The organism is Acinetobacter albensis (assembly GCF_900095025.1).
GTDB lineage: Bacteria > Pseudomonadota > Gammaproteobacteria > Pseudomonadales > Moraxellaceae > Acinetobacter > Acinetobacter albensis.
Window position 1 is genome coordinate 1 of sequence record NZ_FMBK01000008.1, and the last position, 57,671, is coordinate 57,671.

The 57,671-nt window shown below is 39.4% G+C and carries 58 protein-coding genes (1 of these 58 running past the window's edge); 25 read left to right on the top strand and 33 right to left on the bottom strand.

What is annotated here, in order from left to right:
• The first annotated feature begins 223 nt into the window (after nt 1-223).
• Nucleotides 224-1,414 carry a PQQ-dependent sugar dehydrogenase gene (locus GA0116959_RS07605; protein ID WP_092719966.1) on the top strand — a complete coding sequence of 397 codons (1,191 nt, stop codon included), beginning with the start codon at nt 224-226 and terminating at the stop codon, nt 1,412-1,414.
• A gap of 295 nt (nt 1,415-1,709) precedes the next feature.
• On the opposite strand, the gene GA0116959_RS07610 is transcribed toward GA0116959_RS07605, so the two are convergent.
• From GA0116959_RS07610 to ribF, 5 genes are all read right to left on the bottom strand, one after another.
• A complete protein-coding gene (locus GA0116959_RS07610; protein ID WP_053579185.1) occupies nt 1,710-2,252 on the bottom strand; it encodes an NADPH-dependent FMN reductase in 543 nt (180 codons plus the stop codon).
• Nucleotides 2,253-2,397: 145 nt separating this feature from the next.
• Nucleotides 2,398-2,880, bottom strand: coding sequence for an FKBP-type peptidyl-prolyl cis-trans isomerase (locus GA0116959_RS07615; protein WP_092719968.1), 483 nt, complete (start codon nt 2,878-2,880; stop codon nt 2,398-2,400).
• Nucleotides 2,873-3,415, bottom strand: a complete 543-nt coding sequence (gene lspA, locus GA0116959_RS07620; RefSeq protein ID WP_092719970.1) for a signal peptidase II — start codon at nt 3,413-3,415, stop codon at nt 2,873-2,875. The genes GA0116959_RS07615 and lspA overlap by 8 nt, the downstream gene beginning before the upstream one ends.
• Nucleotides 3,408-6,254, bottom strand: coding sequence for an isoleucine--tRNA ligase (gene ileS, locus GA0116959_RS07625; RefSeq protein ID WP_092719972.1), 2,847 nt, complete (start codon nt 6,252-6,254; stop codon nt 3,408-3,410). The genes lspA and ileS overlap by 8 nt, the downstream gene beginning before the upstream one ends.
• A 63-nt stretch (nt 6,255-6,317) precedes the next feature.
• Nucleotides 6,318-7,319, bottom strand: a complete 1,002-nt coding sequence (gene ribF, locus GA0116959_RS07630) for a bifunctional riboflavin kinase/FAD synthetase (protein ID WP_092719974.1) — start codon at nt 7,317-7,319, stop codon at nt 6,318-6,320.
• 208 nt (nt 7,320-7,527) lie between these two features.
• Between ribF and GA0116959_RS07635 the strand changes: the two genes are divergently transcribed.
• Nucleotides 7,528-8,658 carry a TDT family transporter gene (locus GA0116959_RS07635; RefSeq protein ID WP_092719976.1) on the top strand — a complete coding sequence of 377 codons (1,131 nt, stop codon included), beginning with the start codon at nt 7,528-7,530 and terminating at the stop codon, nt 8,656-8,658.
• A gap of 143 nt (nt 8,659-8,801) precedes the next feature.
• Nucleotides 8,802-9,368, top strand: coding sequence for a phosphorylase family protein (locus GA0116959_RS07640; protein ID WP_092719977.1), 567 nt, complete (start codon nt 8,802-8,804; stop codon nt 9,366-9,368).
• Nucleotides 9,369-9,489: 121 nt separating this feature from the next.
• On the opposite strand, the gene GA0116959_RS07645 is transcribed toward GA0116959_RS07640, so the two are convergent.
• The 13 genes from GA0116959_RS07645 to ubiG form a co-directional block, all read right to left on the bottom strand.
• Nucleotides 9,490-10,104: a TetR/AcrR family transcriptional regulator gene (locus tag GA0116959_RS07645; protein ID WP_053579192.1), complete on the bottom strand. Its 615-nt coding sequence runs from the start codon at nt 10,102-10,104 to the stop codon at nt 9,490-9,492.
• 354 nt (nt 10,105-10,458) lie between these two features.
• Nucleotides 10,459-11,268, bottom strand: coding sequence for an ABC transporter ATP-binding protein (locus GA0116959_RS07650; RefSeq protein WP_092719979.1), 810 nt, complete (start codon nt 11,266-11,268; stop codon nt 10,459-10,461).
• A 10-nt stretch (nt 11,269-11,278) separates the two neighbouring features.
• The gene (gene ssuC, locus GA0116959_RS07655; RefSeq protein ID WP_092719980.1) at nt 11,279-12,094 is read right to left on the bottom strand and encodes an aliphatic sulfonate ABC transporter permease SsuC; all 816 of its coding nucleotides are present in this window, start codon (nt 12,092-12,094) and stop codon (nt 11,279-11,281) included.
• On the bottom strand, nt 12,094-13,269 hold the full coding sequence (gene ssuD / locus GA0116959_RS07660; RefSeq protein ID WP_092719982.1) for an FMNH2-dependent alkanesulfonate monooxygenase: 1,176 nt from the start codon (nt 13,267-13,269) through the stop codon (nt 12,094-12,096). The genes ssuC and ssuD overlap by 1 nt, the downstream gene beginning before the upstream one ends.
• 39 nt (nt 13,270-13,308) lie before the next feature.
• Nucleotides 13,309-14,241 (bottom strand): sulfonate ABC transporter substrate-binding protein, encoded by a 933-nt coding sequence (locus GA0116959_RS07665; protein WP_171256892.1) that lies wholly within the window; start codon nt 14,239-14,241, stop codon nt 13,309-13,311.
• Between the two features lie 144 nt (nt 14,242-14,385).
• A complete protein-coding gene (locus tag GA0116959_RS07670) occupies nt 14,386-15,348 on the bottom strand; it encodes a sulfonate ABC transporter substrate-binding protein (protein WP_092719986.1) in 963 nt (320 codons plus the stop codon).
• 324 nt (nt 15,349-15,672) lie between these two features.
• Nucleotides 15,673-17,025, bottom strand: coding sequence for an amino-acid N-acetyltransferase (gene argA, locus GA0116959_RS07675; protein WP_092719988.1), 1,353 nt, complete (start codon nt 17,023-17,025; stop codon nt 15,673-15,675).
• A gap of 149 nt (nt 17,026-17,174) precedes the next feature.
• On the bottom strand, nt 17,175-17,546 hold the full coding sequence (locus GA0116959_RS07680; protein WP_092719989.1) for an RcnB family protein: 372 nt from the start codon (nt 17,544-17,546) through the stop codon (nt 17,175-17,177).
• A 234-nt stretch (nt 17,547-17,780) separates the two neighbouring features.
• Nucleotides 17,781-18,185 carry an RcnB family protein gene (locus tag GA0116959_RS07685; RefSeq protein ID WP_053579200.1) on the bottom strand — a complete coding sequence of 135 codons (405 nt, stop codon included), beginning with the start codon at nt 18,183-18,185 and terminating at the stop codon, nt 17,781-17,783.
• 319 nt (nt 18,186-18,504) lie between these two features.
• The gene (locus GA0116959_RS14255; RefSeq protein ID WP_171256886.1) at nt 18,505-18,660 is read right to left on the bottom strand and encodes a hypothetical protein; all 156 of its coding nucleotides are present in this window, start codon (nt 18,658-18,660) and stop codon (nt 18,505-18,507) included.
• Between the two features lie 176 nt (nt 18,661-18,836).
• Nucleotides 18,837-19,583: a YciK family oxidoreductase gene (locus tag GA0116959_RS07690; protein WP_092719991.1), complete on the bottom strand. Its 747-nt coding sequence runs from the start codon at nt 19,581-19,583 to the stop codon at nt 18,837-18,839.
• A 34-nt stretch (nt 19,584-19,617) separates the two neighbouring features.
• Nucleotides 19,618-20,316 (bottom strand): HAD family hydrolase, encoded by a 699-nt coding sequence (locus GA0116959_RS07695; RefSeq protein WP_092719993.1) that lies wholly within the window; start codon nt 20,314-20,316, stop codon nt 19,618-19,620.
• The gene (gene ubiG, locus GA0116959_RS07700; RefSeq protein WP_092719995.1) at nt 20,313-21,029 is read right to left on the bottom strand and encodes a bifunctional 2-polyprenyl-6-hydroxyphenol methylase/3-demethylubiquinol 3-O-methyltransferase UbiG; all 717 of its coding nucleotides are present in this window, start codon (nt 21,027-21,029) and stop codon (nt 20,313-20,315) included. Before ubiG ends, GA0116959_RS07695 begins: the two co-directional genes overlap by 4 nt.
• Nucleotides 21,030-21,210: 181 nt before the next feature.
• On the opposite strand from ubiG, the gene GA0116959_RS07705 reads away from it, so the two are divergent.
• A complete protein-coding gene (locus GA0116959_RS07705; RefSeq protein ID WP_053579204.1) occupies nt 21,211-21,828 on the top strand; it encodes a thiol:disulfide interchange protein DsbA/DsbL in 618 nt (205 codons plus the stop codon).
• An 87-nt stretch (nt 21,829-21,915) separates the two neighbouring features.
• Here GA0116959_RS07705 and GA0116959_RS07710 read toward each other — a convergent pair whose 3' ends face one another.
• A complete protein-coding gene (locus GA0116959_RS07710; RefSeq protein ID WP_092719997.1) occupies nt 21,916-22,575 on the bottom strand; it encodes a TetR family transcriptional regulator in 660 nt (219 codons plus the stop codon).
• A 173-nt stretch (nt 22,576-22,748) separates the two neighbouring features.
• Here GA0116959_RS07710 and GA0116959_RS07715 point away from each other — a divergent pair, with 173 nt between their 5' ends.
• The 4 genes from GA0116959_RS07715 (at nt 22,749) to GA0116959_RS14260 (ending at nt 26,196) form a co-directional block, all read left to right on the top strand.
• The gene (locus GA0116959_RS07715) at nt 22,749-23,771 is read left to right on the top strand and encodes a ferredoxin reductase (RefSeq protein WP_092719998.1); all 1,023 of its coding nucleotides are present in this window, start codon (nt 22,749-22,751) and stop codon (nt 23,769-23,771) included.
• Nucleotides 23,772-23,805: 34 nt separating this feature from the next.
• Nucleotides 23,806-24,951, top strand: coding sequence for a fatty acid desaturase family protein (locus GA0116959_RS07720; RefSeq protein WP_092720000.1), 1,146 nt, complete (start codon nt 23,806-23,808; stop codon nt 24,949-24,951).
• A 176-nt stretch (nt 24,952-25,127) separates the two neighbouring features.
• Complete coding sequence (gene rph, locus GA0116959_RS07725; protein ID WP_053579208.1) at nt 25,128-25,844, top strand: ribonuclease PH; 717 nt, start codon at nt 25,128-25,130, stop codon at nt 25,842-25,844.
• Between the two features lie 181 nt (nt 25,845-26,025).
• Nucleotides 26,026-26,196 carry an ABZJ_00068 family colistin stress protein gene (locus GA0116959_RS14260; protein ID WP_171256887.1) on the top strand — a complete coding sequence of 57 codons (171 nt, stop codon included), beginning with the start codon at nt 26,026-26,028 and terminating at the stop codon, nt 26,194-26,196.
• Here the strand turns inward: GA0116959_RS14260 and nadC are convergent.
• Nucleotides 26,193-27,038: a carboxylating nicotinate-nucleotide diphosphorylase gene (gene nadC / locus GA0116959_RS07730; protein WP_092720001.1), complete on the bottom strand. Its 846-nt coding sequence runs from the start codon at nt 27,036-27,038 to the stop codon at nt 26,193-26,195. The genes GA0116959_RS14260 and nadC overlap by 4 nt on opposite strands.
• A 174-nt stretch (nt 27,039-27,212) precedes the next feature.
• Between nadC and ampD the strand changes: the two genes are divergently transcribed.
• Complete coding sequence (gene ampD, locus GA0116959_RS07735) at nt 27,213-27,788, top strand: 1,6-anhydro-N-acetylmuramyl-L-alanine amidase AmpD (RefSeq protein WP_092720003.1); 576 nt, start codon at nt 27,213-27,215, stop codon at nt 27,786-27,788.
• Nucleotides 27,789-27,862: 74 nt separating this feature from the next.
• A complete protein-coding gene (gene murJ / locus GA0116959_RS07740) occupies nt 27,863-29,413 on the top strand; it encodes a murein biosynthesis integral membrane protein MurJ (RefSeq protein WP_171256888.1) in 1,551 nt (516 codons plus the stop codon).
• A 139-nt stretch (nt 29,414-29,552) separates the two neighbouring features.
• Here the strand turns inward: murJ and GA0116959_RS07745 are convergent, their stop codons facing one another.
• The gene (locus tag GA0116959_RS07745; protein WP_004656956.1) at nt 29,553-29,711 is read right to left on the bottom strand and encodes a DUF1328 domain-containing protein; all 159 of its coding nucleotides are present in this window, start codon (nt 29,709-29,711) and stop codon (nt 29,553-29,555) included.
• Between the two features lie 193 nt (nt 29,712-29,904).
• Between GA0116959_RS07745 and GA0116959_RS07750 the strand changes: the two genes are divergently transcribed.
• Nucleotides 29,905-30,357 carry a YcgN family cysteine cluster protein gene (locus tag GA0116959_RS07750; RefSeq protein WP_092720007.1) on the top strand — a complete coding sequence of 151 codons (453 nt, stop codon included), beginning with the start codon at nt 29,905-29,907 and terminating at the stop codon, nt 30,355-30,357.
• A gap of 72 nt (nt 30,358-30,429) precedes the next feature.
• Here the strand turns inward: GA0116959_RS07750 and GA0116959_RS07755 are convergent, their stop codons facing one another.
• Nucleotides 30,430-32,472, bottom strand: coding sequence for an EAL domain-containing protein (locus GA0116959_RS07755; protein WP_092720010.1), 2,043 nt, complete (start codon nt 32,470-32,472; stop codon nt 30,430-30,432).
• Between the two features lie 283 nt (nt 32,473-32,755).
• Between GA0116959_RS07755 and GA0116959_RS07760 the strand changes: the two genes are divergently transcribed.
• Complete coding sequence (locus GA0116959_RS07760) at nt 32,756-34,030, top strand: replication-associated recombination protein A (protein WP_092720012.1); 1,275 nt, start codon at nt 32,756-32,758, stop codon at nt 34,028-34,030.
• Between the two features lie 273 nt (nt 34,031-34,303).
• Here the strand turns inward: GA0116959_RS07760 and purC are convergent, their stop codons facing one another.
• From purC to dapA, 3 genes are read right to left on the bottom strand one after another with little or no spacing between them, the layout of a single operon-like run.
• Nucleotides 34,304-35,023, bottom strand: a complete 720-nt coding sequence (gene purC / locus GA0116959_RS07765) for a phosphoribosylaminoimidazolesuccinocarboxamide synthase (protein WP_092720014.1) — start codon at nt 35,021-35,023, stop codon at nt 34,304-34,306.
• Nucleotides 35,024-35,059: 36 nt separating this feature from the next.
• Nucleotides 35,060-35,665, bottom strand: a complete 606-nt coding sequence (locus GA0116959_RS07770) for a lipoprotein-34 precursor (NlpB) (RefSeq protein ID WP_092720016.1) — start codon at nt 35,663-35,665, stop codon at nt 35,060-35,062.
• A gap of 14 nt (nt 35,666-35,679) precedes the next feature.
• The gene (gene dapA, locus GA0116959_RS07775) at nt 35,680-36,579 is read right to left on the bottom strand and encodes a 4-hydroxy-tetrahydrodipicolinate synthase (protein WP_092720017.1); all 900 of its coding nucleotides are present in this window, start codon (nt 36,577-36,579) and stop codon (nt 35,680-35,682) included.
• Nucleotides 36,580-37,067: 488 nt separating this feature from the next.
• Between dapA and pncA the strand changes: the two genes are divergently transcribed.
• Together pncA and GA0116959_RS07785 are read left to right on the top strand one after the other, a co-directional pair.
• Nucleotides 37,068-37,691: a bifunctional nicotinamidase/pyrazinamidase gene (gene pncA / locus GA0116959_RS07780; RefSeq protein ID WP_092720019.1), complete on the top strand. Its 624-nt coding sequence runs from the start codon at nt 37,068-37,070 to the stop codon at nt 37,689-37,691.
• 113 nt (nt 37,692-37,804) lie between these two features.
• Nucleotides 37,805-38,761, top strand: a complete 957-nt coding sequence (locus tag GA0116959_RS07785; protein ID WP_092720021.1) for a bile acid:sodium symporter family protein — start codon at nt 37,805-37,807, stop codon at nt 38,759-38,761.
• A 66-nt stretch (nt 38,762-38,827) separates the two neighbouring features.
• Here the strand turns inward: GA0116959_RS07785 and GA0116959_RS07790 are convergent, their stop codons facing one another.
• Nucleotides 38,828-40,081: a hypothetical protein gene (locus GA0116959_RS07790; RefSeq protein ID WP_053580283.1), complete on the bottom strand. Its 1,254-nt coding sequence runs from the start codon at nt 40,079-40,081 to the stop codon at nt 38,828-38,830.
• A gap of 77 nt (nt 40,082-40,158) precedes the next feature.
• Between GA0116959_RS07790 and serB the strand changes: the two genes are divergently transcribed.
• The 3 genes from serB to GA0116959_RS07805 all read left to right on the top strand — a co-directional run bounded on the left by serB (nt 40,159) and on the right by GA0116959_RS07805 (nt 42,766).
• Entirely contained in the window at nt 40,159-41,379 is a 1,221-nt protein-coding gene (gene serB / locus GA0116959_RS07795; RefSeq protein ID WP_092720022.1) for a phosphoserine phosphatase SerB, read from the top strand.
• Between the two features lie 420 nt (nt 41,380-41,799).
• Complete coding sequence (gene aciT, locus GA0116959_RS07800) at nt 41,800-42,135, top strand: ciprofloxacin tolerance protein AciT (protein ID WP_053579220.1); 336 nt, start codon at nt 41,800-41,802, stop codon at nt 42,133-42,135.
• Nucleotides 42,136-42,286: 151 nt separating this feature from the next.
• Nucleotides 42,287-42,766, top strand: a complete 480-nt coding sequence (locus GA0116959_RS07805) for an SCP2 sterol-binding domain-containing protein (RefSeq protein ID WP_053579221.1) — start codon at nt 42,287-42,289, stop codon at nt 42,764-42,766.
• A gap of 77 nt (nt 42,767-42,843) precedes the next feature.
• Here GA0116959_RS07805 and dtd read toward each other — a convergent pair whose 3' ends face one another.
• Complete coding sequence (dtd, locus tag GA0116959_RS07810) at nt 42,844-43,284, bottom strand: D-aminoacyl-tRNA deacylase (RefSeq protein ID WP_092720024.1); 441 nt, start codon at nt 43,282-43,284, stop codon at nt 42,844-42,846.
• A 276-nt stretch (nt 43,285-43,560) separates the two neighbouring features.
• On the opposite strand from dtd, the gene pncB reads away from it, so the two are divergent.
• From pncB to asd, 3 genes are all read left to right on the top strand, one after another.
• Complete coding sequence (gene pncB, locus GA0116959_RS07815; protein WP_092720025.1) at nt 43,561-44,766, top strand: nicotinate phosphoribosyltransferase; 1,206 nt, start codon at nt 43,561-43,563, stop codon at nt 44,764-44,766.
• A gap of 114 nt (nt 44,767-44,880) precedes the next feature.
• Nucleotides 44,881-45,729: a sulfurtransferase gene (locus GA0116959_RS07820; protein WP_092720027.1), complete on the top strand. Its 849-nt coding sequence runs from the start codon at nt 44,881-44,883 to the stop codon at nt 45,727-45,729.
• A complete protein-coding gene (gene asd, locus GA0116959_RS07825) occupies nt 45,726-46,577 on the top strand; it encodes an archaetidylserine decarboxylase (protein WP_092720028.1) in 852 nt (283 codons plus the stop codon). The genes GA0116959_RS07820 and asd overlap by 4 nt, the downstream gene beginning before the upstream one ends.
• Nucleotides 46,578-46,791: 214 nt before the next feature.
• Here the strand turns inward: asd and GA0116959_RS07830 are convergent, their stop codons facing one another.
• Complete coding sequence (locus GA0116959_RS07830) at nt 46,792-47,403, bottom strand: SPOR domain-containing protein (RefSeq protein WP_053579226.1); 612 nt, start codon at nt 47,401-47,403, stop codon at nt 46,792-46,794.
• A 27-nt stretch (nt 47,404-47,430) separates the two neighbouring features.
• Entirely contained in the window at nt 47,431-49,236 is a 1,806-nt protein-coding gene (gene argS, locus GA0116959_RS07835) for an arginine--tRNA ligase (protein ID WP_092720030.1), read from the bottom strand.
• 208 nt (nt 49,237-49,444) lie between these two features.
• Between argS and GA0116959_RS07840 the strand changes: the two genes are divergently transcribed.
• Nucleotides 49,445-49,711, top strand: a complete 267-nt coding sequence (locus tag GA0116959_RS07840) for a DUF2798 domain-containing protein (RefSeq protein WP_092720032.1) — start codon at nt 49,445-49,447, stop codon at nt 49,709-49,711.
• 54 nt (nt 49,712-49,765) lie between these two features.
• Here GA0116959_RS07840 and GA0116959_RS07845 read toward each other — a convergent pair whose 3' ends face one another.
• The 3 genes from GA0116959_RS07845 to GA0116959_RS07855 are packed head-to-tail and all read right to left on the bottom strand — an operon-like array spanning nt 49,766 to nt 52,260.
• The gene (locus GA0116959_RS07845) at nt 49,766-51,073 is read right to left on the bottom strand and encodes a DUF445 domain-containing protein (RefSeq protein ID WP_092720034.1); all 1,308 of its coding nucleotides are present in this window, start codon (nt 51,071-51,073) and stop codon (nt 49,766-49,768) included.
• Between the two features lie 24 nt (nt 51,074-51,097).
• Nucleotides 51,098-51,670, bottom strand: coding sequence for a CC0125/CC1285 family lipoprotein (locus tag GA0116959_RS07850; RefSeq protein ID WP_092720036.1), 573 nt, complete (start codon nt 51,668-51,670; stop codon nt 51,098-51,100).
• Between the two features lie 50 nt (nt 51,671-51,720).
• Nucleotides 51,721-52,260: a DUF924 family protein gene (locus GA0116959_RS07855; protein WP_092720038.1), complete on the bottom strand. Its 540-nt coding sequence runs from the start codon at nt 52,258-52,260 to the stop codon at nt 51,721-51,723.
• A 211-nt stretch (nt 52,261-52,471) separates the two neighbouring features.
• Between GA0116959_RS07855 and gshA the strand changes: the two genes are divergently transcribed.
• Together gshA and GA0116959_RS07865 are read left to right on the top strand one after the other, a co-directional pair.
• Nucleotides 52,472-54,049, top strand: coding sequence for a glutamate--cysteine ligase (gene gshA, locus GA0116959_RS07860; protein WP_092720039.1), 1,578 nt, complete (start codon nt 52,472-52,474; stop codon nt 54,047-54,049).
• Nucleotides 54,050-54,067: 18 nt separating this feature from the next.
• Complete coding sequence (locus GA0116959_RS07865) at nt 54,068-54,592, top strand: disulfide bond formation protein B (protein WP_053579234.1); 525 nt, start codon at nt 54,068-54,070, stop codon at nt 54,590-54,592.
• Nucleotides 54,593-54,660: 68 nt separating this feature from the next.
• On the opposite strand, the gene GA0116959_RS07870 is transcribed toward GA0116959_RS07865, so the two are convergent.
• On the bottom strand, nt 54,661-56,004 hold the full coding sequence (locus GA0116959_RS07870) for a PGAP1-like alpha/beta domain-containing protein (protein ID WP_092720041.1): 1,344 nt from the start codon (nt 56,002-56,004) through the stop codon (nt 54,661-54,663).
• A gap of 242 nt (nt 56,005-56,246) precedes the next feature.
• Between GA0116959_RS07870 and GA0116959_RS07875 the strand changes: the two genes are divergently transcribed.
• Nucleotides 56,247-56,831, top strand: a complete 585-nt coding sequence (locus tag GA0116959_RS07875) for a YqiA/YcfP family alpha/beta fold hydrolase (protein WP_092720043.1) — start codon at nt 56,247-56,249, stop codon at nt 56,829-56,831.
• 14 nt (nt 56,832-56,845) lie between these two features.
• A protein-coding gene (parE, locus tag GA0116959_RS07880) for a DNA topoisomerase IV subunit B (RefSeq protein WP_053579237.1) crosses the window boundary here: on the top strand, nt 56,846-57,671 show its 5' end (the start). 1,055 nt of this gene lie beyond the right edge of the window; the window shows 826 of its 1,881 coding nt (coding positions 1-826); it begins with the start codon at nt 56,846-56,848; the stop codon falls past the right edge of the window.

Sequence of the window (57,671 nt, forward strand, 5' to 3'; positions counted from 1 at the left end):
TTACCCATGTGAGAGTAAGTCATCGCCAGCTCATTATTCTAAACCCCCCTCAGTCAAAAGACTGAGGGGGGTTTTTCTATACATAATTTAAAAAGCTGGAAAGTGAAATAAATAAATTTAAAAAATACCCGCATTCAATTTGGTTACCAATAAAAACAGCCAGTCCTTATTTTTAATTTAGGATGAAGGAAGTGATAAATTTTGATCATAGGGACGAATTTGAATGAAAATATTTCAACAGCAGATATTCAATACGATTATATTAACGGGCACATTTTTTTTAAGTGCATGTAGCACACAAGTCAGCTCATCATCCCAATCTGAACAAGAAAAAAAGAGCAATCACGCCTCTGCAATGCAGAAATCTAAGCAGTTAAATCAAACGTATCAAGTTAAAATTATTGAAAAATTTGATGAGCCTTGGGCTATGACGGCTTTGCCAAGTGGGCAACTTCTAGTTACTGAGCGTAAAGGAAAATTAAAACTATTTAATCCAACTACTCAGCAACAAATTGAGGTTCAAGGTTTACCAAAAGTGGCTTATGGTGGACAAGGTGGTTTAGGAGATCTTGCTGTACATCCTCAATTTGAGCAAAACCAGTATATCTATCTTAGTTATGTCGAGGCTGGGCAAGGTGGTTATGGTGCAGTAGTGGCTCGGGGAGAATTGGATTTAACAGATACAAAAAAACCGCAAATTAAAAATTTAAAGATGATTTGGCAACAAATTCCTAAAGTGTCTGGTCAAGGTCACTATAGCCATCGAATTTTGTTTGGAACAGATGGCAAACTTTGGTTGAGTTCGGGGGATCGTCAAAAGTTTGAACCTGCACAAGATATGAAGTCCAATTTAGGTAAAATATTGCGCTTAAATGATGATGGAACACCTGTTACTGATAATCCCTTTTTTAGTCAAGGAGCGATCGAAAAGCAAATCTGGTCTTTAGGGCATCGTAATCCATTGGGCCTCGCATTTGACCTCAAAAATCAGCTTTGGACTGTAGAAATGGGACCAAAAGGCGGAGATGAACTCAATCGAGTGATTAAAGGTCAAAATTATGGTTATCCTTTGGTCTCAAACGGGGATCACTATGATGGAACCGATATTCCAGATCATTCTACTCGACCTGAATTTCAAGCGCCTGAAATCAGTTGGACTCCAGTAATATCGCCATCAAGTTTGATTTTTTATAATGGGAATCAATTTCCTGCATGGAAAAATAAGGCATTAATTGGTGGATTATCTTCTGAAGCCATTGTTGTGGTCGATACCGAAGTCAAACCTGTCCAAGAAGTGCAACGCTTAAAGATGAAGCAACGAATTCGGGCTTTATTTGAAAATCAAGATGGTTCAATTTGGGTACTTGAAGATGGCAAAAATGCCAAATTACTGAAATTGGTTGCAAAAGAGTAAGTTATTACAATGTGACGGACGATACTCTTATTGTAGAAGTAGCGTCCGTATCCCAAAAAGAGATAGAAAACAAAAAACCCAACGTCCTGTTGAGTCTTTTGCTGTATTCATTACAATGTATAACTCCTGTTGTACCGATCAGCTTTCTACTGTTTTGTGCGCTTATCATTGTTGTTTTTCGCTTTAGAAAAATACTGTTTCTTTATAAACTCAGTCTAGGATTAAAAAATCTGACGAATAGCAGCAAAATTCTGCAAATACTCTAAGCTAAAAACCATTAAGAATGCTTCAAAACTTAAGCACTCACATATTGAATTAATTTATTTAAAATAGACTTGAGTGTTTTAGTATCAAATTCATTTGGCTCAAATTCTTCTGTTTTATTCCTTAAGAAGATGTCACGAATTTCAATCACTGCATTGCTATCAATCAAACCCAATTGCGTTCCCACTTGACGAATTTGGTCAATTGAACGTGAACCATTGGTGCTACCATAACCTATATAAGCCGCAGGTTTACCTTGCCATTCTTTGCCCAAATAGTCGAGTGCATTTTTTAAAGCAGGACTGTAGCCATGATTATATTCAGGGCTAATCAAAATAAAGGCATCTGCTGACGCAATTTTATCGGCCCACTGCTGTTGTTTGGGTTGATCGTAAATCCCTGTGAGCGGTGGATGGCTGCCTGCAAATATAGGTAAATCCCATTCTTTTAAATCGACCAATTCAACTTGAACAGTATTGAAATTTTCCTTCTCAATGCTCTGTTGTACCCATCGTGCGACTTTAATCGCGGTACGTCCTTCACGAACACTGCCTACAATAATTTGTATTCTCATAGTGAACTCATTTTTATCAAGTAGGCTTTAAATTAATATGAATAGCTTTGACTGGGTATGAGGAATTTGTATCTTTAAACATTAAAAAAAGCTCCCTAAGGAGCTTTTTTTAATACAATTTTCTTTGGCGCAGAATTATTGATTTTTAAACTAACTTAATCCCTTGTTGACCAGCAGGGGTCACTTTAAAAATTTCTACCTCAAAGGTAATATCTTTGCCTGCTAGAGGATGGTTGAAGTCAATCTCGGTAATGTGTTCACCGACTGATCTCACTACACCAAAGAGACTCTGCTTGGCTTTGTCTTCAAACTCGATCATGTGACCCACCACAGGCGTTTGTTCGAATTTAACGGTATCAAAAGTCTGTATGTTTTCAGGGTTCCAAGGGCCAAATGCATCTTCCGGAGGAAGACTGACTGTGCGACGATCGCCGGCACGTAAACCAAAAAGTGATTTTTCAAAACCAGGTAATAAACTACCGTCGCCCATGACCAAGCTTACAGGTTCTTCACGGCTACGTGTGTTATCAATTTCTACCCCATTTTCAATGGCAACTGAAAAGTGTAATTCTACTTTTGAGCCATCTGCAATACGGGTTTCTTCATTAGGATAAATAATTTCAGTCATGACGTTGTATCTCTGCCTGTTGAATACGTTTTTTTTCAAGAAAGAACGTATCGATCAACAGTAAAATAGTGCCTAAGGTGATTGCACTGTCTGCAATATTAAAAGCGGGGAAATGGCTGTTATTGTAATAAACGTGAACAAAATCGACCACATAACCTAAAGATACACGGTCAATTAAATTGCCAATCGCACCCCCTAAAATGAGAGCAATCGCGATAGGCAAAATTTTCACAGTTTTTGGCATACGCATCAGCCAAAATACAAAAATTACCGACACCAATGTTGCCAGCGAAGTAAAGAAATAACGCTGCCAACCACCCGCATCGGACAAGAAACTAAAAGCTGCGCCATAGTTATGCAGTAATGTCCAATTTAAAAAGGGCAGTACAGGCACTGGATCTGCATAATTCAGATGCGTTGTTGCAATCCATTTGGTCCATTGATCGAGAATAATCGCGACAATAGATAAGCCTAACCACATTAAATTATGTGGGTAGAATTGGAATAAGCCCTTTTTCGTTTGTGGATTAGGCATATTTTCTCTCTTCGCCTTGACCTGTAGGAAGGTTGATAATACAACGTGAACAAAGCCCTGGATGTTCAAGATGTGTATTTACATCTTGCAAGACATGCCAGCAACGCGCGCATTTTTCACCTGAAGCAGCTGAAACTTTTACACGCAAGCCTTCAAGGTCAGTGGCTTCACCTTGGGTTTCATCTAGTGCATTCACATATACAGTTGATGTGATAAGCACAAAACGCAATTCATCGCTTAGTTGATCCAGCACGTTTTTAAGTTCAGCACTTGCCCACAGTTCAACTTTGGCAGATAAATTTGAACCGATCAATTTTGCATTACGGGCTGCTTCAATTTGCTTATTGACCGCAGATTTAACCGCAATCATGGTTTGCCAGTCGGCTTCTGAAATCAGGTTGGCAGTTGAAGCAACAGGAATGTCATACCATTCTGTGGTAAATACATATTTCTCGGTCTGACCCGGAATTAACGGCCAAGCTTCTTGCGCAGTAAAGGTCAAGATCGGTGCCATCCAACGGACAAAGGCTTGTACCAAGTGATACAACGCAGTTTGTGCCGAATGACGCGCTTGAGAATCTGCTTTGGTGGTGTACTGACGGTCTTTGATAATGTCGAGGTAGAAACCACCCAAGTCATTAATACAGAAGTTGGTCAATGAACTGGCCACGATATGGAAATTCATATCTTCATAGGCTTGTTGAATGGTTTTTTGTACCTCAGCCGCACGTTGCAAGATGTATTGATCTAGCGCGATCAATTGATCCACGGGCAAGGCATCTGTCGCAGGGGTGAAACCATTTAGGTTTGCCAACAAGAAACGCAAAGTGTTACGAATACGACGGTAGCCGTCTGATGCACGGTTAAAGATTTCTTTACCTGCGGTCATTTCATAACGATAGTCTGCAGATGCAATCCAGAAACGTAAACCATCTGCACCCATATCTTTAATGATGTCTTGTGGTGTGATCACGTTGCCGATTGACTTCGACATTTTTCGGCCTTTTTCATCGACCACGAAACCGTGAGTCAATAAGCCTTTGTATGGTGCACGTTTATTAATCGCAATTGAAGTTAAGAGTGAAGACTGGAACCAACCACGGTGTTGATCTGAACCTTCAAGGTACAAATCAGCAGGATCAGTCAAATCTTCACGTTCACGAAGTACTGCATAATGCGTTGTGCCTGAGTCAAACCAAACGTCTAAGGTATCACGAACCGCGTTGTACTGTTCAGCATCCGTACCAATGAACTCAGATGCATCACGGTTATACCAACCATCAATGCCTTCTTGTTCGATCAGTTTAGCAACATCTTCAATCAGCTCAGGCGTACGTGGATGCAATTCGTTGGTGTCTTTATGTACGAAGAATGGAATTGGCACACCCCAAGTACGTTGACGCGAAATACACCAGTCTGGACGACCTTCGATCATCGATTGAATTCGGTTTTTACCCCAATCTGGCACAAAGCTGATGTCATTTTCGATTGCATTCAGTGCATTCTGACGTAAACCTTTGGCATCCATGCTGATGAACCATTGTGGGGTTGCACGGAAAATGATCGGTGTTTTATGACGCCAACAATGCGGATAGCTATGTTTGATTGGAATATGTGCCCAAAGCTTATTGTTGTCAGCCAGCGCTGCAATAATTTTTGGATTGGCTTTATAAATGTGCTCGCCTGCAAATAGGGGAGAGGTTGGTAAATACACCCCATTACCACCAACAGGATTGTCCACTTTTAAGTTGTACAACAAGCCGACTTTATAATCGTCCACACCATGGCCTGGTGCAGTATGTACTGCACCCGTACCACTGGTTGCAATCACGTGCTCACCCAAAATCACAGGCACTTGGCGCTCAGTAATTAAAGGATGCTGTAATTGTAAATTTTCAAGCTTAGCACCTGTAAAATCTGCCAAGACTTCAAACGTTATGTAACCGTAGCGTTCAATTGCCGATTCAACCAAATCTTTTGCAAGAATAAAGTTTTGATCAGCTTTTTCTTCACCACGTGCTTTTACTAACTGGTATTCGATATCGGTATGTACTGCAACGGCTTGGTTGGCTGGAATGGTCCAAGGCGTCGTTGTCCAAATCACCATATCGGTTGAATCAGTCACGCTCACGCCTAGACGTGCAGATAAATCCGCAAGATCAATAACGTTGAAACCGACATCAATCGCATCCGATTTTTTATCTTCATATTCAACTTCAGCTTCAGCAAGTGCTGAACCACAGTCTAAACACCAGTTGACGGGTTTAAGACCCGGCTCAATATGACCTGCTTTGGCAATTTCACCGAGTGAACGAACGATGTCTGCTTCTTGTTTGAAGTTCATCGTCAGATAAGGATTGTCCCAATCCCCAAAAACACCCATGCGTACGAAGTCTTTCTTTTGCAATTCGACTTGTGTGTAAGCATATTCACGGCAATGTTTACGGAATGTTGCAGCATCGACTTTAACGCCAACCTTACCGACTTTTTCTTCAACTTTCAGTTCAATTGGTAAACCGTGACAGTCCCAACCTGGAACATACGGTGCATCGAAACCATCCATCACACGGCTTTTGATGATGATGTCTTTGAGGACTTTATTGACTGCATGACCGAGGTGAATTTGACCATTGGCATAAGGAGGGCCGTCATGAAGCACATATTTTTTCTTGCCAATACGCGATGCACGAATCTGCTGATAAATGTTGTCGGCGTACCACTCTTCTAACCATTTTGCTTCTCGTACTGCAAGATTTGCTTTCATCGCAAATTCAGTACCTGGCAGGTTTAACGTGGCTTTATAATCCACAGCATTTTCAGTAGTTTGCTTATCGCTCATGCAAGTTGTCTTCCAATTAAATCAGTCTTAAGCTGACGCATTTTTCAATAAAATTTGGGGGATTTAAAAGGGGAAGTTGGGAGTATTGAGTCGAAAATCAAGCAATTTTTCAACATCATCATCAATTCCCGCTTTTAATGCTTCAAGCGAAGGGTAGTCCTTTTCACCATGTAAATAGTTCAAAAACGTCACCCGCATTAATAGGCCATACAGATTAGCAGAAACATCAGGAAAATGTACTTCTAATCGCCATTCTGGACGTTCTTGTTGGATGGCTGGACGCGTTCCAACATGACCTGCACCAAACAAACTTGTCGACATATAGCCTGCGATGCCCAATTGGTCTGGATGATCCTTTTTAACTTTCTGTTTTAACGATTCAGTTTCACACAATACATCTACGCCATAAATTCCATTCAAACAGGGTTTGTGACGATTTAAACGAACATTAATGGTTGGAAAGTCGATGGTACGTCCAATTTGGTCACCATATTGTACACGACCAATAATACTATAAGGACGACCCAGTAACTTTGCAGCTAAGGCTAAATCACCTGCCTGTAATGTTTGACGAATTCGAGTAGAGCTGACTCGCTCATTGCCCAATTCTATGGTATGCAAATTCGTGACCTGAAAACCGTAAGCATTTAAAAATTCACTGTTACCTTGACGGTTTTTTCCAAAATGAAAGTCGTCGCCTAAAACCAAATGTTCAGTATTGAGTTTATTTTTTAAAATTTCTGCAAATTGCTCTGCACTTAAGCTACGGAAATGATTATCAAATTTAGCAATCGCGATATAATCAACGCCTAATTCTGTTAAATATTCAACTTTTTCACGCAATGAACTAATACGTGGAGGTGCCTCATAGCCTTTAAAAAACTCTAAAGGTTGTGGTTCAAAAATCATCACCAACGTTTTTAAATTTTGTTTTGCTGCCAGTTGTTTTAATTGTGCAATCATGGCTTGATGACCCAAATGTACACCGTCAAAATTACCAATCGTCACGGCAGTCTTTGGCAATTGAAAATTGGGTGTTAAAGCATTCAAGCGGAGCAGCTTCATGGGCGAATCAATAAACAAGAAATGATTAGGACTATATATTGCCATAATCTTTGGCTTTCGTCTTGTCGTTGTGTTTTTAGGCCAGCTTTTTTCACAAACAATAAAATTTATATCAATATTAATGATATTAAGAATAAATATTAATCAGTTTTTCTTATTTAAAAGAAGTTTTAAACTGTCTATATCGCCACTTTATAGGTTTCCAGTGATGAATAGACCTTTTCAACAACTACCGCAGATGCAGGATCTCATTCGACATTTTACCCCGAATTGGTTTGCTGTGACGATGGGAACAGGAGTTTTGGCTCTGATTGTCGCTGAATTACCGTTTGATTCGTTTTTAATGGGGCAAATGGGGACTATTTTATGGCAAATGAATATGCTGATATTCATCTTGTTTTCAATATTGTATGGCTTGCGTTGGTTGATTTTTCCACACGAAGCGAGACAAATTTTTAAACATGCCAGTATGAGTTTGTTTTTAGGCGCGATTCCGATGGGACTGGCCACTATTTTGAATGGATTCTTGAAATTCGGCGTGCCCTTGTACGGGGATACTGCTGTTCAGATTGCACAAATGTTGTGGTATATCGATGTTGTGATGGCGCTTGTAATTGCTTGGATTATTCCATTTTGTATGTATAGCATACAGCAGCATGACTTAAAAACGATGTCTGCCGTGTGGTTATTGCCGATTGTCGCCTGTGAAGTTGCTGCCAGTTCAGGTGGGTTATTGCTCGCACATCTGCCGATGGGACAACAGGCGGTTGCAATATTATTGGGCAGCTATGTGCTTTGGGGTATTTCAGTTTTACCTGCATTCGCAATTTTAAGTATTTTAATGCTGCGTTTGGCACTTCATCAATTACCAGCGAAAGAACTCGCAATCAGCAGTTGGTTGGCTTTAGGCCCTATTGCAACGGGTGCATTGGCCTTACTGTTATTAGGTGCTCAAGCTCCGCAAGTATTGGCAGTGATTGGGATGCAAAGTTTAGGAGAGATCTTTCAGCAGGTGGGTGTTTTCGCCAGTTTGATTTTATTGGGCTTTGCGACATGGTGGTTTGGAATCGCTGTTTTGACGACTCTGAAGTATGTTCAAGATTTGCCTTTTAATTTAGGTTGGTGGGGGCTTACTTTTCCATTGGGGGTATTCAGTTTAGCTGTGCTGAACTTGGGCCATCAGATGAATTTATTGTTTATTTCTCAGCTCGGATATGGCTTTGCCACGATTTTAATCCTGCTCTGGATTATGGTCGCTTATAAAACCATACAGGGCTTTTATCAGGGGCATTTATTTTTCTCTCCCTGTTTGAAAGCATATTTGGACGAACAACGTTAAAACATCTTTTCTTTAAGCGTATTTATATCTATAAATACGCTTCATTTTAAAATGACAGTTTAGACAAGTGGCATCTATGATTTGCAGAGCTTTGGTTTTTCATTTTTAATGTATGCAGTTTTTGGTGGGGTATAGGTAAAGTAATGTCCGATTTGGCTTTAATCATGGCGCTTCCAAATGAATCAAAAGATTTGTTTGAACAGGCAGGCATTCAAGTGCATTACAGCGGTATAGGAAAAGTGAATGCAGCATTCAAAGCCTTTGAAGTCATTCAGAAAACGGGTTGTAAAACCTTGTTAAACTTGGGGAGTGCTGGAAGTTCACATTTCGATGCACATGCATTGGTTGAAGTGATGACGTTTGTACAACGTGATATGGATGTTTCACCTTTGGGTTTTGCAGTTGGGGTCACTCCGATGGATCATGATCATCCTGCGGATATTCATTTAGAGACTTATTTTCAGCATTTGCCGAATGGCATTTGTGGAACAGGGGATAGCTTTGAAATTGGATTACCCAAAGTTCCTTGTCACTTGGTTGATATGGAAGGTTATGCCTTAGCCAAAGTGTGTAAAAAATTGGATGTACGCTTAATTTCTGTCAAATATATTACAGATGGTGCAAATGACAGCGCACATTTAGATTGGGAAGAAAATTTATTATTGGGGGCACAAAAAATGTTAGCTCTTTATCAGCATCATTTTGTTTAAAGGCCAAAGCCGTTATTTTTATTATAAGAATTATTTATTATTAAGTCATTTATAAAAAATTTGGCGACCATAGAACGCTATGGTCGTATGCCAAAATGATCCATCTTGATCATTCAACATTTTAAGCGCGAGGAATAACGCCGTACAACATCATATGCACACTATGTTGAATAATCCGCTGTTGCATACTGCGATTGCGTAAGGTTTTACCCGTAACCATTTCCATTTGGGTTGCAAAATCTGCATAGTTTTGAGTAATGGCCCAAATATTTAAAATTAAGAGTTCAGGATCAATTTGGGCTGAAATTTTTCCTTGCTCTTGCCAAGTGCTAATGACTTTGGCTTTACGTTTAAATAATTTCTTTAATGGACCCTTCAAGATTGGCAAAATATGCGGTGCCCCTTGAATGACCTCTAAAGCAAACAAGCGAGATGCTTTGGGTTGGGTACGAGAAACTTCAATTTTTTGCAATAAATAATTGGTGATGGCTTCTTCAGGTTCAAGCTCAGCTTCTAACATTTGTAAAGGGGCCAGCCATTTTTGTAATACTGTGGTCAGTACCTCGACATATAGGGCTTCTTTATTTTCATAATAATAGAAAATATTGGATTTATGCATTTCAGCAATTTGAGCAATCTCATCTAAGCTTGCCCCACTAAAACCATATAGGGAAAAGACATCTAGCGCTGCATTAAGCAGTTGGTGTCGTTTTTGAATACTCTTTTTTTGTTCCATCGGCCATTTAAAGACAATTAAAAGTGGAACCGTAAATTGTACGACAAATCGGCAGACTTGTGCATAGACAAAGGATTTTAATTTTAGATCACTTTAATATTCTTTTTTTAGATCAATGATTAAAGAACAACATTTTGAAGTTGTGTAAAAATAGAGACATCACAGTAAAATTGACTTTTAAATAAAATTAAATGATTCAATTAAAATAATTTTCTGAATTTTGAAATTGATTGGTAGTGATAAAATTAACTGTATATTTAGCTTAAGAATAAAATTAAAAATTAGATTTACTTTAAGATGCGGGAAATGAGCAAATACCATTCATCGGGATGTGCCCATTTCAATGATCCAACATCAAGTGGCCAATACCGCATTTAGAATTTGTTGTTCTAATTCGCTAAAGGCATAGTTCTTTTGCCTTGGTCGTGGTAATTCCACTTTAAATTGTTTTGCGATCTGCCCTTGGTCAAGCAAAATAATCCGATCTGCCAATTGAACAGCTTCACTGACATCATGGGTCACCAAAATGGCGGTAAAACCCTGTTCAAGCCATAATTTTTCAATCAAGTTTTGCATTTCTAGTCGAGTCAGCGCATCTAAAGCACCTAAAGGTTCATCCAGTAATAAAATTCGTGGTTTATGTGATAGGGCGCGTGCAAGAGCAGTTCGTTGTCTTTGCCCGCCTGAAAGTTGTGATGGCCAAAAGCCCGCTTTTTCTTTAAGACCAACTTTTTCCAACAAAGTAGAGGCATTCGCTTGGTCTTGCTTAGCCAAACCTAACTGTACATTTTGTTCAATACTTCGCCATGGCAATAGTCTAGGATCTTGAAACATCACCCGAATATCATCACTATTAATCCCTTCACGAATATGACGGGCCGATTTAAATTTAATTTCGCCATAACTTGGCTGTTCTAAATCAGCAATTAAACGTAATAACGTACTTTTACCACACCCACTTCGACCGACAATCGCTAAAAATTCACCTGGTTGAATATGTAAATCTAAATCTTCTAGAACTTTTACTTCAGCATAAAATTTATACAATTGCTCAATCAGAATTTCTGCACCTGTTACAGCATGTGGATTGATGTCAGGTGAAGCCGAATGATCAGCAATGATCTTATTCTTCGCGACATGTTGTCCTAAACTTAAATCAGTCATCATGTACTCCTTATTCTTGGTATCCCGCATGCCAGCGCAGCAAGTATTTTTCCAAACCAACAGCCAATACATCTGCCAGTTTACCTAGTAATGCGTAAAGTAATATTCCAACTAAAACGATATCTGTTTGTAAAAACTCACGAGCATTCATGGTCATATAACCAATACCAGACTGTGCAGAAATTGTTTCAGCCACAATCAGTAGTACCCAAACTAGACCCAGTGCAAAGCGCAGACCGACTAAAATAGAGGGCATCGCACCCGGTAAAATGATTTCTTTATACAATTGCCAACGCGTTAAGCCGTAGCTTTTTCCCATTTCAATCAGTTGAGGGTCGACTGAGCGAATGCCATGGTAGGTGTTAATGTAAATAGGAAAAAATACCCCAATCGCGACTAAAAATAGTTTTGCCGATTCATCTATGCCGAACCATAAAATCACCAAAGGAATAAGAGCCAAAGCAGGAATATTTCGGATCATCTGCAAAGTGGTATCCAATAAGTTGGATGCGATTTTAGATGAACCGTTCAGTAAACCTAAAAATAAACCCAAGCCACCACCTACGAGCAAGCCAAGCAAGGCGCGTCCAGCACTGACTTTAACGTGTTGCCACAGTTCGCCATTCATGAGCAAATGCCAAAAAGCGCTAATAACAGCAGTGGGTGCAGGCAAAATTCGGCTTTCTAACCAACCGACACTGGAGGCAGCTTGCCAGATAACAATTAAAATGAATGGAACCAACCAAGGCAATAAGGGTCGTCCAATTCGTGTTCCACGTGAAACCTTTTTTTTAGTTAAAGTTTCTGCAGAAATAATATGCGTCATTAAGCCAACTCCTGAGACTGCTTATGCTGTTTAGCAGCATCGGGCACGTAATTATTCGCCACAACTTCTCCAAATGGCCCTGTCAAATTCGGTTGAACTAATTTTTGTTGTGTTTGTAGCGGCAGTAAAGGGAAGACCAATTCGGCAAAACGAATCGATTCTTCAAGATGAGGATAGCCTGAGAAAATGAAGGTACTGATCCCTAAGTCTGCATATTCCTGAATGCGATCGGCAACAGTTTGCGGATCACCGACCAATGCTGTACCCGCACCGCCACGAACCAAACCGACACCTGCCCATAGATTGGGTGATACTTCTAATTTACTGCGATCACCATTGTGTAATTCCGCCATACGACGCTGCCCAACAGAATCCATAGTTTTGAATTTGGCTTGTGCAGCAGCAATGGTTGCATCATCTACATATTGAATCAGTTCATCTGCTGCTTGCCATGCTTGTTCAGTGGTTTCACGTACAATGACATGTAAGCGGATACCATAGTTAAGTTCACGACCTTTGGCCTGAGCTTTGGCTTTAACCACAGCAATTTTATCTTTAACTGCTTCAGGCGGTTCACCCCAAGTTAAATAAGTGTCAACTTGTGAGGTTGCCAATTCAATCGCATCTTCAGATGAACCACCGAACCAAAGTGGTGGATAAGGTTGTTGAATGGGGGGATAAAGTAATTTCGCATCATCCACACTCAGGCGTTCACCGTGAAAGCTAAAACTTTCGCCTGTGTGTGAGCGAGTCAGAATTTCGCGCCAGATTTTGACATATTCATTGGCTGTTTTATAACGGGTAGAATGATCCTCATAAACACCATCACCTTGGAGTTCCTTTTCATCTCCGCCTGTCACCAAGTTTAGTAAAACGCGACCATTTGATAATCGGTCAAACGTAGCTACCATTCGTGCTGCCAAGGCAGGCGTAGTAACACCTGGGCGTAAGGCAACTAAAAATTTTAAATTTTTGGTTGCATCAATCAGGCTGGCTGCGGTCAGCCATGGATCTTCACAAGAACGTCCAGTGGGAATCAGCACACCTTCATAACCCAAATGATCTACTGCGACTGCAATCTGTTTCATGTAGCTATGATCCACTTGACGTGCACCTTTGCTCGTACCTAAATAACGACTGTCACCATGAGTGGGAATGAACCAGAAAATTTTCATATTGTTATCCTAATAAATGAATTTTTAAATAGATGATGATTATTTGCCTGTCCAAACGGCTTGCTTCACCTGAATTGAATGAGGAATAAGCTTGAGTTCACTAAAACGGTTGGCGAGTTGTTGTTGATCGGCAATGACTTTGCTATTTAAGGGAGCAGCAGCAGAAGGCCTCGGGCGTCGGTCAATAAACACTTGGCTGACTTGTGTTTTTAAGCCTGTATTCTGTCCAATGGTTTGCGCTGTTTCAGCCCGATGGCTTTGTACCCATTGATCTGCGACATTGATTTGCTGAATAATGCTTTTGATCGCACGTGGATGCTGTTTGACAAAATTGGGTGCAGCCAAATAAAAAGTGTAGTTTGGGCTAAGGCCTTGGCCTGATGCCAAAACTTTGGCTTGATCTTCAAGTTGCGCAGAAGCGTAGTAAGGATCCCAAATAGCCCATGCATCGACAGCACCTTTTTGGAAAGCTGCACGGGCATCAGCAGGGCTGAGCCAAATCGGCTGAATATCTGACCATTGCAGTCCTGCTTTACGAACTGCTTGTAGCAACAAATAATGTGCACTTGAGCCTTTTTGCAAGGCAATTCGTTTACCTTTTAATTGTGCTAACTGGGTTAGATCCGAATGTTTCGGCACTAAAATAGCCGACGTTAACGGTTTGGCTGCTTCATAGGCAATGTAGTACAACGGCTTATTCGCTGCTTGTGCATACACAGGCGGTGTATCGCCTGTAACTCCTATATCCAGAGAACCGACTGCCAGTGCTTCTAAAATTTGTGGGCCAGCAGGAAATTCATTCCAAGTGATTTTTGCATTTGGAAATTCTTTCTCATACAGTTTTTGTTGTTTTGCAATCGCAAAATTAATTGAGCTTTTTTGAAAACCAATCCGCAATTTTTTGACAGTTGGATCAACCGCCCAACTTGCAGTTGAACTCAACATTGCACACGCCAACAATAAAGTCATCATGCCACGATTACGGGGATTAAACCTGATAGACGTTTTATGTTGTACAAGATGTTGAGTCATTTATTCATCCTCTAAAGTTGAGTTGACTGGTCTGGTCTATGCTTAATCCAAACTTTGGATTTACATGGTTTTAAATGAGTAGGCTTAATGCGCCAAAATGGCGGCTTGAATATTAATTTTATTTGGAATGAGTTTTTGCTGATAAAAAGCATCCGCTACAAATTGCTGCTCTTTTGCAACTTGCGCTGTAATAGGTTTTACCCCAAAGCCCATCCGTGAAATTGAAGTCTTTAAAATTGCACTGTCTAGGCCAGTGGCTTTTTCTAATAGCTGAGCCGCTTCATTTTGATGTTGAGCCACCCAAGTTGTGGTTGTATTCAACTCATTCACCACAGTTTTTAAAAGCTCAGGATGTTGTTGGGCAAATTCACGATCTGCTAAATAAAACTGATGATTGCTGACCAGATTCTGACCGGTTGCCAGCACTTTTGCCCCCAGTTGTTTTTCTGCTGCAGCATAGAAGGGATCCCAAATGACCCAAGCATCTACGGCACCTTTTTCAAAGGCAGCACGGGCATCAGCAGGGGGTAAATACACCACGTCAATATCATCAAGTTTGAGCTGGTTTGCTTCGAGAACTTTGAGTAATAAATAATGTACATTTGAGCCTTTATTAAGGACAACACGTTTGCCTTTTAAGTCTTTTATGGACTGAATAGGAGAGTTCTTAGGAATAATCAAGGCTTCAGCTAAAGGTGCGGAAGGTTGGTTGGCAATGTAAACCAAATTTGAATTTGCAGCCTGTGCAAAGATTGGTGGCGCTTCACCTGCTTCACCAAATGACACACTACCGACATTTAAACCTTCCAGTAACTGTGGGCCAGCAGGGAATTCAATCCATTTGACTTTTATATTTTGGTCTTTCAATACTTTTTCTAAAGTACCGCGCTCTTTCAAAATGGGTAAAACACCATATTTTTGATAGCCCACATTTAAGGTCAGCGTTTCTGCCTCTTTTTGAGCACAGCCAGACAACAGGATTGCACTTGCAACTAAAGTGGATAAAACGCGTGATTTGTTCCAAAAACTGGTCTGAAAGGTGCTCACAAAAGACTGCTCCGAAATAGAAAGATTCAATATTGAATACAGGCTAAAGCCTTTTCTATTTCGAAAATAATAAAAAAATCGCAATTGTTCATGAATAAAAAAGATAAACTAAAAAACGTAAAGCTTAGCTAAAAATATGCTAGAGAAGAGTCTGACAAAAATGAGCCTGAAAATTTTAAGTTTTTGATATTATTATTAATTTAAATTTTCTTGATTCACTCTCATTAAATGGATGAAAAAATAAAATAGCTTATATGCGTATGTTTTGATGCAAAATAAATAACGATATCAACATTACAGATATCAACATATAAAAAAAGCCACTTAAAGTGACTTTTTAAAAACCAATGAATTTCTTTGATAGTTATACATTGCCTGACGCGCGTTCGGCAGATCATCCACATTGGCAGGTTCAAAACCATGTTCAACAAACCAATGTGCAGTACGTGTAGTCAAGACAAAAAGTTGCTGAATCCCCATACTTTTTGCTTTGTCTTGTAAATAATTCAGAATTTGACTGCCACGATTAGACTGGCGATAAGTCGGATCGACTGCGACACAGGCAATTTCAGCAGATTTCAACGTATTTTCTGCATGAGGAATCGGATACAGCGCGGCACAGGCTAAAATCATACCATCACGTTCAATCACAGAAAATTGTTCAATTTCACTTTCTAAACGTTCCCGTGAGCGATAAACCAAAATGCCTTCTGCCTCAAGTGGACGAAGTAAATTCATTAATCCTCCGACATCCTGAATAGTCGCAGTACGGACTTCTTCATAATGTGCATCGGTCATCATGGTGCCAGAACCATCACGAGTAAATAGTTCTTCAAGAAGTGCACCATCAGAGGTATAGGAAATCAGATGGACACGATTGACACCTTTAAGGCAGGCATTTTTGGCATCGCGTAACTGTAAAGCAATATTGGGATTGAAATCTTGGTATTGCAAAATATACTGATCCAGTTGATGGGGAGCAATTTCACGTTGTAATTGTCCCATTGCATTAAATAAACCCGATTGTTTACCCAAAAAAATCAATTTATCCGCTTTTAATAAAATTGCAGTATTGGTGGCGACTTCTTCTGCAACCAAATTAAAGACTTCACCCGTATTGGAATATCCCGTTGGACCAAGCAAAACAATATTATGATTTTCCAGATGGCGTTGAATGGCATCTGTATCGACCGTGCGTACTTCGCCCGTCAGCTGAAAGTCAATACCATCTCGAATGCCATAGGGTTTTGCTGTCACAAAATTACCTGAAACCACATCAATACGTGCACCATACATTGGAGAGTTGGCGAGTCCCATCGACAGTAAGGCTTCAATTTGCAGGCGAATCGAGCCTACTGCATTCATTACACAACTTAATGATTCACGGGTAGTAATACGACGGTGCTGATGAAATGGCGTTTGAATAGCACTGGTTTTTAAATTCTGATTAATTTGCGCACGTGCGCCGTGTACCAAAATGAGATGAATCCCTAAAGAATGCAGCAGGGCAATGTCATGCACAATATGTTGGAAATTCTCATGTTGTACCGCTTCGCCATCAAACATAATGACAAACGTTTTATTCCGATGAGCATTGATATAAGGCGCAGAATGTCGAAACCAATGCACATATTGCAAAGTTGTGCTTTGTGACGTTTCCGATGAATTCGTATGCATACCTATCTCAAATCAAGAATAAAAACTTAGCTATGATTCTAATCAAAAAAAAGCCCAGAGGAAGGATAAAATAAAAAAAACACCTTAAGCGCAGTTAAGGTGTTTTAAAAAGAAGAAAAGACTTAAGCCAAATGGCTAGATTTTAGTGCTTAGCCTTGAATACGGATAATACGGTTGTTTCGTTCATTGACCAGTACATAATCGCCATTCACCTTGTACCATTGCTGATTACGACTCACTTTAGGTAAACGACGCGCTTCACGGTCACTGACTTCAAAGCGAGAGTTGCTGTATTGACGCGGTAAAGTTTGACCGGTACGCCAATCACGGCTTGGATTTACACGTTTGTTATCATAACGATTTTGTTCATAACGGTTGTTATTGTCCCAGCGCTTGTCTTGATGCGACTGTGCATGATTATAACCTTGACGATCATCATAACGATGATCTGGTGCTGCCATCGCAGAAGTGGCAATTAGTGCGGATAATGAAAGTGCAAGAGTCGTTAAAAGTTTTTTCATGATGTTCACCTTAGATGATTTTTTAGAGATCTTTTCGATAGATCAAAATTAACCAAAAAGTAGAGATAAAAAATGAGAGCTGTATAGGTGAATTGTGAAATTGATGGAGAAATAAAGAAGAGTTAGCATTTGTCAAACATACTGAATATAAAAGCCTGCGCCTAAAAGCGGCAGAGAGAAAACAAAAAAAAGCTCAAACCAAAGTTTGAGCTTAAATTTTATCGCTTTAAATTTTTAAAAGCCTTTAATTTGTACAATATTATGACTGTCTGAATCGACTAAAATGTAGTCATTGTTGATTTTGTACCATTGTTGGTTGCGCGAAGGCTTGGGTAAATCGAGATTTTTATAATCGACCTTATAACCATTGCCGCGATAATGCTGTGGCATGACATAACCCGTTTGCCATTTATGCTGTTGCAAACGTTTTACGCCACGTTCTTCACGACCACGGCGTTTATCTTGCATACGCTCATCGTCATCATCCTCACGGAAATCTCGATTTTTATTCGATTCTTGATGACGCGGATGATCCCAACCACGACTTCTATCCTGTTTATCGTGAGGTGCAGCAGTACTGACACTGCTTGCCATCAATGCACTGAAAGAAATTGCCAAAATTGTCAAAATCTTTTTCATGTTGAACCCTCATAAAAAAAAGTATTAATTTCATTGGACTTAATGTACAAAAAAATTGCAGAGAAACTGTGAAGATACGGCACTCATTTATTAAAAAATACAGAGACATTCAGGAGATGCTGAAAAATAAGTGCTAAAGCTGCCCAAATTTAAAACTACTTGATTGAGTTTTCAACATGATAAAACAGCTGTATAGAGAAGTAAAAATGAATAAATAAATTCTAGCAAAATTTCAGTCTGGATTTTATTTCAGTCAGATAGACTGGCCTGTCAAAAGGTCGCCATATTGAGGCTAAAGCTTGAGCTGGAATAAAATGACCTAATTCCACTGCTCTGCCAAATTTTGTAGAGAATAGACCGCTTTAGCAATATCTTCAGCCCGCTGGACATCATCCAGTCCTTGAATGAGCAGATGAGAAAGTTGTAACTGTTCAATAAAACCAATCATTTCAATTTTACGTTTTAAATCAATCATGTCACTTTCCTGAACATATATTCTAAATTACAGATCAGCTTAGATTAATTTTTTAATTTGTAAAACCGAATATTATTGTAAAATTCATCTAAAAATGCGATTTAGATTGAGTTCGATTTTGCCTAATAAAAAGGGAGTTCTTAAAACTCCCTTTTACACGCTTTTTTATTTAAACCCTAGTCTTGGGCATCAATACTTTCACCATTCATATGCAAACTATCATCACCCATGAGGTATAAATAGCCAGGCATAATCATTTCAGGTGTTGCTAACGTTTTAGGATCTTCATCAGGATAGGCTTTAGCCCGCATTGCAGTACGGGTTGCACCTGGATTAATGCAGTTAAAACGTATATTCGGATGAACATTTTCTTTTGCAAACAGTTGACTGACCGCTTCAATGGCAATTTTTGACACTGAATATGCACCCCAACATGCCCGTGCTTCTCGACCGACACCGGAACTTGCAAAAACCACCGAAGCATGTTCAGATTTTTCGAGTAATGGCAAAAGCTCTTGAGTCATGATAAAGGGTGCACGTAAATTTACAGCCATGACATCATCCCAGACATCCGCAGGATAATTCGCCAATTCGGTCCGTTCACCCAAAATACCCGCATTATGTAAAATGCCATCTAAGCGACCAAATTGCTTTTCTAAGGTATCGACCAGAAGCTCATAATCTCGAGACGAGGCACTCGACAGTTGTAAAGGCAAAATAGCAGGTTGTGGTGCACCTAAACTTTCAATCTCATCATAAATGACTTCAAGCTTATTGAGCGTACGGCCATGCAAAACAACGGTTGCACCATGTAGTGCATAACTGAGCGCTGCTGCACGACCAATACCATCGCCCGCACCCGTAATCAGGATAATGCGATCTTTTAATAGATCTGGGCGAGGCTGATATTCTGAATATTTCATGTTATACCTCCTCGTTTATCGTGTTGTTATATCTTTATGAAATGCGTGGATCAATATTTTGTTTTGGAGTTACACGTTGTTGGATCACTTGATGTAATTCTTCAACTGTATTGACTATACAATCCGCTTGCCAAGCTGTTAAGTCATCTTTGTGTTGCAATGGTAAATAACCATAAGCAGCCAATATAGTATACATCTGGGCATTGCGTCCCGCGTCTATATCACGTGGATGATCCCCGATATAAATACAGTCCTGAGGGTCGAGTTTAAGCTGTCGTGCAGCCAGATACATCGGCTCAGGATCGGGTTTTGTATGGGTGACATCTTCTGGGCAAACCAATACAGCACAGCGCTGATCTAAATGGAGTGCTTTAAGTAAAGCTTCACTGAGCCAACGTGGTTTATTGGTCACAATCCCCCACGGAATATCTTGGCTTTCCAGTTGTTCAAGTAAAGCATACATGCCTTCAAATAGATCCGTTTCTACCGCGATATCTTCACCGTAAGTATCTAAAAAGCGCTGTCGATGGGCGAGAAATACGGGGTCTTCGATCTCCAATTCTGGATAGACCAATTTCACCATGGCACGTGCACCTTCAGACACTTGAGTACGAATTAAATCCGCTGTTACAAGGTCGCAGGGTTTATTGCGACACATCTCCTGAATAATGCGAATAAAATCAGCTGCTGTATCAATTAAAGTTCCATCAAGATCAAAGAGAACGGCTTTCATGGCTTCTCTTCTTTAATGGTGTAGACCATATAATTGACATCGACATTGGGTGCCAGCCAATAGCGTTTGGTGATTGGATTAAAATGTAAACCAATCATGTCTTTTAGCTGTAACCCTGCTTCACGAATATCGTGCGCCAGTTCAGATGGTTTAATAAATTTACGATAATCATGTGTGCCTTTAGCCAACATGCGTAATACATATTCTGCACCAATAATGGCAAACAAATATGATTTTGGATTGCGGTTAATGGTCGAAAAAAACACATGACCACCTGGTTTGACCAAGGCATAACAGGCCTGAATAATCGATGCTGGATTAGGCACATGCTCAAGCATTTCCATACAGGTCACGACATCATATTGTCCTGCTTGCTCTAGAGCGAGTTGTTCAACTGGAACTTGACAATATTCAATATTGTTAACACCTTCTTGTTCAGCATGAATACGCGCCACATTTAGAGGCGCCAACCCCATATCGATGCCCAATACATCAGCTCCGCGTCGTGCCATGCTTTCCGATAAAATACCGCCTCCACAGCCAACGTCTAATACTTTTTTACCGGCGATACCACCCGAATGTTCATCAATCCAGTTTAAGCGTAATGGATTAATTTGGTGTAGTGGACGGAACTCAGAATGCTGATCCCACCATATGGCTGCGAATGCTTCAAATTTGGCAATTTCTTGTGGATCAACATTCAATTGCGACATCGGGGTCACCTCAATCAAGTCGTTATAATTTAAAAAAAGTTATAGGGGCTTAGTGTAGCGTTTATTCAAAAAAAAGCGATAAAAGCGATAAAAAAGTTCACAGAATGAAAACGAATTCAGCATAATTGATTTATAGTGATCGCATAAACTTATGATAATGATTTAGAGGACAATAAGGTCAATGAAAAAATTCCTTTTAGGTGGTCTGACAACTGCTATTTTTGCTTTTTCTGGCACAGTAATGGCCGCCGATTTTGTGGCAGGCAAAGATTACACCGTCATTGCCAACCCAGGTAAAGTTCAAGTTCCTGGCAAAATTGAAGTACGTGAGTTCTTTTGGTACGGTTGTCCGCATTGTTTTAAACTTGAGCCACATATGCAGGCTTGGTTAAGAAAAATTCCGAAAGATGTCAACTTTATCCGTACTCCTGCTGCAATGAACCCTGTGTGGGAGCAAGGTGCGCGTGGTTATTATGTATCTGAAGCATTAGGGGTTCGCAAGAAAACCCATTTACCTTTATTCCATGCGATTCATGAAGGTGGTCAACAAATTTTTGATCAAAAATCACAAGCAAAATTCTTTGTGAAATATGGTATCCCAGAAGCTAAATTTAACAGTATGTTCAATTCATTTGCGATCACCTCAAAAGTTGCTCAAGCCAATAAATTGGCTCAACAATACCAGCTTACCGGTGTTCCTGCAGTCGTGGTGAATGGTAAATATGTGGTGCAAGGTGAAGATGGGAAAGTCACTCAAGTGGTCAGCTACTTGGTGGAAAAAGAACGTAAAGCAAAATAAGTACGTGTAGAATAAAAAACCCGCAATCTCTGCGGGTTTTTTTGTGATCAATTTTTATCATTATTTGATACCAAAATTTATACCCAATTATTCAGGTAGAGTGGAAGGGGCAGTTTCCCAATTGGAAATACCACGAAAAATTAATTGTACTTGGGTAATGGTTTGTATTTTAAATTGTTTCTGTTGTTCATTTTTTTCTGGGCTAGGTGCTTGACGATTAATATTGATCCATGTCATGGCCCAAGTAAAAGATAAATTAATGAGAATATTCGCCAAGACTTGTAAAGCTTGGGCATGACCCAAACGTTTTACAAGTTCAATTTGCGTCAGATCATTGGCTAAGTCTTCAATTAAAAAATGAATTTCTCTAGCAATCGCATGACGAATGACTTCAGAGCCGCCCCAACGTTCTGCAATCATAAATACCCAAGGTTCAGGATGCTGTTCTACTGCCTCAAAAAACAGATCTAAACTCATTTGGGTTTTGGTATTGGGTTGATAAATATAAGTCTGTCCGAGTTGATGCAAAATACCTTTCAAGTGCAAAGCGACCTGATCGACCAGTTCCAGCCCCAATTCATTCATATCTTGAAAATGTCGATAAAATGCAGTCGGAACCAATCCAACGTCTCGTGCGATTTCACGTAAGCTGATGCTACTAAAAGAGCGTCCAGAAGTGGTTAGAGCAACTGCTGCATCCAGAAGTGCTTGACGGCTCTGTTGTTTACGCTCATCCCGAATCGACATTCGACTACCCTAAAAAAATTCTGCATGAAGTCTACCAAAAAAAAACAAATTAAACGACGAATGTCAGTGTACGCCTGTTGACTGAAGTGAAAAATAAATATAGTGTACAACTGTTCACTATAAGAACATGTGTTCACTCAAATAAATAGCCAGCAATAAAAGAGGAACGTCATATGAGTCATGTGATGCAGTATCAACCGCAATGGGTTCGCGAAGATTTTGTCGACTTTATTGCTGAAAAAATAAACCCAGTATGGGCGTGGAAAAAAGTGAAAGCCACGCTAGTCAGCATTCAAATGATTGGTGATGACTTCTATCAAATTCAGCTTCAACCTAATCGGAACTTTGAGACAACCACCTTTCGTGCTGGACAAAGTATTTTAGTGACTGTGGTGATTGCAGGTGTACGTCAGCAGCGTAGTTATTCAATCGTCAAAATGACTGATACGGGCAACATACTGATTGCGGTAAAACGTCAAGGAAAAGTATCCAACGTTCTAACGAACTTAGCGGTAGCTACTGTGATTGAAATTTCTCAAGTTCAAGGCGATTTCACATTAAGTTCATCTCAACAGCCTATTCTGTTATTGGCTTCTGGCAGCGGTATCACTGCTATTTATTCAATTTTGCAACAGGCATTACGCCAAAATGTAAGTCAAATTGATCTAATTTATTTTAGTCGTGATCAGGCATTTCATGATGAATTGCAAAATTTGGCAAATCAACATACACAATTTAACTTTCACACGTTCAATACGCTGCAACAGAAGCAGCATTTAAGTTTAGAGCTATTACAAGATTTAGTTCCTAACTTTCAACAGCGTCAAAGTTATGCCTGCGGTGCACAAGGGATGATGCAAAGTATCAATCAAATTTATCAAGACTTGGGTCTTATCGAACACCTGAAACAAGAATATTTTCAGGCGATGGTCGATGAAAATGCATCCGTACAGCCAGTGGTATTTTTAAGAGCACAACAACAGTTTGAAGCAAGTACTAATTTGTTAGAAAGTGCAGAACGTGTAGGTTTAAGACCAACCCATGGCTGCCGTATGGGGATTTGTAATACCTGTACGTGTACCAAGGTCAGTGGTTCCACCAAGAACTTAATCACGGGTGAAATTGATCATGCCAGCAATACCCAAATTAAATTGTGTATTAGCCAAGCCGTCAGCCCAGTCGTCATTAACCTTTAGAAATAAAATAATATTCTCGCTGAGGAGAAGAACAATGAATATGTCAGTTAAGTTTTCAGAAGCCAGTAAATCGAAACATTTAAATGCAGCACAAATTGAACAATTTGGTCAACAAGTCGATGCGATTCGTCGTGAAATCATGGAAAGTATTGGCGAAAAAGATGCGCAATATATTTATAAAATACGCGATTTTGTGCGTTATAGCGAAATCGCATCTCGTGGTATGTTGATGTTCGGCGGTTGGATTCCACCAGTGTGGTTATTCGGTACAGGTTTATTGGGACTATCCAAAATTGTTGAAAATATGGAGTTGGGTCATAACGTCATGCATGGTCAGTTTGATTGGCTCAATGACCCAAGCTTAAATGGTGCCAATTATGATTGGGACACGATTTCTACTGGGGATGACTGGAAACATACGCATAACTATATTCATCATACTTATACCAATATTGTGGGTAAAGATCATGATGTTGGTTATGGCTTATTGCGGGTCAGTGAAGCACAAAAATGGGAACCCCGTTTTCTGTTGAATATTCCCTTGGCTATTCAATTGATGGTGTTTTTTGAATGGTATGTTGGCTTACAAAATCTACATCTGGAAGATGCGCTGATTTACAAGACCAGAACATGGAAACAGGTCTGGGAAGATTCAGCAAAATTTCGTCAGAAAGCCACCCGTCAAGTAGCGAAAGATTATATGTTTTTTCCTGTGATTGCAGGACCAAATGCTTTGCCCGTTTTGACAGGCAATGCGGTGGCCAATGTTATTCGTAATCTATGGTCATCAGCAGTTATTTTTAATGGTCATTTTACCGAAGATGCAGAAACCTTCGAAATAGATAATACTGAAAATGAAACACGTGCAGAATGGTATTTACGTCAAATTCGCGGTTCAAGTAATTTTACAGGCACAGAGTGGCTGCATATTTTAAGTGGCAATTTAAGCCATCAGGTTGAGCATCATTTATTTCCAGATATGCCCGCCAATCGTTATGCAGAAGCAGCACCTAAAATTCGCGCTTTGTGCGCTGAATATGGCATTCATTATAATGAAGCCAGTTTTATGCAGCAATTTGGAAGTGTTTGGGTACGTTTGGCAAAGCATTCTGTACCGAACTCGTGGACATCAACACTGCAACAGTCTAAGCAAAAATTGAAATCAATCTTGCGCTTCTAATGATGTCATTTCAGCACGATGAATAGATTGAAAATGGGAATTAATTTTTGGTCACGCTAAACAGCGAAGCAATCGGCTTGATGGTTTTTCTTCAATTGGCAAACATCCGATCAAACCTTCAGGCCTGCTTCTGTTATACTAGACCGCAATTAATTTTAGCCTTTATAGGATCCCTTATGCGTATCGACCAGCGTACCTTAGATCAATTACGTGATGTAAAAATCACCCGTAACTATACGCGTTATGCGGAAGGTTCAGTATTGGTTGAGTTTGGTCATACGAAGGTTTTGTGTACTGCAAGTATTGATAATTCAGTGCCGCGTTTCTTGAAAGGAAAGGGGCAAGGCTGGGTTACTGCTGAATATGGCATGTTGCCACGTTCAACTCATACTCGTAGTGACCGTGAAGCGGCACGGGGTAAACAAAGTGGTCGTACACAAGAAATTCAACGTTTGATTGGTCGCAGTTTGCGTGCCATGGTCGATTTGAAAAAACTGGGTGAAAATACCATTACTATTGACTGTGATGTGATTCAAGCTGATGGCGGTACACGTACTGCTGCGATTACTGGTGCAGCTGTGGCCCTCATTGATGCCATGAATGTCTTGCTTGAGAAGAAAAAAATTAAACAAGATCCGTTAAAAGGTTTAGTTGCTGCAGTTTCTGTGGGAATTTATCAAGACGAAGCTTTACTTGATCTGTGTTATGAAGAAGATTCTAGCTGTCAAACTGACTTAAATGTAGTAATGACACAAGCGGGTGAATTTATTGAAGTACAAGGCACTGCGGAAGAAAAACCGTTTACTCGTACACAGTGTAATGAAATGCTTGAATTGGCCGAGAAAGGGATTCAAACCTTAATTAAAAAACAACAGGACGCTTTAGGCTGGTAAGTTGTCTTAAATATAATAAACGCACTTTCGGGTGCGTTTTTTTATTGCTGGTTTATATGAAATGAAGATAAATCCAACTGGATACAAAAAGGGGGACATTACTGCACCGTTTTAAACATTGGCTTAATATCGACTTCATATTGACAGACTAGACTCCTGTTTTCTTTTTGAGGAGTTGCCTATGTTAAATATCTTTATCTTACTCATTTCTGTGGTCACTTTTGCTCTTATGACCAGTGATCCTAGAGCTTCGCAAAAATCAAACCAACAGTCTGTTTGGCAAAAACAAAAACCATCGGTTGAAATTCACGATTTAGCCGTTAAACCCCACAAGCAGAGCGATGAAGTTTAAGCATTGAAACGCATGGACAGGTCAATGGCTTTCACATCTTTGGTTAATACCCCCATAGAAATATAATCAACTCCAGAGCTTGCAATCTCACGCAAATTTTCAATGGTAATGTTGCCAGAAGCTTCTAATTTACAACGACCCGCAACATATTGCACTGCATCTATTCGTTGTTGTTGACTAAAATTATCGAGCATCACGATATCTGCATGGGCTTCTAAGGCTTGTTCAAGTTCATCCCAGTTTTCAACTTCAACTTCAACGGGTTTATTGGGCGCAATCAGACGTGCTTTGGTAATTGCTTGTTGAATACCCCCTGCTGCCATAATGTGATTTTCTTTGATTAAAAAAGCATCAAACAAACCTAAACGATGGTTTTTCCCACCGCCAACGCTCACTGCATATTTTTGTGCAATTCGTAAACCAGGGAGTGTTTTGCGCGTATCTAATAATTTTGTTTTTAAACCATCTAACTGTTTGACATAGTCAGCAGTCTTAGTCGCAACTGCTGAAAGGGTTTGTATAAAATTGAGAGCAGGGCGTTCAATCGTTAGTAGACTGCGTGCTGAACCAGCCAAGGTTAAAAAAGCTTGATTGGCTTCTACATGATCACCATCATTTTTAAGCCAAGTGACTTGTACATTGGCATCATAGGCTTGAATTAAGGCATTGACCCAAGGCTGACCTGCAAGCACCATATCTTCACGACTGATGATGGTTGCTGTGGCTTGTTCATCTTCAGGAGTTAATAAAGCAGTGATATCACCCTCACCAACATCTTCTTGTAAGGCCTGTTGAATATTGATCTGGATTGATTGTTCAAGCAAAGACTGAGATATGCTCATAAGTATTTCCGTATCTTTTTTAACCCATGAAAATTGCGCGTTATATTAGCATTGTTCATTTAAAAGAAATGTTTTTTCCCGCGATTTTATCTGTGCAATTTGAGATTTTAAGCTTAAAGTTTTAGGATTGCGTTAAAATGATCTGTTTATGCGAATTTAAGTTAGGATCACACTATGCAACCAGCACCATCTTTTCAGGTCATCGATGGTCAGTTAATCGGTGCGAGGCAAGTGCCTTCTGCAAATTATAATCAGCGTCCTGAACATACTGAAATTCAATTGCTGGTGGTGCATAACATTAGTTTGCCACCGTCGCAGTTTGGGGGCGGATATATTGAACAATTTTTTCAAAATCAATTGGATTGGTCTTTACATCCTTATTTTCAAAGCATTGAAGGTATGCAGGTTTCAACCCACTTGTTGATTTTGCGTACTGGTGAGGTTCTACAATTTGTCAATTTCAATGATCGTGCTTGGCATGCAGGACGTTCAAGTTATTTGGCTAAAAAAGAATGTAATGATTATTCTATTGGAGTGGAGTTAGAAGGGAGTGATGACCTGCCTTTTGAAGAGATTCAGTACACTGTTTTAGCTCAGGTCACGGCTGTATTGCAGACACATTATCCTAAAATATTGCAACATTTGGCGGGACATTCAGATATTGCACCTAATCGTAAAACAGATCCTGGACCATTTTTTAATTGGGTCAAATTCAGAACTTTATTGCAACAATTGAAGGCCAATAAATAATAGATCGACTTAATGATTTAACAACGAAATTCTAGATCGAGTTTCATTACAATAACGACTTATTTTAATACTAGGTGGAAACGATGGCGCTTTGGCGATCGACCTTTATTGTCAGTGCAATGACGATGTTGTCTCGGGTATTGGGTTTGGTTCGAGATATCGTTTTGCTTAATGTATTTGGCGCAGGCAAAGATTTCGATACCTTCGTGGTGGCATTTCGTATTCCGAATTTTTTTCGGCGACTGTTTGCCGAGGGCGCATTTTCGCAGGCTTTTATTCCGGTCTTAACCGAATATAAAACGACTAAAACCCATGCAGAAGTTCAAATTCTGATTAGTCGGGTGTTTGGTTGTTTAATGACCGTAATGTCGTTGCTGACTTTTGTGGCCATGGTGGCTGCACCCGCGGTACTCTATATTTATGCGCCAGGTTTCCACAACGATCCTGAAAAGTTTGATTTGGCAGTCGATATGTTTCGTCTCACGATTCCCTATTTATTGTTTATGTCACTCACTGCTTTTGCCAGTAGTATTTTAAACAGTTACGGTTCGTTCTCGACACCTGCTTTTGCGCCTGTATTACTTAATATCACGATGATTGCAGGCGCGTGGTGGCTAACACCCTATATGGCTGAACCCATTATGGCTTTGGGTTGGGCCGTCGTGGTTGCGGGTATTTTACAACTGGTGATTCAGATTCCTGAGTTATGGCGTAAAAATTTGCTGATTCCACCAAAAATTGATTTTAAACATGAAGGCGTAGATCGCATCATGAAGTTGATGCTACCAGCCTTGTTTGGTGTTTCAGTCACGCAAATCAATTTGTTGCTCAACACCATTTGGGCATCATTTATGCAAGATGGTTCAGTCTCTTGGTTATATAGTGCTGAGCGGATGACAGAGTTGCCACTGGGCTTGATTGGGGTGGCTATTGGTACGGTCATTTTACCTTCATTGTCTGCACGGCATGCTGAGCAAGATCAGTCAAAGTTTCGAGGCATGATTGATTGGGCAGCAAAAGTGATTATGTTGGTCGGTGTACCTGCGAGTATTGCTTTGTTTATGCTATCAACTCCTATTATTCAGGCATTATTCCAGCGTGGTCAATTTACGGTAGAAGATACTCAAATGACGGCAATGGCGCTGCAATGTATGAGTGCAGGCGTCATCTCTTTTATGTTGATTAAAGTTTTTGCTCCTGGTTTTTATGCCCAGCAAGATACAAAAACACCAGTACGGGTTGGATTGATGGCAGTTGCAGCCAATGCAATTTTAAATGTCATTTTTATTGGTTTTTTCAAGCTGATTGATTGGCAAGCAGAACATATGGCTTTGGCTTTAGCCTCATCAGGTTCGGCTTTAGTAAATGCAGGAATGTTGTATTTTTATTTGCATAAACGCGATATTTACCGTTTTGGGGCTCATTGGAAAAAACTATTCTTACAGTTTGCGCTAGCGAATATCACCATGATTGCAGCACTTTGGTACGCTTTAAGTTGGTATAATGGCGATGCTTCGCAATGGATACGTATTCTAGAAGTGGTGGGATTATGTGTGATTGGCGTGATTGCTTATGCAGTGGGCTTGTTGATTACAGGATTCAAACCCCGTGATTTAAAACCCTAAGATTTATTATTTAGCCTCTCTCAATTGATAAGACATCTACATTTAGAGTGGGATTTATTAAAAAAGATTAAAATACACAATAAAAAAGAGCCTAATAGTAGGCTCTTTTTTATATGAATTATTTGACTAAGCAAACTCTCTAAACTTTGCCTCGAGACAAGAAACCGACAATTGCCAAAATAACAGCAACCACGAGTAAAATAACAGCAAAATCTTTAGATAAGCCTGCAACCCCACCAAAACCAAGTAGACTGGCAATAAGTGCAATCACAGCAAAAATAATCGCCCAACGGAACATACGCTTTCTCCATGTGTTGTTGTTTTCAAAGTGAATTCAGTATAGGGCTTTGAAACATCTAAAAGTGTTATTCTTCTGTTTACAAAGTGTTGACTTTAATAATAAATGTATGATTTAAAGTAAAAATCAGATAACGACAATAATCATTTCAACAGGCTATAATAGTGATCATATTCACTCTTTTTTAATGATAATGTCTGAGTTATTACGAACAGAATTTTGGAAAACATACCCATTGGATGAACTTAATTCTGCTGAATGGGAGGCCTTATGTGACGGCTGCGGTTTATGCTGTCTGATCAAATTAGAAGATGAAGATTCAAATGAAGTGGCTTATACCAAAGTGGCCTGTAAGCTTTTAGATTGCCAAACGGCACGATGCAGTGATTATAAGCAGCGTTTTAAGTTTGTTCCTGATTGTATTCAATTAACCCCAGAAAAATTAGCCACCATTCATTGGCTACCCCCCAGTTGTGCTTATCGCCGTTTAAAAGAAGGTAAAAATTTACCGACATGGCATTATTTAAATACAGGTAGCCATGACAGCATAATTAAGGCCAGAAAATCGGCTGCGGGTCGTTGTATCTCTGAAAATAAGATTAATGAAGAAGAGATTGAAGATTATGTTGTACGTTGGGTACGTTGATTTAATTCATTATCTTTTATATCGATGAAATACCGTGCGTTTCTTATATACGCTATAGATGCTTTTGTTGAATTATAGAAATTCATCAGTTTTCTTTAAAAGTTGAGTCGCATCTTGCACCGACATGGCTCGATAGAAATAAAATCCTTGTCCCAAATCACAACCACAGGCTTTAACTGCTTCTAATTGTGCTAGATCTTCAATGCCTTCGACCAAGATATCTAAAGAAATACTCGCTCCAATTTGGCTAATCGCTTTGACAATTGCGATTGCAGAGGGGTCATGTTCTATATTTTCAATAAATTTACGATCAATTTTAATACAATTCACTGGGTAATTTCTTAAACGTGTTAGAGATGAATGGCCTGTACCAAAATCATCCAAGGCGATACTGATGCCACTTTTTTTAAGCATATTCAGAGCACGAATTACATAATCAGAACCACGTTCAGAAAGACTTTGTTCAGTAATTTCAATTTCAATCATAGAAAATGGAATATTAAACTGTGCCAATCTATTCAGCAACGTTTCTGCATAGTTGTCTCGTAAAAATTCAACGGGTGCGGCATTGATAGAAATAGGCAAGAGTTGCATACCCATCTCAAGCCACTGCGTCATATCTTTAAAAATTTTTAATTGCATGGTGGCACTAATGCGAGTGGCCAATTCGTAATCTTGGAAAGCTGAAAAAATATGCGCAGGTAATTGTATTTTTGCTTCTGCATCATACCAGCGTAGTAAGGCTTCAAAACCAATAACTTGTCCAGTTTGAAGGTTAACTTTAGGTTGATAAAACGGAAGAATTTTATTGTTGTGAATAATTTCTCGAGCAAGTGAAAGCTGTTTTGTGGTCATTTCTATGGCTTTAAACATAGCTGTTTTAAATACACGAATTCCACCGCGACCGCTAATTTTAAGATCGTTCAGGGCAATATCTGCACAACGTAATAAATTTGAACTGTTTTGAGCATCCTGAGGATAGATCGCACAACCAATACTCATCCCCCCATTGATATATTGGCCTGAATAGCAAATCGGAATATTCAGTTGTAAACGCGCAGTTTTTGCAATGTTTAATAACGTATTTTTATCACTCAGATTTGGAACAATAATGGCAAACTCATCTCCACCTAAACGCGATACAATCACATCATCTTGAAAACAATGATTGAAGCGTCGGCCTAATATTTGTAATAAATAATCTCCCGCAACATGCCCCAGTGTGTCATTGACGTGTTTAAAATGATCTAAATCGATCAGTAAAAAGCCGACTGATTGTTTTAATTCTCGTGCTTTTTGAATGGTTCTTTTGAGTATTTTATTAAAGCTATGACGATTATATAAACCTGTTAATTCATCCAATTCAATGACTTGCTGAAATTCTTTTTCTATTATTTTTTGTTCATTTGGATACGGATAAATATTCAAAATATTTTGTATTAAGCCTTCTTTATTCAAAACAGGACTGAAAATAGGATCGCGACTATGAGTGAGATGAGTATCAGCATTCTGCTCAGACATCGCAGAATTTAAACAAGATGACTTTAGATTTTGTGGTTTTAATCGTGGCGTTATGGTTTGCTTTATAGGGGCTACATTTTGCACAAGGTTTTGAAAAAGATGTTGATTTTGCAGCTCTATGGTTTGATTCAATTCCGATTGTTTTAATGAATAATCATGTATATCGGTGGCAGTAATCATCCATTCAAAAGGATTCAAATGATTTGAAGAGTGCTGTACCGAGATTAAACAATATCGATATCCTTTTTTCACATGCTTAATTCGACATTCTTTTTCAAAATTCTGTTGAGATTGTAGGGTGTGCTGCCAAAGCACAATAAAATGTTCAAAATCTTCAGGATGTAAAAATTCTTGCCAAAAGTTAACTTCATAAAAGTTAATCTCTTCACCAATATAATTACAAATCGCTTGATTGTAATAGTAAGAATTTTGATTAACTTTCACCCATACAAGTTGAGGTAACTGGTCGAGTAAATTTTGAAAAAATAAATTTTTACTTTCTAATGAAGACATATTTTTTTTATTTTTATGCTGAGGCTTCGTATTCTTCTCCTGATTTAAATAGACAGGCTTGCTATTGAAAAAATATTTCATATACCTCACCTATTCAACAACCGTTATAAAATGTAATACATCAAAATTCATTCTATATTTTTTTATGAAAAGCAGAGCAATCGCTTTTAAGTCTTTTATTGTCGTACTTTATTCTAATCTAAAAATACTGAATTTAAAGTGTAAATTCTAACAATTCATTCATCATATTGCAGATCTTTTTAAAAGAACAGTAGGATTTTTTTGTAAAACAATTGAATTGAAATACGTTTTTTGAGTATGACATAGTAGACTGGTTTTTAAGTATGGTATAGAAATAAAAAAGATGTCAGATAGTCATATTCCTCTTCCTGAACGACTACGCCCCCGTGATCTTTCAGAAATTATAGGACAAGATCATTTATTAGGTGTACAAGCCCCTTTACGTCAGATGATTGATCAGGGACATTTGCCTTCAATTATTTTTTGGGGACCACCTGGTGTAGGAAAAACCACCATTTCTTTACTCTTAGCACAAGCAGTAGACCGACCTTTTGTCAGCTTATCTGCACTTAATACAGGGGTAAAAGAGTTACGCGATCTGATTGCTCAAGGTGGCGACTTACTCACCCCTGTGGTTTTTATTGATGAAATTCACCGTTTTAATAAAACTCAACAAGATGCACTGTTAAGTGCAGTCGAAAAAGGCAAAATTACTTTAATTGGGGCAACCACAGAAAACCCTTCATTTGAAGTAAATAATGCACTGTTGTCACGTTGTCAGGTGTATACCTTAAATGCCTTAAATGAAGATGCGATTCGGACTTTATTAGACAACGCTTTGCAACAGGATGACTTTTTAAAACAACGTTATATTCAGATTGAAGAATATGAAGCTTTCTTTCAGTTTTCCGCAGGTGATGCACGTAAAGCATTAAACTTGCTCGATTTAATTGCCAGTACTTTTGAACCTGAACTTGAAAATAAAATTGACAATGCTATTGTCGTAAAAGTGGCACAGCAGAACATTGCTCGATATGACAAGTCAGGTGAACAGCATTATGACTTGGTTTCCGCCTTTATTAAATCCATTCGTGGAAGTGATCCAGATGCGACATTATATTGGATGGCACGTATGTTGAAAGGCGGTGAAGATCCAGTATTTATCGCACGTCGCATGCTGATTGCAGCTTCTGAAGATATCGGGAATTCGAATCCGAATGCATTACTTTTGGCTGGAGAATGTTTCCGTTCAGTCCAAGCGGTCGGTATGCCTGAATGTCGAATTATTTTGGGACAATGTGCAGTCTATTTGGCCACCAGTGCGAAAAGTAACAGTACTTATTTGGCGATTAATAAAGCCATGGAATTGGCAGATAAAACGTCAAATTTACCCGTCCCATTACATTTACGTAATGCACCCACCAAACTCATGAAAGAGCAAGGTTATGGGGTTGACTACTTATATCCGCATCACTATCCAGAACATTTTGTCATGCAGGAGTATTTGCCACCTGAACTCAAAGGCAGCAAACTGTATGAATCGGCCCGTAATAAGCGTGAAGTCGAAGGTGAACGGTTACAGCAACGTCGTTGGCAACAGGAACAACAGCAGCAATAAAAAAAGTCCAACTCTTGGGGAAGAGTTGGACGAATAGGATGTCTTAGATTGGGAGAAAGAACATCCTAGAGGGCAAATGCATATTAGAGTCAAACTATTCAAAATATGATGTTAGAGTCAGGCTCTCTTTGTATAATTGATTTTATCTTGATTGATAAATAATGTAAAAACGATCATTCTTATTAAATAAATTTGTTTATTCGATTGTAAGCAATATGATAAAAAATTAAAAAAACCGAGCTGAAAAGCTCGGTTTTTTTATGTCTACAAACATTAGATGTCAGAAAGATCTATTCCTAAGCGTGTAGCCACTTCTTCATATGCTTCGACTACACCGCCCAAACCTTGACGAAAACGGTCTTTATCCAATTTTTTCTTGGTGTCTTTATCCCATAAACGGCAACCATCTGGAGAGAACTCATCACCTAAAACGATACGGTCATGGAATAGACCAAATTCAAGTTTGAAATCGACCAAAAGCATATTGGCTTGGTCAAATAATGTTTTAAGAACATCATTGACTTGATAAGTCAAAACTTGCATTTGTTCAAGTTGCTCTGCAGTGGCCCAACCTAAAGCAATCGCTTGAGATTCATTCACCATTGGGTCGCCAAGCGCATCATCTTTAAAGAACAATTCAAAGGTAGGTGGTGTTAACTCCTTACCTTCTTCAACACCTAAACGACGACACAAGCTACCTGCTGCATAGTTACGAATGACACATTCAACAGGTACCATGTCTAATTTTTTAACCAAAACTTCTGTCGGAGAAAGCAGTTTTTCAAAATGCGTTTCAATTCCTGCAGCAGCCAATTTTTCCATGATAAAGGCGTTGAAACGGTTATTCACCTTGCCTTTACGGTCTAGCTGTTCGATTTTCTCGCCATTAAAAGCAGAGGCATCATCACGAAAAACTAAAATCAGGTGATCTTCACTGTCTGTCTGATAAACAGATTTTGCTTTACCAGTATAGAGCAAGGTTTGTTTCAACATGGGGGAACCTTTTTCAAAAAAAAATACCTAGTACGACTAGGCTGGCCAATTTTGGTAAATCTGGGTTAACAGTTCTGCAGCTTTTTCTTGGTCTGCGAAGCTATTATCGGCATTGAACACGGCTAGATTATTGCTTGTTCCAACAGAACTGAGTCTAAGCACATAGATTTGTTGATCGACTTTAACCGTGACTTCATAACGGTTTTTACTTTGGCCAACAAGAGTGTGGTTCAGTGTGCTGAGACTAGCAAGTGTGTATTGCCAAATTGTAGCAGAATTTCCATCAATTTTGAGTAAGGGATTTTGATTTCCATCACGTAGCAATTGTGGGTGGCTAACATTAGTCACATCAAGTTGGTTTGCAGGTACACTATTGGTTTGAGCTTTTTCTGGACGCGGTAAGGCAAAGCGATTACCACGCTCATTTTCCAGTTTAGGGGCATTTTCAATCGCCAAAGTTTCGACCACAGGCGCTGGATATAATGGCGTTGCAGGTCGAACCATTGAACCTTGCGGATATTTTAAAGGCTCTAACGTGGTGGTATCTTTATAGTCCAGTGAACCATTTTTTATTGCAAGTGAACTACAACCCGCTAAACTTAATGCTGAAAGTGCAAGGGTTAAACCAAAACGTAATTGCATAATATCGTGCTCTTTTATTTAATGACACCCGCCGTCGTAAGGGCTTCACGAAGCGAAGTGCGGTATTGTTCTGCAAGCGGGGTCAAAGGTAAACGAATACCTGTACCAATTAAACCCATTTCATGAAGTGCCCATTTCACAGGAATTGGGTTCGATTCACAAAACAGAATATTGTGTAAATTTGCAACTTGAAGATTTAATGATTCTGCTTTTACCTGATCGCCAGCAAGTGCAGCTTCACAGACTTGACTCATTTCTTTCGGTGCAACGTTGGCGGTTACAGAAATATTGCCTTTTGCACCACAGCCCATTAATTGATAAGCAGTTGCATCATCGCCTGAATAAACAATCATGTGTTTACCGTCTAAACCTTCAAGCAATTCTTGACCACGTGCAACATCACCTGTTGCATCTTTAATGCCCACAATTTGTGGAATATCTGCTAAACGAATCACGGTTTCATTTAACAAATCTACACCAGTACGTCCTGGCACATTATAAAGAATTTGAGGTAAGTCAACGGCTTCGGCAATCGCTTTATAATGCTGAAATAAACCTTCCTGCGTTGGTTTATTATAGTAAGGGGTGACCAATAAGGCAGCATCTGCTCCAAGCTCTTTCGCTTCTTTGGTCAGCTCAATAGCTTCATGGGTCGAGTTTGCGCCTGTTCCTGCAATCACCGGAATACGTTTATTCGCAACACGAATGACTTCTTTAATCACCTGTGTATGTTCAGCCATACTTAAAGTAGAAGCTTCACCTGTCGTGCCAACAGCCACAATGCTATTGGTACCTTGCTGAATATGCCACTCAACGAGCTTCTCTAGACCCTTCCAATCTACGCTGCCATCTTCAAACATCGGGGTGACGATTGCGACAATTGAACCTTGAATGATCTGTGCTTGCTGAGTCATTTTAAAAAAATATCCTATTTGTCCATCCATGAGGAATAAAAACATAAATTTGGATGGGTGCGTATTTTGATTTATAGCATTTTCAACACGATTGACAAGAATTGAGTAATGCGTATGCAAATTATGAACGAACAAACGATGAAGAACAATATGCTTTAGTCAAACTGATAAAAACTTTATGAAAAGCAATCAAATTTCACTGAAGTCTACACAATATCAATTTAATTTTATTTATTTATATCAATTAAAATGGATGAAAGATTAAAGTAATGTGAATTCATTATTTAAATTTATTAAATTCATGGTGTTGTTGATGTTTAGATGCATTTTGTATAAACGGAATACACTATTATATTGATACAACAGCAACTCAATTTTAAGAAATTTAAGTGAAAAATCAATATTTTTAACGTTGGGTTTAAATATAGAAATTTATTTTGTTATATGCTTAGCCAAAATAACAAGCACTCAATCATGGAGGCAGAGCAATGCAAAATAAGAGCGCGTTAATTGTGGTTGATGTACAAAATGGGTTTTGCCCCGGCGGCAATTTGGCCGTGGCACATGCAGACGAGATTATTCCAAAAATTAATCAGTTAGCACAGTATTTTGACAATATTGTGATTACTCAGGATTGGCATCCAGATCATCATATTTCCTTTGCTATGAATCATGTTGGCAAACAACCTTTTGAAACCATTGAATTGGATTATGGAACACAAGTTTTGTGGCCTAAACATTGCGTACAGGGAACTTTTGATGCTGAATTACACGCTGCACTTGATTTGCCGACGACACAATTGATTATTCGCAAAGGCTATCATGCGCATCTAGATAGTTATTCTGCCTTTATGGAGGCAGATCACAAGACCACAACAGGACTTGCAGGTTATTTAAAAGAACGTGGAATTGACAGTGTATTTATTGTCGGTATTGCCACTGACTTTTGTGTGGCTTGGACCGCGATTGATGCGCGTAAATTTGGTTTTAATACCTATGTGATTTCAGATGCCACGAAAGCCATTGATTTGGATGGTTCGCTTCAACATGCATGGCAAGACATGTTGGCTAAAGGTGTAAAGCGGATTTTAGTCAAAGACATTATTCAATGACAAGATTCCCTTGCTGGATAAAAATATGCGAAGGAATCTCATTTTTTATTGTGTTGTTGAGGTATTCAGATATGTTTTTAACCCAAAAACCGAATAAAGATCGGATGTAATTTATGGCTCCTTTTTTACGCTTTATCGAATTTATTCAAAAAACATTTGCTTTATGGGTGCTACTTTTTGCAGGACTGGCTTTGATATTCCCTGAGGCTTTTGTTTGGCTGAAAGTTTATATTATCTGGATGCTGGGTATTATCATGTTTGGTATGGGCATGACCATGACCATGGCTGACTTTAAGGGGGTATTTCAAAAGCCTAAAGCGGTGATTATTGGTGTAGTGGCTCAGTTCGTAGTAATGCCCGGGTTGGCCTATTTATTGTGCCAGTTATTTCAACTTCCGGCTGAAATCGCGATTGGTGTTATTTTAGTGGGCTGTTGCCCAGGTGGTACGGCATCCAATGTGATTACTTATATGGCAAAAGGCAATACCGCTTTATCTGTAGCGTGTACCTCTGTTTCAACCCTTTTAGCTCCCGTATTAACACCTGCGATATTTTATCTTTTAGCCAGCCAGTGGGTCGAAATTAATGCACTCTCCATGTTGGGTTCAATCCTGCAAGTGGTTTTATTTCCAATTATTTTAGGACTAATTGTACGCTCAGTGTTAAAGCAAAAAGTAGATGCTTATATACAAGTGATGCCATTCATTTCAGTCATTGCGATTGTTGCGATTGTCGCTGCGATTATTGCGGGCAGTAAGGCACAAATTTTAGAATCAGGTTTACTGATTTTAGCTGTGGTGGCACTACACAATGGGTTGGGGTATTTATTGGGTTTTTGGGCAAGCCGATTGTTTAAATTACCTTATGCGGATCGTAAAGCGATTGCGATTGAGGTGGGCATGCAAAACTCAGGTTTGGGCGTGGCTTTGGCGGCTGTACATTTTGCTGCTTCACCGATTACAGCGCTACCAAGTGCCATTTTTAGTTTATGGCACAATCTTTCAGGGCCAGCACTAGCGACGTATTGGGCCAGTAAAGCCAATCAAATAAAAACAAATCCCATTGAATAGCCTGTTGTTTGAAGTGGAAAAAAACCGAGCACAGATGCTCGGTTTTTTTTGTCTGATGATGATCTTTTAAGAGGCTTTAGATTGTTTGGCTTTTAAAATGTCTGTTCTAAAAGTTTGTGCCAACTCTGCCACTTCACTATCCATTCCATTCATCATAAAAGCATGCCGAGTTAGGACATTGGTTGGATTTGGTATACTGACCAACTGATAACAGCTAGAAATTTCTTTGAGTAAATGATTGGGTAAATGAAGTGCACTTTCTTTGGCAGACAAGTGTTGAACCAGACGTTCCGCTGCTTGGACAGGGGTCAATTGCATTGCTTCTACATGACTTGAAATCGCACTACGCGTTTGTAAAACGAAACGTTTCTCTTCGCGATAACGTTTATATAATACATCGGACAACAATTGGAATACGGTACTGATCATCACCAAACATTGAACTGCATTTGGAGTGGTGGCCGACATGCTTAACGTTGTGCCATGCTCATCGAATTTATGCACGGTGGTAATATCGGAGCGGTTTAATTTGTAGTGCTGAATACACAATTCCGCAGCTTTATTGAGGAAAATCTGACATAAATTAAAATAAGGCACAGAAACGGTTTTATTGACCGAATCCATTAACTGTTTTGGATCATAATACTGAATATTTAAAGCAATACACTGGTCATCTAATACCACAGGTTTGGTTTCTTTTACTTTGGTTTTTGCCTGTGCATTTTGCTGCGCTTGTGCAATCGCCACAGCAGCGTTGTGTTGTTCTTGCTCTAAAGCTTGAGTCAGCGTTTGAATTTCATGTTTCAGACGTGATTCGTTGTTGATTCGTGCCAAATATTCGGTGCGACTTGGACGTGCAATTGCTCGATAAGCCAACCACAATAAGCCATGTAGCATCAGTGATAATAAAATAGCCAGCCATTGAGTCCGTAAAATTTCACCAATACTGGGTTTAATCAGCGTAATTTCAATACTGCCGACTTTCTTTTCATTTTGCAGTGCTTCACGAACAAATACTTCACCTTGACGAGTTTTGGTCAAACCGCCTGTGGCCAGCACTTGATTGTTTGCATCTAAAATACGAATCGAGGCAATACTTGGATTGGTGGCGTAACGATTGGCCAGCAAAGCTAACGATACTGTATTGGCAGGTTCAAGCTCGGATAAGCTGTCCGTGACCAATTGCGTGGTCATGAGCTGTCCTTGACTGGCGCGGTTAGCATTCAGTTGATGCGTCGTCGCAAGTACCAGTAAAAAGGTGTGTAAAGCAAAACTTACAATCAGTAGGCTAGCAAAGAGCCCTTGTCTAGGCGCATTCAACGTAAACTTCCAAGGCATTTATATTCAAATTCGATTATGATTCTTACAATAGTTGTAGCTCAGATCAGAGTCAATTCATGCGAGAAATCATTCTTATATCATTTTTAGGACCAGACCAGCCTAATCAATTTACACGATTAATGCAGGTATTGTCCGTACATTCTTTACAAATTCTGGATGTTGGACAAGCCGTCATCCACAACCAACTGACTTTAGGTATTGTTGTTTCGTCAGATGACCAAACTGCTACAGCATTAGCCATGAAGGAGATTCTGATTCTAGCACATGATATTGGCTTAACAGTGCGCTTTAAACCAATCTCTGCAACAGAATATGATCAATGGGTAGGTGAGGGCGGACAGACACGTTATATCGTGACGGCTTTGGCACCTGAATTGACCGCTTCGCAGTTACAAGCAGTGACCCAAATTGTATCAAGCCAAGGTTTTAATATTGAAACGGTAACTCGTTTATCAGGTCGTCCCGAACTGGAAAATCAAGCAGATACACCAAAACGCTCGTGCGTACAATTTGGTTTAAAAGGACAAATGTTGGATGCCACGGCTATGCGTGCTGCATGTTTACGTTTATCAAGTGAACTGAATGTCGATGTAGCTGTACAAGAAGACAATGCCTACCGTCGTAACCGTCGTTTGGTTTGCTTCGATATGGACTCGACCTTGATTGAACAGGAAGTGATTGATGAATTGGCGATTGACGCAGGTGTAGGCGCGCAAGTGGCTGAAATTACTGAGCGTGCGATGCAAGGTGAATTAGATTTTCAACAAAGTTTCCGTGCACGTGTTGCTTTGCTCAAAGGGCTAGATGCAGCAGTATTACCTAAAATTGCTGAACGTTTAACGGTGACTGAAGGGGCTGAACATCTTATTTCAACTTTGAAATCATTGGGTTATAGAACTGCAATTTTATCAGGTGGTTTTCAATATTTTGCTGAATACTTGCAAGAAAAGTTAGGGATTGATGAAGTGCATGCCAATATTTTGGATGTACAAGATGGCAAGGTGACAGGTGAAGTCAAAGGTCATATTGTGGATGGGGCGCGTAAAGCTTTATTGCTGCGTGAACTTGCCGACAACATGGGGATTTCGTTGGAACAAGCCATTGCTGTAGGCGATGGTGCCAATGATTTGCCGATGCTATCGATTGCTGGTCTCGGTGTGGCTTTCCGTGCCAAACCTTTAGTCCGTCAAAATGCAAATCAGGCTATTTCAAGTGTGGGTTTAGATGGGGTGCTCTATCTTCTAGGCGTGCATGACAAAGACTTAAACCGAGCTTAGATCGCGATTTTTATTGAAAAAACGCGACTATAATGTCGCGTTTTTTATTGTTAAAAGTATGAAAATACGATGAACGGTAAAGTTAATTTTTTTATTTAAATATTGATTGTTCAATTCTAAAAAAATATTTTTTACCTGCTTTAACGATGGTATTTTTTTGTAATGACAGCGCAAGACTGAGACTCTCTCTGTTCTATAAAAACTTAAAAATAAAAAAATGTAATGACAAAAGAATATTGCGACAAGGTGTGTCGCTTTATAAAAATACAAGACTATTTTTCTTTAAAAAACTCAGCATAATGCTTGCAGAGAAATTGATATAAATATATTCCATCATTTATTAAACGGTAATCGGGGTTTAGGTTGAAACAGGTGATAGCCATATCAAATCTGTAAAATCTATCTTAGACGGAGGTTTTTATGGTCACAGCGAATTTAGCTACCATTGTAGGTTTAAGCTTGATAGCAGCTGCTTTGATAGCGGTTTTCTTCTCACCTTATCGTCGTTTGTTAAGCTTTATGTTCGCGGGAATGCTTTTTTGGGGATTGATTGAAACCGTTCGTTTCAGTACTCAAATTGTATTTGATCTGCCTATCGCATACAGTTATCTCACTGCACTCATGTTAGCAATGTCGATTGTGATTGTGCTTTTATTACGTGAAGATCGTCGTGCGGAACGTGCTTTAGCTAAACGTCGTTATATTGAACATACCCCAGTGTATGAAGACGATCAGCAACAATGCTCAAGTCGTTAAATGATAAAATACAGATCAAATTTAAAGATGTACTTCGGGACATCTTTTTTTATTCTTTCATTATTGTGATACAAAGCCTTGCTTCAAAAAAACAGAACTTATGGTAGGATGAGTCGTTCATTTTTTCACAATTACAATAGGCTTAAATGTCATGAAACTCTCTTCGATTCCTGTCGTAAAATTACCACTGGTCGATGTAAGCACGGATCCGCTTGATTTATTAGTTGCAGGTTTGGCCTTGCGTATGAAGCAATTGGCGCGTACCAGTCCAAAATTTATCGAGTTAGTGCATGAGCGCCAGTTCCGTATTCAAATTGGTACAGATTTGGGTGTGGCACGTCAAATTATTATCAATAATGGGCAAGTGGATAGTGTCGCAGGTGATACAGAAAAAGCAGACTTTACTTTACAATTTGCGGACAGTGAACAAGGGGTCAAAACCTTGATGAAAGGTGACCCAACGGCTTTCATGACTGGCATGCAAAATGGCAGTATTAAAATGGAAGGTGATTTTGGATTGTTGGTTTGGTTCAATAAAGTAGCCAAACTTATTCCACCAAAGTTACCGAAACCTGTAAAAGAAAAAGTGAAATTAATTCGTTCATTTATTAAAGCAAAAACAGGTAAATAGCTTTTAACCGAAAAATGTCAATAAAAAGCCTTTTCACTTAGATGAAAGGGCTTTTTTAATAGTTAAATTTATGCTCTTTATGTTACTTCCAGATTGAAAGTAACAGGACCGTCATTGACCAAATGCACTTTCATATCTGCCGCGAAAACACCAGTTTGCACCTGTTCAAATTGAGTTTTGGTATAAGTGACCAATTTTTCATATAACGCTTCTGCTTCCTGTGGCGGCATTGCTGGACCAAAGTCAGGGCGTAAGCCTTTTTGAGTCTGCGCCATTAAGGTAAATTGAGAAACCAATAATAAGCCACCACCTGCTTGATCGACATTCCAGCCCATCTTGCCTTGTTCATCATCAAAAAAACGATATTTCAAAATTTTATCAATCAGCTTTTTGCCTTTCTCGAAAGTATCATCTTTGGCTAAACCCAAAAACACCAAAACTCCCTGTTGAATTTCGCCTGTGATTTCACCATTGACCACAACTTTAGCTTCAAGCACTCGTTGTAACAAAGCACGCATAATTTAACCAGATCACTAAGATATAATTTTAGCTGAATTGTAGCAAATTCACTGCATTAGGCTAAACATTATCTGCTTTGATCTGCGGTAGAAAATTAATTTTTGCTTGCATCAGATTGATTAAAACTGAATGAAAAGGATAAAATCTTTGATTTTTTGATTGAAAGGAAAAATTTGAAATCATTGGTCTAATCGCTTAAGTGATTTAACAAATCATCGCTTTGTGAGTGAAAAAATATGTTTTAATGCAGTGAGTTGATAAAAACTGAAAGTTCTATGACTGCAATTATCCAATCACTATTAGATACCGATCTGTATAAATTCACCATGCTACAGGTGGTATTGCATAAATTTCCTCAAACACACAGTGTTTATCATTTTCGATGTCGCAATTTAGAAGATACGGTATATCCACTGTCGGAAATTCTGGATGATTTAAATCAGCAGTTGGATTATTTGTGTCAGCTCAAATTCAAATCAGATGAATTACAATATTTACGGCAATTGCGTTTTATTAAAAGTGACTTTGTCGATTATTTAGAGTTATTCCAGTTAAAGCGCCGTTTTATAAAGACCAGTATCGATCATGAAGGTCGTTTGGATATTTGGGTTGAAGGCCCGATGGTTCAAGCCATGATGTTTGAAATCTTCGTTTTGGCGATCGTAAATGAATTATATTTCCGTCGTATCCGTAGCGATGAAGTTTGGGCAGAAGGTGAGCGTCGCTTAGAGGCCAAAGTGGCGTTATTGAAATATTATCAAAAAGAACAAAATCCTAATGATCCTCCATTTTTAGTTTCAGACTTTGGTACCCGTCGTCGTTATAGTTATGCATGGCAAAAGCATGTGATTGAAGTTTTTAATCAAGCTTCACCTCATATCTTTCGAGGAACCAGTAATGTACTGATTGCCAAAGAATTAGGCATTACACCCATTGGAACTATGGCGCATGAATTTTTACAGGCTTTTCAAGCTTTAGATGTAAGACTGCGTGATTTCCAAAAATCTGCACTTGAAACATGGGTTCAGGAATACCGAGGTGATTTAGGCATTGCATTAACTGATGTGGTCGGGATGGATGCTTTTCTGCGTGATTTTGATTTGTATTTTGCTAAACTTTTTGATGGCTTGCGTCATGACAGTGGTGACCCTTATGAATGGGGTGATAAAGCATATGTACACTATAAAAAACTAAAAATTGATACCAAAAGTAAAATGTTGACCTTTAGTGATGGGCTAAATCTAGAAAAGGCTTGGAATTTGCATCAATATTTCAAAGATCGTTTTCAGGTCAGTTTTGGAATTGGCACCAATTTAACCAATGATATGGGACAAACACCCTTAAATATTGTATTAAAACTGGTCGAGTGTAATGGTCAATCGGTGGCTAAAATTTCGGATAGTCCTGGCAAAACCATGACGGATAATGATACGTTTTTGGCTTATTTACGCCAGGTCTTTAAAATTCCTGAAGCGGAATAATCTCAATTTTTCTATATCTGATTTTTTGCTAAATCAATGCAAAAAATCAGAATAATAGTGAAAATGACTTGTGCTAAGATCGTAACTGTTGATCTGAATAAAACTCGAAAAAATATGGCTATACCTACATTTAATTTTGGCCTGCTGATTGAAGCAGAAGAACTTTTGCCTTATTTGGGGCATGAGAAATTACGTATTGTCGATTTAAGCCGAAGTTCAGTTTATGATCAACTGCATATTCCGCATGCGATTCATGTTAAGCCTAAACAACTGCTGCGCCAAGACGAGCAAGCTTCAGGTTTACTTCCCGATCTTGATGGCTTAAAAGCACTGATTGAATATTTGAACATTTCTCCAGATCATCATGTTGTGGTTTATGACGACGAAGGCGGTGCTTGGGCGGGACGTCTTATCTGGAATTTACATTGTCTTGGTTTTGAAAACACCAGTTTGCTGAATGGCGGCATTCATGCATGGTTAGGTGCAGGCTTTCCGACCTCATCTGAAATTGTAAAATTAAATCCTGTTGAATCTTTGGTCGAGATCAATCAAAGTAAAATAGATCAATATCGAATTGAATATCTTGAGTTACTGGATAAAGTGAATCATCATTCTGTGCAAATTTGGGATTGCCGTACCGAAGATGAATATACTGGCCTTCGATTAGCAGCGCGACGCGGCGGTCACATTCCAAATGCGTTACATTTCGAGTGGAGTACTGCCCTTAATCGTGAAAATCATTTAAAATTGCATCCTTTAGAACGCACTCAACAACGCTTAGAACAATTGGGATTCAAGTTAAATCAGCCGATTGTGGTGTATTGTCAGTCACATCATCGTTCGGGTTTAGCTTATATCTTGGGTCGATTACTTGGTTGCAATATTCAAGCTTATGACGGTGCGTGGAGTGAATGGGGCAACCGCCTCGATAGTCCGATTATTACCGGAGAGTTACCATCTTGAGCTTCACATCACGTTTAAAAAAACAAATTTTTATTCAAGCACAGCGTGTTGTGCCGCATCACCCATTATCACGTGTGGTGGGAAAACTTGCAGCCAGTGAAAACCCGATTATTAAAAATACTGTTATTCAGGCTTTTAAAGCCCAATATGGTATTGATATGTCGATTGCTGAACAAAGTAATGCATTAAAATTCAAATCTTTTAATGAATTCTTTACCCGTTCACTTAAACAAGGTGTCCGCTCAATTGATGTTGATCCAACGAGTATTGTTTCACCTGCGGATGGGGCTATTTCACAATTGGGTAAAATCGAAGCCGGTGATATTTTTCAGGCCAAAGGTCAAAGTTTTTCTGTAGAAAAACTGATTGCTGACCCACAATTGGCTGAACCCTTTAAAAATGGTCAATTTGCCACGGTGTATTTATCGCCTAAAGATTATCACCGCGTGCATATGCCTTTCGCGGGAACCTTAACCGAAACACTCTATGTACCCGGTGAATTGTTTTCGGTCAATCAAACTACTGCTGAAAATATTCCAGGTTTATTTGCACGTAATGAGCGTATGGTGTGTTTGTTTGATACTGAACTGGGTCGTATGGCTGTCGTTTTAGTGGGCGCGATGATTGTGGCTGGGATTGAAACTGTAGTCACTGGAAAAGTAAAACCTACAGGACGTTTAGAGTTGAATCAGCATGCGCTGTCACTTGAAAAAGGTGCAGAGCTTGGACGTTTCTATTTGGGTTCAACTGCCGTAATTTTATTTGAGCAGGATAAAATGGCATGGGATACAGCATTTAAAGCAAACTCTGTCGTGGTGATGGGTGAAGCTTTAGGACATACCATTTAAATTAATTTGGCGTCTTCTTAGAATGCTAGAAAGTACTTTTCCTTTAAAAGAACTGCTCTTTTTACCTTAGACTTAAATTGTTTTCACGACTCTTTAGGCACGAAACCTCTCCTAAGCGCCTCTTGGGAAGAAGGTGGTGTAAAGTGAAGTTCAAAATTAAAAAAGAGCCTGATAGTAGGCTCTTTTTTAATTTTAGAATAATGTGATCTACAAATTAGCGTTTCACCACAATTGAATCAATGCCGCTACGTTGTAAGCTTTGCTGAGCAAGAAGAGCAGACTCTGCAGAATCATAAGGACCAGAAATGACTCGATACCACGTTTGACCATTTTCTACCGATTTCATCACATCTGCAGATAAGCCATTTAAAATAATTTCTGCACGTCGCGTGTCAGCACTGTCTGGATCAGAATAACTACGGACTTGAAGAATGTAGCTAGCTTGATGTGCAACAGGAGCTTCTGAAGTCTCAATACCTGATTCTGTACTTTCAGTATTGATGGTCGGTTCTGGCTCTGGTGCCTCGACAATCACGACGGTACCTGAACTTTTACTTTCAGGCACTGCTTGTTCAGGAATAGGAGTGACTTGTTGCTGAGGCAATAAATCGTAGAAACGATAGTCTTTATTGGTTTCTTCTTGATAATGCTCAGAATTAATCTGATTTTTTGGCTGAACAGGTGCCCACGGTTTCCATAGCATTAAAGCTACAGCAAAACTTAACACGATTAAAATCACGACAAGCGTTCCGAGCCACGCTGGAATGAGGGGCTTTTTAGGCTTATTCGGTCGCTCAGATACACCGCGCTGCGTTTTTCCAAACACGTAGGATTCCTCTCTTATTGTCTCATTTTACATTTCATAAGGTGCTGATACACCAAGTAATGTTAAACCATTTTTCAACACTTGTTGTACGTTTATAGATAACAATAAACGCGCTTGAGAAAGCGGAATATTTTGATCATCTAAAACTTTTGCATCATCTAAGTTGTACCAACCATGGAATAAAGCTGCGAGCTCTTTCAAATAGTTTCCAATTTGATGCGGCTCATAACTATTCGCAGCACGAATCAAAATTTCAGGATAAGCTGCGAGTTTAGCGAGTATTTCTGTTTCAGCTTCAAGTGTTAATAACGAGGCATTATAGTTCGCCAATTGATCACGAGCGAAGGGAATATTTTTTTCTGGTGCTTTGATATCGACCATACGGTTGACGCGAGCATAGGCATATTGAATATAATATACTGCATTGTCTTTGCTTTGTGATACTGCAAGATCAAGATCAAAATCAATATGTTGTTCAGATTTACGCATCACATAATAAAACCGTGCCGCGTCATTTCCGACTTCTTTACGCAAATCACGTAAAGTCACAAACTGGCCTGAACGAGATGACATTTGAATCATCTCTCCACCACGCCATAAGCTGACAAATTGAACCAATAGGACGGTTAATTTTTTCGAGTCATAGCCCAGGGCATCAATCGTTGCTTTGACACGCGCGATGTAACCATGATGGTCAGAACCCCAAATATCCACGATATCAGTATAGCCGCGTTGTAATTTATTCAAATGGTAGGCAATGTCTGAAGCAAAATATGTGGTTTGACCATTACGACGTTTGACCACACGGTCTTTTTCATCACCAAATTCAGTTGATTTAAACCAGATATTGCCTTCTTTTTCGTAAAGGAAGCCACGTTGATCAAGCATTTGAAGGGCTTCATCAATTTTAACCGTTAAAGAATCTTCACTAAACCATTGATTGAAAGTTACCCCGAACTCACCAAGGTCATCTTTAATGTCATCCAAAATAGCTTCTAATGCCGCTTGATGAAAAACACGATAACCTTCACTCAGCAAATTTTGAGCGTTAAAAATTAAACCATCGATATGTTTTTCTTTGTCTCCAGACAACACCACTTTGTTGCCATCGGCATCTAATTCAGCAGCAAACTGTACATCTTCAGGAACATCTTTATAAACATCGACGACATCGCGTACGTACGCATTACCATCTTTTTCAATCACACTTTGTGCAATTTCTTTAACATAATCACCTTGATAGGCATTCTTGGGAAAGACCAGTGTTTGACCGGTTAATTCTAAATAACGCAAGTAGGTGGATGTTGCCAAAATATCCATTTGACGACCAGCATCATTGACGTAGTATTCGCGGTCAACTTTAGCACCCGTGGCTTCAAGAAGGTTGGCAACCGTCATACCGTACGCTGCGCCACGTCCATGACCTACATGCAAACTTGAAGTCGGATTGGCTGAAACAAATTCAACTTGTATGCGTTTTTCAGCATTAGCATTACTTTGACCAAATTGATCTTTTTGTGCTTGAATCTGATCTAAAACCGTAAAACGCTGGTCAGCATTTAAAAAGAAATTGATAAATCCTGGACCTGCAATGTCTGCTTTACTAATATCTGCAACTTCAGGGAGATGAGCAAGGATTTTTTCTGCCAGATCACGAGGTTTCATTCCCGCAGCTTTAGCACCAATCATGGCAATATTTGAAGCGAAATCACCATGTGTTCGGTCTTTGGTTCGCGTTAAATGTGCGCTGTTATTCCAGTCGGATGGGAGTACACCTTCAGCTTGAAGAGATTGCACTGCATGATCGAGAGCTGCTTGGATTGCCGTATTCATAATCAGTCGAAAATAAGTGTCGCAGAAAAACCACAAATATAGCAAATTTCGCTGTCTTTAGGTGAACCCATTTGTATTGAATAAATCGTGTCCAAATATCTAGATCTCTTTGAAATCGGTTGAAGCTCAATCCCAGCAAAAAAAGCGTGATAAAAGCGTGAACTATGGCATATGATGACACTTTAAAATTTTTGCAGAGTATGCAGCTATGCAGCCTAAGCGTTCTATGATTATTGGCAGTATTCCAAAACTTTCTGCAAAATGGGCCACCATTGTGATGCCATTTATTTTATCGTGTCTGATGAGCGGTATTATTTCTTTGATTAATATGCTGCGTAATTTAGGCTGGATTGATGGTTTTATCACACTCTGGTTTCATAACTGGATGATTTCTTGGGTTTTTGCTTTTCCCATTGTATTAATACTTTTGCCCATGGTGCGTAAATTGACGAGTAAACTGGTCGACATTCCCTAGCATCGCTTTTCAATTTTATGATGAATAACTGAAATGGCAATTCAGTATAAGTGCTTAAAGCAGGGCATCGACTATAGCGCGGATAATACCCAAAATTAAGCCAATAAATGCACCGACCACCACGCCATTGACACGAATCATATGTAAGTCACCGCCGACTTCATTTTCAATCTTGTCAATCATTTCACGTGAATCCCATTCATGAATGCGTTCACTGATAAAAAGAATCACTTTCTCACTGTATTGATCACTTAAATTGACGGCTATTCCACTCATTCGATCATTCAATAATTCACGTACTGCAGAGTTGGAGATGATATTTTCCCCGAGTTGCTGAATTGCGACCCTTAAATTTTGGGCAATTCCTGAATCTGGTTTGAGTAAATCTGCTTTTATCGCATCACACAGAATTACTACCGCACCACTAATAAAATTTAAGACTTGCGGACTATCCAGTAAGGCATCTTTGGTGTTGTTCAGGCGTTCGCTGGCCTGACTTTCATTATTTGCCAGTTCAAGCATCAATTGATGCCCCATTTCTTCAATTTTTTGTCGCCACGGATGTTCATGATCGGCCAGCATAGATTCAACTCGTTCTATCAGTGAGTCAATCGTGCGTTGCTGTACATCAATTCCAATCCAACTGGCCCCTTTGGCCAGTTTCCAAACGCCCAGTTCTTTAAATAAGGTTCGAGTCAAATCATGCGTTTCTTCAGGATGCGAGGTCATCCATTCATGCGCTAAGTCTAGTCCCCGTTGTAATACATCTTGATGAAAGTCATTTTCCAGTACGGCTCGTAACATTTCACTGGCCAAAGTATTGATTTGGGTATTGCGTACCCATTGCACACTGTTGTTGCGAATAAAATGGCCAATTTGTTCTTGACCAACAAATTCAAAAATTTTGGGTACAGTTTGTTGAATGAGTTGAGTGACTTGGCTGTTATTTTCAGGCTTTGCCAACCATTGTCCGATTGCAAGACTCAGATCGGTATTACTTAAGCTTCTTTGTACCACTTGAGGGGACAAAAAATTCTCTTGAACAAAGCGTCCCATTGACTCTGCAATACGAGCTTTGTTACGTGGAATAATTTCGGTATGGTCGCGTAAAAATTTGGGAATGGGTATTTTTCCAAATGGATTGCGAAACAGGACAGTAATGGCATACCAGTCTGCTAAGCCGCCGACCACGCCAGCTTCGGCAGCAAGCATTAAAATATGAATCAGCCAGACATATTCAGGAACAAGTTTGGCGACCACCATCAGAATTAACCAGATCACAACTGCCATCACCAAAGCAATTGTGGCGAAGCGTTTACTGCGTTGTAAACTCGGTGGAGCTGTAATTTCTGCTGTGGTCATGCAATATTCCTGTTGACGTGTATATTATTTTGTAGTCGTCGGTACTTGGGGCTGTAAAACTTGTCCAGTCGGACTCAGTCCGTATTTCGCTCCCAGAGATTGTAAAATCAGATGCGCATCAAAAGCTTCATTGGGTGCTTTTTTCTGATCTTTATAACATTCAATAGTATAGGAAACTTGCACAGGGTCAATATCAACCACACGTGGCATATCATAAAACGGATCAGGCCAAAAAGCAGGATGGCGACGAGAATAACCATAACGAGAATAAGAATACGGATAGTACATGGGAGATGGATAAACCAGTGCTTGGCGTGGCGGTTGCTGAGAACGGTTGCTTGGATCATTTAATACTTTAAAATAGCGAAATCCATTGTGTACCGTGGTTTGTGCGGCCTTGACCAACGTAATTTCCTCTGCTGTAGCAAAACTCATGTTGGGACGAGCCAAAAAACCAATACGAAAGGATTGGGTATTTAAAGGTGTTTGACTGAATTGACCCAATTGGTCGAAAGTCAGAGGCTTAGAAGGCGTCATTGCACAGCCAGAGAGTGCAAGCGTTGCAATGAGACTAAACCCTATAAGATAGTTTTTCATGTTGAACCTCCATACCATTTACTGTGTGCGGGAGGAGACACAATAAAGAGTTAAAAACTGCTGTTGGGTTGGGTTAAAAATTCCAGTTCTTCTGCGGTAGAGCGACGCGCTAAAATATGATTACGATGTGGATAACGACCAAAGCGATCAATAATGATTTTATGCTTTTTCTCATAATCCAGATTAAGCGGATTACCCAAACGCTGAAATAATTTTAACGCGAATTCATGTATCAGTTTCGATTCACTGTGCATAAAAGGCATATATAGAAATGTACGTTGTTCCGGACTTAATTGTTGATCTAAATCTAAACTAATGGCTTCTTGTGCCAGCGCCAATGCCAAAGCATCTTGTGCAAACGCATGCGCTTGATCACGAAATAAATTACGCGAAAATTGATCAAGAACAATAATTTCTGCCAAACGGCCTTCAGCTGTTTTACGCCATGACCAAAGCTCTGCTTGAGCGGCTTGTGTGTGAACAGCGGAAAACTTGTCTTGAATCAGCTGATCGAAAGCATCACTTTTTGCAAACCAGACAGGCTGAGTTTCTGGATTAAACCAAAAACTCAATACATCTTGATAATTCATAATATTTACAAATCCTTAGCATTTATTCTTCAATACAATCACAAAATTCAGGTGTCTTATAGAGTAACTTTGTGATAAAAATTCCAAAAATAAAATCAATGGTTTGCCTGAAAAGTAGACTGGGTATAATGTGCAGTTTTAAAATCACGTTATACTGATATAAACTGATGATTTTATTTTAGTAGTTATCTTCCGACAAGCGAGATTGTTAATGAATCAACCCGAATCGACCTCTCAAGCTATATTACCGACTTGGGTGGATTCTTCGCTATTTAAAGGCATGTTACGTGGGATTGAGCGTGAAAGCCTCCGTATGCAAAATAATGGTTTTTTATCACAAGCGTTACATCCGAAATCACTTGGATCGGCCTTAACACATCCGCATATCACTACGGATTACTCAGAAGCCTTGATGGAGTTTATTACGCCGCCTCAAGACAGTATCCAAAAAGTACTGCATTATTTGGAAGATATTCATGCGATTGCGCATCGTCATTTGGAACATGGTGAAAAACTGTGGCCTTTATCGATGCCTTGCATGTTAGATGATAATGAAGAAAATATTCGTTTGGCCCAATATGGCAGCTCAAATATAGGGCGTTTCAAAACCTTATATCGTCATGGTTTGGGCGTACGTTATGGTCGCCGTATGCAGACTATTTCAGGGGTACATTATAATTTATCTTTTCCTGACCCAGTGTTTGAAGCGCTGCAACAGCATGAAACCGATGCAGCGTTAAAGCAATTAAGTTTGCAGGATTATCGGAGTCATCGCTACTTTGGTTTAATCCGTAATTTTATTCGTTTAACCCCTCTGGTGATGTTTTTGGTTGGGGCCAGTCCGTCGGTCTGCCAGTGTTTTATGACTGGACGTGAACATCAATTGTTGCCGTTATTAAAAGGCACTTTGTTCCTGCCTTACGCCACTGCACTACGTATGGGCAATTTCGGTTATCAAAATTCTGCACAGAAACAGCTTGGTATTCACTACAATACGATGTCAGGTTATTTGGATGGCTTGCAAAAAGCCGTTAAGACGCCGTATGCGCCATTTAGTCGTTTGGGTTTAAACAATGCGCAAGATGAACCAATTCAAATTAATGATCATGTATTACAAATTGAAAATGAGTACTACAGTTTAGTGCGTCCTAAACAAGTGCCTCAGGCGGGAGAGACACCTTCACAGGCACTGGAAAAGCGTGGCGTTGGCTATGTTGAATTACGTGCGGTAGATGTTAATCCTTACAGTCCGATTGGTATCGATGAAAATACTGCAGCATTTTTAGAAGTCTTGGCCTTGTATTGTTTATTACAAGATAGTCCAGATTTGTTGGATGCAGAACAAGAGCAGATTGAACGAAACCAAATAGAAGTGGTCAATCGTGGTCGGGCACCGAATGCTTCGATCATTGATCCTACAGGTCAACATCCGATGGAGCAGTGGGCGCGTACTCATATCATGGAGATGCAAACATTAGCTGATGTTCTGAATGAAACCTACAGTACTGATCTATATTCGACTGCCTTGAATGTGATGCTTAAGCGAATTGATGAGGTCGATGAAACACTCTCTGCCCAAGTAATTGCTGATACTGTAGAAAATGGTGGTACTTGGAACTTTGGCAGTGTTATGGCACAACAGCATGCTTTAAGTTATGAGCAGCACCCATTAAGTTCAGAGACACTGTCATATTTTGATGATTTGGCAACGCAGTCATTGCAACAACAAGAACAACTTGAACAGGACAATTGTCTCAGTTTTGAGCAATATCTTACCGATTATCGATAAAAATGAAGAGGGTGTGCGATGCAATCGAGTTATCGCTTGGTCAGTGGTTTTTTGGTTTTGGCCAGTATCATTGGAATGGCCTTTGCTTTGTATTTAGAACACGTACAAGGTCTGGAACCGTGTCCTTTGTGTGTATTTCAACGACTAGGACTGATTGGGTTGGGCGTGGTGTCTTTAATCGCCTTTTTACACAATCCAATTTCCACCGCGTTTAAGCGTGGTTATGCATTGCTGGGCAGTCTGGCTATCTTATGGTCTACAGCTGTGGCGGCACGTCATGTATGGTTGCAACATTTACCACCTGATCAAGTTCCCAGTTGCGGTCCGGGTCTCGATTATTGGGTCAATACCTTGCCTTTAAAATCGGTATTTGAACAAGTGCTAACGGGTTCTGGAGAATGTGCCAAAGTCGATTGGACATTCTTGGGTCAATCGCTTCCAGTCTGGTCGTTGTTGTTTTTTGCTGTATTGACGTTAGTCAGCATATGGCAATCTTTTCGTCATTATCCATCGATAGGGCGTAAATGGAATAAGAAAAAATAATCAGAACCTATTTCCTCTGTTTGCAGCATAAAAGAAGTAAACAGAGGAGAGAGTCGCATGACGAAGCCTTATTTAAACCTTTCTGATCCTGCAAGCTCGGACTGACTTTCTAAATTTACCCAATACTCATGAACACCCTCTGTGACTGTCTGATTTTTGGGTGGATAAAACCATTTCACTAATTGTTCAGCGACCTGCGCATGGTAGTGAATTTCAAAATGGTTCACGCCATAAAAAATAGCTTTATGCGATGCGGGTAATTTTAATTGAAAACGTGGGTCAGGGTGTTCGCCTAAAGCACTTTTAACACTAACCAAATAATCTCCTAATACCTCTAAGTGGCGATTTTTCCTATTTTTATAAGCCACTGAACCTGCAACAAAATAGGTGTTGATATGTGAGGATAACGGAGCAGGTTTTCGATTGTCATCCATACCGCCGATGCGAGCAGTACTGTGTTCCCAATCATCATCACGGACACTGCCATAACGTAAATCTAAAATACCATTGCTGCGAATATTGACAATATGGCGAATAATTTTAACAAAAGGGAAATGTCCGAGTTTATCTTGCAAAATAAATCCAAAACGTTCTAATACTGCGCCATGATGAGGTGATGCTAGACAGACCAAATTTTCAGTAAGATGCAACCAATGGTGTATATTTTGTTTTCCATAAAACAGCGCGCTGCGTAATACCAAACCGCCCATACTGTGTCCAATTAAATCAATACTACTGATATTGGGGTTACGACGGACCAAATCTTGTAGTGTATTGGCGAGGCTACGTCCATTTGCAGAAATACGACGGCCTGAATTGTAATTTAAGTACAGCATCGTATTGTGGTCGCGCTGTGCCAACAACTTTTCACCAATCCCCCCATGTTGAGGATTTGACCATTCCAGATGGTTCATACATAAACCATGTGCAAAAATCACAATACGTCCAGACAATTCACCATGTTGCAATTCACCATAATGATCGTATAAGACCATCGGCAAAGAGACTGGGTTTTGATATTTTAATAAATAATCGCCCAATATCCCATTTAAAACACCCACCAAAAAATGCAGTGAAGGGGTCAGCGGTTTATCATGGAGTTTTGGATATTTTTCAATAATTTTACGTAAACCTGGCGCAAGCAAATAAGAACTATAATTCAGCAAAGTGTCATAGGAAAATTGATAGAGCTTTTCAATAGAGGGAATATTCTGTAATTTTTTTGAACGTTGTTCACTCATTCCAAAGAGGCTAATCAAGATTTCACGTTGAATCACCTGGATCAGATCTTGTACTGCATCCCCTAAACGCGTGGTAACCAATTGTGCAAGCCCTTCTAATACGTCAGCTTGGCTAGGTGGTGTGCGATCCCACTTACAATAGGTTTCATGCAATGGTGTTAAGCTTGGCATTTTGTCCTATCCTTTATTTGACGCTATATCCCAGACATTTTATTTTTCTTGGGTATTCAATATAAATACTGAACTGATAATCTGTTAAGATTTATTTCGATTCACTTTTACAATAACGATAATTGTAGTTAACTTTTATTTTTTTTGTCTAACAATTGCTGTTATATGTGTAAATGATGAAAAAATCGTAAAAAAGATGAGTTGAATATAGATAAAATCAAACAAAGATGTAATAAAAATATATGAATATCATTTATTTACATGGATTTAAAAGTGGTTCTTTATCCCTTAAAGGGCAGCTTATTCAAGCCTATTGTCAGCAACATAGCGCGGATCAGGTACATTTGCCAGATTTAAATATGTCACCTGAACAAGTCTTGTCGCATGTAGGTGAGATGATTCAACGTCTAGATGAAGTGGCGCTCATAGGCAGTAGTTTAGGGGGCTTCTATGCGACACAGTTGGTCGCAAAATATCATGTTCCTGCTGTACTGATTAATCCTGCTATGCGACCATGGCAATTGTTTTACGATTTATTTGATCAGGTAAACATCCCGTATGTTGTAAATGCACAATGGACTTTAGAACATACTCAACTGGATCAACTTAAACACATGGCTGTGCCATTTGTACAAGATGCATCCAAAATTTTAGTCTTGCTACAACAAGGCGATGAGATTTTGGATTATCGTGAAGCACAGCGTTATTATAGTTTCCCCTTGCATCAGTCCATGATGATCACTGAGGCAAAGGGCAGCCACGCAATGAATAATTTCGTAGACAAAATACCGATGGCATTACAGTTTTTATCGGATTGTATTAAATAAGGAAACAGTACAACGTGTCTCAATATACGGCTCAATCCCTTGAAGTTTTATCTGGTTTAGATCCGGTACGCCGTCGCCCCGGCATGTATACAGATACCACGCGTCCAAACCATTTGGCACAAGAAGTCATTGATAATGCAGTCGATGAGGCACTTGCAGGACATGCCAATAAAATTACAGTTATTGTTTATAAAGATGGCTCTTTGTCGGTAGAAGACAACGGTCGTGGGATGCCTGTCGATATTCATCCTGAATATGGTCAAAGTGGAATTGAAATTATTCTGACCAAATTGCATGCTGGCGGTAAATTTAGCACAGACAATTATCAGTTCTCAGGTGGCTTACATGGCGTCGGAATTTCGGTCGTCAATGCGCTTTCAAATCGAGTTGAAGTCGAAGTTCAGCGCCAAGGCAATATTTACACCATGGCATTTGAGCATGGTGAACCTGTTTCTAAACTTGAAGTGCTTGAAGGTAAAGTACCGAAACGTGCCACTGGCACCACAGTGCATTTTTGGCCCGATGCGAAATATTTTGACTCACCTAAGTTTTCCTTAAAAGCTTTAAAACATAATTTAAAAGCCAAAGCTGTTTTAGCGGCCGGTTTACAAATTGTCTATATTGACCAAATTAACAATGAAAAAATTGAATGGCAATTTGAAAATGGTTTGGTCGATTACTTGATGGATGAATTGCAGGATCGTGACATCTTGCCACATCCTGCTTTTGTCGCAACAGGACAGGCGGAGCGTGCCAGTGTTGAATTTGCGATTTGTTGGAATATAGAAGGCGGTGAACTGGTTCAGGAAAGCTATGTCAATTTGATTCCTACCGCGCAAG

Excerpts from the sequence above, each read along its gene's own strand:
- GA0116959_RS07605 (WP_092719966.1), top strand. The coding sequence starts at position 224 with ATGAAAATATTTCAACAGCAGATATTCAATACGATTATATTAACGGGC.
- GA0116959_RS07610 (WP_053579185.1), bottom strand. The coding sequence starts at position 2,252 with ATGAGAATACAAATTATTGTAGGCAGTGTTCGTGAAGGACGTACCGCG.
- GA0116959_RS07615 (WP_092719968.1), bottom strand. The coding sequence starts at position 2,880 with ATGACTGAAATTATTTATCCTAATGAAGAAACCCGTATTGCAGATGGC.
- lspA (WP_092719970.1), bottom strand. The coding sequence starts at position 3,415 with ATGCCTAATCCACAAACGAAAAAGGGCTTATTCCAATTCTACCCACAT.
- ileS (WP_092719972.1), bottom strand. The coding sequence starts at position 6,254 with ATGAGCGATAAGCAAACTACTGAAAATGCTGTGGATTATAAAGCCACG.
- ribF (WP_092719974.1), bottom strand. The coding sequence starts at position 7,319 with ATGAAGCTGCTCCGCTTGAATGCTTTAACACCCAATTTTCAATTGCCA.
- GA0116959_RS07635 (WP_092719976.1), top strand. The coding sequence starts at position 7,528 with ATGAATAGACCTTTTCAACAACTACCGCAGATGCAGGATCTCATTCGA.
- GA0116959_RS07640 (WP_092719977.1), top strand. The coding sequence starts at position 8,802 with ATGTCCGATTTGGCTTTAATCATGGCGCTTCCAAATGAATCAAAAGAT.
- GA0116959_RS07645 (WP_053579192.1), bottom strand. The coding sequence starts at position 10,104 with ATGGAACAAAAAAAGAGTATTCAAAAACGACACCAACTGCTTAATGCA.
- GA0116959_RS07650 (WP_092719979.1), bottom strand. The coding sequence starts at position 11,268 with ATGACTGATTTAAGTTTAGGACAACATGTCGCGAAGAATAAGATCATT.
- ssuC (WP_092719980.1), bottom strand. The coding sequence starts at position 12,094 with ATGACGCATATTATTTCTGCAGAAACTTTAACTAAAAAAAAGGTTTCA.
- ssuD (WP_092719982.1), bottom strand. The coding sequence starts at position 13,269 with ATGAAAATTTTCTGGTTCATTCCCACTCATGGTGACAGTCGTTATTTA.
- GA0116959_RS07665 (WP_171256892.1), bottom strand. The coding sequence starts at position 14,241 with ATGATGACTTTATTGTTGGCGTGTGCAATGTTGAGTTCAACTGCAAGT.
- argA (WP_092719988.1), bottom strand. The coding sequence starts at position 17,025 with ATGCATACGAATTCATCGGAAACGTCACAAAGCACAACTTTGCAATAT.
- GA0116959_RS07680 (WP_092719989.1), bottom strand. The coding sequence starts at position 17,546 with ATGAAAAAACTTTTAACGACTCTTGCACTTTCATTATCCGCACTAATT.
- GA0116959_RS07685 (WP_053579200.1), bottom strand. The coding sequence starts at position 18,185 with ATGAAAAAGATTTTGACAATTTTGGCAATTTCTTTCAGTGCATTGATG.
- GA0116959_RS14255 (WP_171256886.1), bottom strand. The coding sequence starts at position 18,660 with ATGATTGATTTAAAACGTAAAATTGAAATGATTGGTTTTATTGAACAG.
- GA0116959_RS07690 (WP_092719991.1), bottom strand. The coding sequence starts at position 19,583 with ATGAAATATTCAGAATATCAGCCTCGCCCAGATCTATTAAAAGATCGC.
- GA0116959_RS07695 (WP_092719993.1), bottom strand. The coding sequence starts at position 20,316 with ATGAAAGCCGTTCTCTTTGATCTTGATGGAACTTTAATTGATACAGCA.
- ubiG (WP_092719995.1), bottom strand. The coding sequence starts at position 21,029 with ATGTCGCAATTGAATGTTGATCCACAAGAAATTGCCAAATTTGAAGCA.
- GA0116959_RS07705 (WP_053579204.1), top strand. The coding sequence starts at position 21,211 with ATGAAAAAATTCCTTTTAGGTGGTCTGACAACTGCTATTTTTGCTTTT.
- GA0116959_RS07710 (WP_092719997.1), bottom strand. The coding sequence starts at position 22,575 with ATGTCGATTCGGGATGAGCGTAAACAACAGAGCCGTCAAGCACTTCTG.
- GA0116959_RS07715 (WP_092719998.1), top strand. The coding sequence starts at position 22,749 with ATGAGTCATGTGATGCAGTATCAACCGCAATGGGTTCGCGAAGATTTT.
- GA0116959_RS07720 (WP_092720000.1), top strand. The coding sequence starts at position 23,806 with ATGAATATGTCAGTTAAGTTTTCAGAAGCCAGTAAATCGAAACATTTA.
- rph (WP_053579208.1), top strand. The coding sequence starts at position 25,128 with ATGCGTATCGACCAGCGTACCTTAGATCAATTACGTGATGTAAAAATC.
- GA0116959_RS14260 (WP_171256887.1), top strand. The coding sequence starts at position 26,026 with ATGTTAAATATCTTTATCTTACTCATTTCTGTGGTCACTTTTGCTCTT.
- nadC (WP_092720001.1), bottom strand. The coding sequence starts at position 27,038 with ATGAGCATATCTCAGTCTTTGCTTGAACAATCAATCCAGATCAATATT.
- ampD (WP_092720003.1), top strand. The coding sequence starts at position 27,213 with ATGCAACCAGCACCATCTTTTCAGGTCATCGATGGTCAGTTAATCGGT.
- GA0116959_RS07745 (WP_004656956.1), bottom strand. The coding sequence starts at position 29,711 with ATGTTCCGTTGGGCGATTATTTTTGCTGTGATTGCACTTATTGCCAGT.
- GA0116959_RS07750 (WP_092720007.1), top strand. The coding sequence starts at position 29,905 with ATGTCTGAGTTATTACGAACAGAATTTTGGAAAACATACCCATTGGAT.
- GA0116959_RS07755 (WP_092720010.1), bottom strand. The coding sequence starts at position 32,472 with ATGAAATATTTTTTCAATAGCAAGCCTGTCTATTTAAATCAGGAGAAG.
- GA0116959_RS07760 (WP_092720012.1), top strand. The coding sequence starts at position 32,756 with ATGTCAGATAGTCATATTCCTCTTCCTGAACGACTACGCCCCCGTGAT.
- purC (WP_092720014.1), bottom strand. The coding sequence starts at position 35,023 with ATGTTGAAACAAACCTTGCTCTATACTGGTAAAGCAAAATCTGTTTAT.
- GA0116959_RS07770 (WP_092720016.1), bottom strand. The coding sequence starts at position 35,665 with ATGCAATTACGTTTTGGTTTAACCCTTGCACTTTCAGCATTAAGTTTA.
- dapA (WP_092720017.1), bottom strand. The coding sequence starts at position 36,579 with ATGACTCAGCAAGCACAGATCATTCAAGGTTCAATTGTCGCAATCGTC.
- pncA (WP_092720019.1), top strand. The coding sequence starts at position 37,068 with ATGCAAAATAAGAGCGCGTTAATTGTGGTTGATGTACAAAATGGGTTT.
- GA0116959_RS07785 (WP_092720021.1), top strand. The coding sequence starts at position 37,805 with ATGGCTCCTTTTTTACGCTTTATCGAATTTATTCAAAAAACATTTGCT.
- serB (WP_092720022.1), top strand. The coding sequence starts at position 40,159 with ATGCGAGAAATCATTCTTATATCATTTTTAGGACCAGACCAGCCTAAT.
- aciT (WP_053579220.1), top strand. The coding sequence starts at position 41,800 with ATGGTCACAGCGAATTTAGCTACCATTGTAGGTTTAAGCTTGATAGCA.
- GA0116959_RS07805 (WP_053579221.1), top strand. The coding sequence starts at position 42,287 with ATGAAACTCTCTTCGATTCCTGTCGTAAAATTACCACTGGTCGATGTA.
- dtd (WP_092720024.1), bottom strand. The coding sequence starts at position 43,284 with ATGCGTGCTTTGTTACAACGAGTGCTTGAAGCTAAAGTTGTGGTCAAT.
- pncB (WP_092720025.1), top strand. The coding sequence starts at position 43,561 with ATGACTGCAATTATCCAATCACTATTAGATACCGATCTGTATAAATTC.
- GA0116959_RS07820 (WP_092720027.1), top strand. The coding sequence starts at position 44,881 with ATGGCTATACCTACATTTAATTTTGGCCTGCTGATTGAAGCAGAAGAA.
- argS (WP_092720030.1), bottom strand. The coding sequence starts at position 49,236 with ATGAATACGGCAATCCAAGCAGCTCTCGATCATGCAGTGCAATCTCTT.
- GA0116959_RS07840 (WP_092720032.1), top strand. The coding sequence starts at position 49,445 with ATGCAGCCTAAGCGTTCTATGATTATTGGCAGTATTCCAAAACTTTCT.
- GA0116959_RS07845 (WP_092720034.1), bottom strand. The coding sequence starts at position 51,073 with ATGACCACAGCAGAAATTACAGCTCCACCGAGTTTACAACGCAGTAAA.
- GA0116959_RS07850 (WP_092720036.1), bottom strand. The coding sequence starts at position 51,670 with ATGAAAAACTATCTTATAGGGTTTAGTCTCATTGCAACGCTTGCACTC.
- GA0116959_RS07855 (WP_092720038.1), bottom strand. The coding sequence starts at position 52,260 with ATGAATTATCAAGATGTATTGAGTTTTTGGTTTAATCCAGAAACTCAG.
- gshA (WP_092720039.1), top strand. The coding sequence starts at position 52,472 with ATGAATCAACCCGAATCGACCTCTCAAGCTATATTACCGACTTGGGTG.
- GA0116959_RS07865 (WP_053579234.1), top strand. The coding sequence starts at position 54,068 with ATGCAATCGAGTTATCGCTTGGTCAGTGGTTTTTTGGTTTTGGCCAGT.
- GA0116959_RS07870 (WP_092720041.1), bottom strand. The coding sequence starts at position 56,004 with ATGCCAAGCTTAACACCATTGCATGAAACCTATTGTAAGTGGGATCGC.
- GA0116959_RS07875 (WP_092720043.1), top strand. The coding sequence starts at position 56,247 with ATGAATATCATTTATTTACATGGATTTAAAAGTGGTTCTTTATCCCTT.